Annotated in this window: 58 protein-coding genes, 4 tRNA genes and 2 riboswitches (2 of these 64 only partly in view); of the genes, 25 read left to right on the top strand and 37 right to left on the bottom strand. The window is 68.1% G+C overall.

The features are described 5' to 3' along the window. The 8 genes from A9310_RS02805 to rplJ all read right to left on the bottom strand — a co-directional run. Positions 1–30 carry the 5' portion of an MCE family protein gene (locus A9310_RS02805; protein ID WP_058253304.1) on the bottom strand. 1,053 nt of this gene lie to the left of the window's left edge, so the window shows 30 of its 1,083 coding nt (coding positions 1–30); its start codon is at positions 28–30; its stop codon lies off the left edge, out of view. After that, complete coding sequence (locus tag A9310_RS02800) at positions 27–1,394, bottom strand: MCE family protein (RefSeq protein ID WP_065629267.1); 1,368 nt, start codon at positions 1,392–1,394, stop codon at positions 27–29. Before A9310_RS02800 ends, A9310_RS02805 begins: the two co-directional genes overlap by 4 nt. Before the next feature lies 1 nt (position 1,395). Next, positions 1,396–2,277, bottom strand: coding sequence for an ABC transporter permease (locus tag A9310_RS02795; protein ID WP_058253306.1), 882 nt, complete (start codon positions 2,275–2,277; stop codon positions 1,396–1,398). Between the two features lie 2 nt (positions 2,278–2,279). Further along, positions 2,280–3,086: an ABC transporter permease gene (locus A9310_RS02790; protein WP_004023366.1), complete on the bottom strand. Its 807-nt coding sequence runs from the start codon at positions 3,084–3,086 to the stop codon at positions 2,280–2,282. 2 nt (positions 3,087–3,088) lie between these two features. Further along, positions 3,089–4,315 (bottom strand): ABC transporter ATP-binding protein, encoded by a 1,227-nt coding sequence (locus A9310_RS02785; protein WP_065629266.1) that lies wholly within the window; start codon positions 4,313–4,315, stop codon positions 3,089–3,091. 373 nt (positions 4,316–4,688) lie between these two features. Beyond that, positions 4,689–5,648, bottom strand: a complete 960-nt coding sequence (locus A9310_RS02780) for a hypothetical protein (RefSeq protein WP_065629265.1) — start codon at positions 5,646–5,648, stop codon at positions 4,689–4,691. A gap of 283 nt (positions 5,649–5,931) precedes the next feature. Then, positions 5,932–6,321 carry a 50S ribosomal protein L7/L12 gene (rplL, locus tag A9310_RS02775; protein WP_004019500.1) on the bottom strand — a complete coding sequence of 130 codons (390 nt, stop codon included), beginning with the start codon at positions 6,319–6,321 and terminating at the stop codon, positions 5,932–5,934. Between the two features lie 87 nt (positions 6,322–6,408). Beyond that, a complete protein-coding gene (gene rplJ / locus A9310_RS02770) occupies positions 6,409–6,939 on the bottom strand; it encodes a 50S ribosomal protein L10 (RefSeq protein WP_004019499.1) in 531 nt (176 codons plus the stop codon). A gap of 279 nt (positions 6,940–7,218) precedes the next feature. Between rplJ and A9310_RS02765 the strand changes: the two genes are divergently transcribed. Then, positions 7,219–8,406, top strand: a complete 1,188-nt coding sequence (locus tag A9310_RS02765) for a glycoside hydrolase family 76 protein (RefSeq protein ID WP_065629264.1) — start codon at positions 7,219–7,221, stop codon at positions 8,404–8,406. Between the two features lie 212 nt (positions 8,407–8,618). Next, the gene (locus tag A9310_RS02760) at positions 8,619–10,646 is read left to right on the top strand and encodes a CocE/NonD family hydrolase (protein ID WP_065629263.1); all 2,028 of its coding nucleotides are present in this window, start codon (positions 8,619–8,621) and stop codon (positions 10,644–10,646) included. Between the two features lie 6 nt (positions 10,647–10,652). Here A9310_RS02760 and A9310_RS02755 read toward each other — a convergent pair whose 3' ends face one another. Beyond that, on the bottom strand, positions 10,653–11,171 hold the full coding sequence (locus A9310_RS02755; protein ID WP_065629262.1) for a TIGR04338 family metallohydrolase: 519 nt from the start codon (positions 11,169–11,171) through the stop codon (positions 10,653–10,655). 44 nt (positions 11,172–11,215) lie between these two features. Between A9310_RS02755 and A9310_RS02750 the strand changes: the two genes are divergently transcribed. Further along, complete coding sequence (locus tag A9310_RS02750) at positions 11,216–12,157, top strand: YhjD/YihY/BrkB family envelope integrity protein (protein ID WP_065629319.1); 942 nt, start codon at positions 11,216–11,218, stop codon at positions 12,155–12,157. Here A9310_RS02750 and A9310_RS02745 read toward each other — a convergent pair. The 6 genes from A9310_RS02745 to A9310_RS02720 all read right to left on the bottom strand — a co-directional run bounded on the left by A9310_RS02745 (position 12,154) and on the right by A9310_RS02720 (position 15,508). Continuing rightward, positions 12,154–12,984 carry a DUF2786 domain-containing protein gene (locus A9310_RS02745; protein ID WP_065629261.1) on the bottom strand — a complete coding sequence of 277 codons (831 nt, stop codon included), beginning with the start codon at positions 12,982–12,984 and terminating at the stop codon, positions 12,154–12,156. The two genes, A9310_RS02750 and A9310_RS02745, sit on opposite strands and share 4 nt — an antisense overlap. 10 nt (positions 12,985–12,994) lie before the next feature. Next, positions 12,995–13,696: a YoaK family protein gene (locus A9310_RS02740; RefSeq protein ID WP_065629260.1), complete on the bottom strand. Its 702-nt coding sequence runs from the start codon at positions 13,694–13,696 to the stop codon at positions 12,995–12,997. A 72-nt stretch (positions 13,697–13,768) separates the two neighbouring features. Further along, on the bottom strand, positions 13,769–14,230 hold the full coding sequence (locus tag A9310_RS02735; RefSeq protein ID WP_065629259.1) for a VOC family protein: 462 nt from the start codon (positions 14,228–14,230) through the stop codon (positions 13,769–13,771). Beyond that, positions 14,227–14,703, bottom strand: a complete 477-nt coding sequence (locus A9310_RS02730; RefSeq protein WP_065629258.1) for a helix-turn-helix domain-containing protein — start codon at positions 14,701–14,703, stop codon at positions 14,227–14,229. Before A9310_RS02730 ends, A9310_RS02735 begins: the two co-directional genes overlap by 4 nt. Positions 14,704–14,724: 21 nt before the next feature. After that, positions 14,725–14,997: an excalibur calcium-binding domain-containing protein gene (locus tag A9310_RS02725; RefSeq protein WP_065629257.1), complete on the bottom strand. Its 273-nt coding sequence runs from the start codon at positions 14,995–14,997 to the stop codon at positions 14,725–14,727. Between the two features lie 121 nt (positions 14,998–15,118). Further along, entirely contained in the window at positions 15,119–15,508 is a 390-nt protein-coding gene (locus A9310_RS02720; RefSeq protein ID WP_065629256.1) for a hypothetical protein, read from the bottom strand. A gap of 126 nt (positions 15,509–15,634) precedes the next feature. Between A9310_RS02720 and A9310_RS02715 the strand changes: the two genes are divergently transcribed. Continuing rightward, positions 15,635–16,519, top strand: coding sequence for an alpha/beta fold hydrolase (locus A9310_RS02715; protein ID WP_065629255.1), 885 nt, complete (start codon positions 15,635–15,637; stop codon positions 16,517–16,519). A 2-nt stretch (positions 16,520–16,521) separates the two neighbouring features. Here the strand turns inward: A9310_RS02715 and A9310_RS02710 are convergent, their stop codons facing one another. Further along, positions 16,522–17,475, bottom strand: coding sequence for an L-lactate dehydrogenase (locus tag A9310_RS02710; RefSeq protein ID WP_065629254.1), 954 nt, complete (start codon positions 17,473–17,475; stop codon positions 16,522–16,524). Between the two features lie 117 nt (positions 17,476–17,592). Beyond that, positions 17,593–17,771, top strand: a riboswitch (cobalamin riboswitch). Between the two features lie 46 nt (positions 17,772–17,817). Between A9310_RS02710 and A9310_RS02705 the strand changes: the two genes are divergently transcribed. The 4 genes from A9310_RS02705 (at position 17,818) to A9310_RS02690 (ending at position 22,652) form a co-directional block, all read left to right on the top strand. Further along, on the top strand, positions 17,818–18,897 hold the full coding sequence (locus A9310_RS02705) for an iron ABC transporter permease (RefSeq protein WP_065629253.1): 1,080 nt from the start codon (positions 17,818–17,820) through the stop codon (positions 18,895–18,897). A 23-nt stretch (positions 18,898–18,920) separates the two neighbouring features. Further along, positions 18,921–19,727, top strand: a complete 807-nt coding sequence (locus A9310_RS02700) for an ABC transporter ATP-binding protein (RefSeq protein WP_065629318.1) — start codon at positions 18,921–18,923, stop codon at positions 19,725–19,727. A gap of 11 nt (positions 19,728–19,738) precedes the next feature. After that, positions 19,739–20,818 carry an ABC transporter substrate-binding protein gene (locus tag A9310_RS02695; protein ID WP_065629252.1) on the top strand — a complete coding sequence of 360 codons (1,080 nt, stop codon included), beginning with the start codon at positions 19,739–19,741 and terminating at the stop codon, positions 20,816–20,818. 205 nt (positions 20,819–21,023) lie between these two features. Next, positions 21,024–22,652, top strand: a complete 1,629-nt coding sequence (locus A9310_RS02690; protein ID WP_065629317.1) for an HNH endonuclease signature motif containing protein — start codon at positions 21,024–21,026, stop codon at positions 22,650–22,652. Positions 22,653–22,722: 70 nt separating this feature from the next. On the opposite strand, the gene rplA is transcribed toward A9310_RS02690, so the two are convergent. The 10 genes from rplA to A9310_RS02640 all read right to left on the bottom strand — a co-directional run bounded on the left by rplA (position 22,723) and on the right by A9310_RS02640 (position 27,681). After that, complete coding sequence (gene rplA / locus A9310_RS02685) at positions 22,723–23,439, bottom strand: 50S ribosomal protein L1 (RefSeq protein ID WP_065629251.1); 717 nt, start codon at positions 23,437–23,439, stop codon at positions 22,723–22,725. Positions 23,440–23,559: 120 nt separating this feature from the next. Then, the gene (gene rplK, locus A9310_RS02680; protein ID WP_065629250.1) at positions 23,560–23,991 is read right to left on the bottom strand and encodes a 50S ribosomal protein L11; all 432 of its coding nucleotides are present in this window, start codon (positions 23,989–23,991) and stop codon (positions 23,560–23,562) included. 75 nt (positions 23,992–24,066) lie between these two features. After that, positions 24,067–24,960: a transcription termination/antitermination protein NusG gene (gene nusG, locus A9310_RS02675; RefSeq protein ID WP_065629249.1), complete on the bottom strand. Its 894-nt coding sequence runs from the start codon at positions 24,958–24,960 to the stop codon at positions 24,067–24,069. A 70-nt stretch (positions 24,961–25,030) separates the two neighbouring features. Beyond that, on the bottom strand, positions 25,031–25,504 hold the full coding sequence (secE, locus tag A9310_RS02670) for a preprotein translocase subunit SecE (RefSeq protein WP_065629248.1): 474 nt from the start codon (positions 25,502–25,504) through the stop codon (positions 25,031–25,033). Positions 25,505–25,543: 39 nt separating this feature from the next. Next, positions 25,544–25,616: transfer RNA gene (locus A9310_RS02665), tRNA-Trp, on the bottom strand. A 246-nt stretch (positions 25,617–25,862) separates the two neighbouring features. Continuing rightward, the gene (locus A9310_RS02660) at positions 25,863–26,960 is read right to left on the bottom strand and encodes a fused (3R)-hydroxyacyl-ACP dehydratase subunits HadA/HadB (protein ID WP_065629247.1); all 1,098 of its coding nucleotides are present in this window, start codon (positions 26,958–26,960) and stop codon (positions 25,863–25,865) included. Positions 26,961–27,054: 94 nt separating this feature from the next. Then, complete coding sequence (gene rpmG / locus A9310_RS02655) at positions 27,055–27,222, bottom strand: 50S ribosomal protein L33 (RefSeq protein ID WP_045823858.1); 168 nt, start codon at positions 27,220–27,222, stop codon at positions 27,055–27,057. A gap of 93 nt (positions 27,223–27,315) precedes the next feature. Beyond that, positions 27,316–27,389, bottom strand: a tRNA-Met gene (locus A9310_RS02650). Positions 27,390–27,410: 21 nt separating this feature from the next. Then, a tRNA-Thr gene (locus tag A9310_RS02645) sits at positions 27,411–27,483 on the bottom strand. Between the two features lie 117 nt (positions 27,484–27,600). Then, positions 27,601–27,681 (bottom strand) — tRNA-Tyr (locus A9310_RS02640). 155 nt (positions 27,682–27,836) lie between these two features. Continuing rightward, positions 27,837–27,931: riboswitch (TPP riboswitch) on the top strand. Between A9310_RS02640 and A9310_RS02635 the strand changes: the two genes are divergently transcribed. The 6 genes from A9310_RS02635 to htpX all read left to right on the top strand — a co-directional run bounded on the left by A9310_RS02635 (position 27,919) and on the right by htpX (position 32,818). After that, a complete protein-coding gene (locus A9310_RS02635) occupies positions 27,919–28,629 on the top strand; it encodes a TenA family protein (protein ID WP_065629246.1) in 711 nt (236 codons plus the stop codon). Its footprint overlaps the riboswitch before it by 13 nt. 8 nt (positions 28,630–28,637) lie before the next feature. Further along, positions 28,638–29,663 carry an ABC transporter substrate-binding protein gene (locus A9310_RS02630; protein ID WP_175401058.1) on the top strand — a complete coding sequence of 342 codons (1,026 nt, stop codon included), beginning with the start codon at positions 28,638–28,640 and terminating at the stop codon, positions 29,661–29,663. Beyond that, positions 29,638–30,432 (top strand): ABC transporter permease, encoded by a 795-nt coding sequence (locus tag A9310_RS02625; RefSeq protein WP_058253330.1) that lies wholly within the window; start codon positions 29,638–29,640, stop codon positions 30,430–30,432. The genes A9310_RS02630 and A9310_RS02625 overlap by 26 nt, the downstream gene beginning before the upstream one ends. Continuing rightward, positions 30,425–31,252 carry an ABC transporter ATP-binding protein gene (locus A9310_RS02620; protein ID WP_065629245.1) on the top strand — a complete coding sequence of 276 codons (828 nt, stop codon included), beginning with the start codon at positions 30,425–30,427 and terminating at the stop codon, positions 31,250–31,252. Before A9310_RS02625 ends, A9310_RS02620 begins: the two co-directional genes overlap by 8 nt. A 51-nt stretch (positions 31,253–31,303) precedes the next feature. Then, on the top strand, positions 31,304–31,795 hold the full coding sequence (locus A9310_RS02615; RefSeq protein ID WP_058253332.1) for a YajQ family cyclic di-GMP-binding protein: 492 nt from the start codon (positions 31,304–31,306) through the stop codon (positions 31,793–31,795). Positions 31,796–31,960: 165 nt separating this feature from the next. Continuing rightward, positions 31,961–32,818 (top strand): zinc metalloprotease HtpX, encoded by an 858-nt coding sequence (htpX, locus tag A9310_RS02610; RefSeq protein WP_058253356.1) that lies wholly within the window; start codon positions 31,961–31,963, stop codon positions 32,816–32,818. Between the two features lie 33 nt (positions 32,819–32,851). Here the strand turns inward: htpX and A9310_RS02605 are convergent, their stop codons facing one another. Continuing rightward, positions 32,852–33,868: a polyprenyl synthetase family protein gene (locus A9310_RS02605; protein WP_065629244.1), complete on the bottom strand. Its 1,017-nt coding sequence runs from the start codon at positions 33,866–33,868 to the stop codon at positions 32,852–32,854. A gap of 117 nt (positions 33,869–33,985) precedes the next feature. On the opposite strand from A9310_RS02605, the gene A9310_RS02600 reads away from it, so the two are divergent. Both A9310_RS02600 and A9310_RS02595 read left to right on the top strand, forming a co-directional pair. Next, a complete protein-coding gene (locus A9310_RS02600; RefSeq protein ID WP_065629243.1) occupies positions 33,986–35,245 on the top strand; it encodes a geranylgeranyl reductase family protein in 1,260 nt (419 codons plus the stop codon). A gap of 124 nt (positions 35,246–35,369) precedes the next feature. After that, entirely contained in the window at positions 35,370–36,326 is a 957-nt protein-coding gene (locus A9310_RS02595) for an oxygenase MpaB family protein (protein ID WP_065629242.1), read from the top strand. Here A9310_RS02595 and A9310_RS02590 read toward each other — a convergent pair. After that, a complete protein-coding gene (locus tag A9310_RS02590; RefSeq protein ID WP_065629315.1) occupies positions 36,323–37,057 on the bottom strand; it encodes a demethylmenaquinone methyltransferase in 735 nt (244 codons plus the stop codon). The genes A9310_RS02595 and A9310_RS02590 overlap by 4 nt on opposite strands. A gap of 75 nt (positions 37,058–37,132) precedes the next feature. Then, positions 37,133–38,287, bottom strand: a complete 1,155-nt coding sequence (locus A9310_RS02585) for a glycosyltransferase family 1 protein (protein WP_065629314.1) — start codon at positions 38,285–38,287, stop codon at positions 37,133–37,135. 107 nt (positions 38,288–38,394) lie between these two features. On the opposite strand from A9310_RS02585, the gene A9310_RS02580 reads away from it, so the two are divergent. Then, positions 38,395–39,015, top strand: coding sequence for a Type 1 glutamine amidotransferase-like domain-containing protein (locus A9310_RS02580; RefSeq protein WP_065629241.1), 621 nt, complete (start codon positions 38,395–38,397; stop codon positions 39,013–39,015). Here A9310_RS02580 and A9310_RS02575 read toward each other — a convergent pair. Further along, positions 38,996–39,538 carry a hypothetical protein gene (locus A9310_RS02575; protein ID WP_065629240.1) on the bottom strand — a complete coding sequence of 181 codons (543 nt, stop codon included), beginning with the start codon at positions 39,536–39,538 and terminating at the stop codon, positions 38,996–38,998. The two genes, A9310_RS02580 and A9310_RS02575, sit on opposite strands and share 20 nt — an antisense overlap. A 77-nt stretch (positions 39,539–39,615) precedes the next feature. Next, complete coding sequence (gene menD / locus A9310_RS02570; RefSeq protein WP_065629239.1) at positions 39,616–41,319, bottom strand: 2-succinyl-5-enolpyruvyl-6-hydroxy-3-cyclohexene-1-carboxylic-acid synthase; 1,704 nt, start codon at positions 41,317–41,319, stop codon at positions 39,616–39,618. 64 nt (positions 41,320–41,383) lie between these two features. Between menD and A9310_RS02565 the strand changes: the two genes are divergently transcribed. From A9310_RS02565 to A9310_RS02550, 4 genes are all read left to right on the top strand, one after another. Then, positions 41,384–42,001, top strand: a complete 618-nt coding sequence (locus A9310_RS02565; protein ID WP_065629238.1) for a class I SAM-dependent methyltransferase — start codon at positions 41,384–41,386, stop codon at positions 41,999–42,001. Between the two features lie 25 nt (positions 42,002–42,026). Beyond that, positions 42,027–43,112 (top strand): AbrB family transcriptional regulator, encoded by a 1,086-nt coding sequence (locus A9310_RS02560; RefSeq protein WP_065629237.1) that lies wholly within the window; start codon positions 42,027–42,029, stop codon positions 43,110–43,112. A gap of 57 nt (positions 43,113–43,169) precedes the next feature. Beyond that, the gene (locus A9310_RS02555) at positions 43,170–44,462 is read left to right on the top strand and encodes a trans-acting enoyl reductase family protein (protein ID WP_065629313.1); all 1,293 of its coding nucleotides are present in this window, start codon (positions 43,170–43,172) and stop codon (positions 44,460–44,462) included. 251 nt (positions 44,463–44,713) lie between these two features. Continuing rightward, entirely contained in the window at positions 44,714–45,160 is a 447-nt protein-coding gene (locus tag A9310_RS02550) for an Hsp20/alpha crystallin family protein (RefSeq protein ID WP_058253341.1), read from the top strand. 355 nt (positions 45,161–45,515) lie between these two features. Here the strand turns inward: A9310_RS02550 and A9310_RS02545 are convergent, their stop codons facing one another. Continuing rightward, the gene (locus A9310_RS02545; RefSeq protein ID WP_065629236.1) at positions 45,516–46,721 is read right to left on the bottom strand and encodes an EAL domain-containing protein; all 1,206 of its coding nucleotides are present in this window, start codon (positions 46,719–46,721) and stop codon (positions 45,516–45,518) included. A 461-nt stretch (positions 46,722–47,182) separates the two neighbouring features. Here A9310_RS02545 and A9310_RS02540 point away from each other — a divergent pair, with 461 nt between their 5' ends. After that, positions 47,183–48,388, top strand: coding sequence for a diguanylate cyclase (locus A9310_RS02540; RefSeq protein WP_223258822.1), 1,206 nt, complete (start codon positions 47,183–47,185; stop codon positions 48,386–48,388). On the opposite strand, the gene A9310_RS02535 is transcribed toward A9310_RS02540, so the two are convergent. After that, on the bottom strand, positions 48,334–49,050 hold the full coding sequence (locus tag A9310_RS02535) for a hypothetical protein (protein WP_065629312.1): 717 nt from the start codon (positions 49,048–49,050) through the stop codon (positions 48,334–48,336). The two genes, A9310_RS02540 and A9310_RS02535, sit on opposite strands and share 55 nt — an antisense overlap. Before the next feature lie 212 nt (positions 49,051–49,262). Between A9310_RS02535 and A9310_RS02530 the strand changes: the two genes are divergently transcribed. Further along, a complete protein-coding gene (locus A9310_RS02530) occupies positions 49,263–51,410 on the top strand; it encodes an Rv1355c family protein (protein ID WP_065629234.1) in 2,148 nt (715 codons plus the stop codon). Here A9310_RS02530 and A9310_RS02525 read toward each other — a convergent pair. Together A9310_RS02525 and A9310_RS02520 are read right to left on the bottom strand one after the other, a co-directional pair. Next, positions 51,401–52,051, bottom strand: coding sequence for a PaaI family thioesterase (locus tag A9310_RS02525; protein WP_065629233.1), 651 nt, complete (start codon positions 52,049–52,051; stop codon positions 51,401–51,403). The genes A9310_RS02530 and A9310_RS02525 overlap by 10 nt on opposite strands. A gap of 34 nt (positions 52,052–52,085) precedes the next feature. Then, positions 52,086–52,319, bottom strand: coding sequence for a hypothetical protein (locus A9310_RS02520; protein WP_175401057.1), 234 nt, complete (start codon positions 52,317–52,319; stop codon positions 52,086–52,088). A gap of 178 nt (positions 52,320–52,497) precedes the next feature. Here A9310_RS02520 and A9310_RS02515 point away from each other — a divergent pair, with 178 nt between their 5' ends. Next, positions 52,498–53,472: a 1,4-dihydroxy-2-naphthoyl-CoA synthase gene (locus tag A9310_RS02515; RefSeq protein ID WP_065629232.1), complete on the top strand. Its 975-nt coding sequence runs from the start codon at positions 52,498–52,500 to the stop codon at positions 53,470–53,472. 427 nt (positions 53,473–53,899) lie between these two features. On the opposite strand, the gene A9310_RS02510 is transcribed toward A9310_RS02515, so the two are convergent. Beyond that, entirely contained in the window at positions 53,900–54,091 is a 192-nt protein-coding gene (locus A9310_RS02510; protein ID WP_083207227.1) for a hypothetical protein, read from the bottom strand. A gap of 265 nt (positions 54,092–54,356) precedes the next feature. Here A9310_RS02510 and A9310_RS02505 point away from each other — a divergent pair, with 265 nt between their 5' ends. Continuing rightward, on the top strand, positions 54,357–55,616 hold the full coding sequence (locus A9310_RS02505; protein WP_065629231.1) for an HNH endonuclease signature motif containing protein: 1,260 nt from the start codon (positions 54,357–54,359) through the stop codon (positions 55,614–55,616). Positions 55,617–55,949: 333 nt separating this feature from the next. Here the strand turns inward: A9310_RS02505 and A9310_RS02500 are convergent, their stop codons facing one another. Further along, on the bottom strand, positions 55,950–56,214 hold the 3' end of the coding sequence (locus tag A9310_RS02500; RefSeq protein WP_065629230.1) for a DUF4012 domain-containing protein. It continues 1,490 nt past the right edge of the window; 265 of the gene's 1,755 nt are visible here — the last part of the coding sequence; its start codon lies off the right edge, out of view; it ends in the stop codon at positions 55,950–55,952.

Below are 56,214 nucleotides of genomic sequence, written 5' to 3'. Positions count from 1 at the left end.
CTTGATCAGCGGTCCGACGATCGACTTCATTTGATGTCGACCTTCGCACCCTGCAGCGCACCGCCGCCGATCATGGTCACCCAGGTGGGCACCTCTTCGGGCGCCTTGCCCGAGGTGGCGCCGTAGATGACCTGCAACTGCTTGCGGTAGTCCGGGTCGTCGAACGGATTGGACTCCACCGCAACCGGCTTCGCGCCCGGCGCCGCCGAGACCGAGCCCGCGGGCACGCCGCTGAATTGCGGCTGCGGCAGCTCGGGCATCGTGCGCGGGCCGGGGTTACGGGACGGGGGCTGGTAGCTGCCGTCGGCGAGCGAACCACCCGGGTACTGCGGGAACGGGCGGTTGCCACCCATCTTGGGGTCGTAGCACACGGCCGGCGGATCGAGGTCCATGAAGCGGGGTTCGTCCTGGTTCGGTAGGTAACGGCCACGGGGATTGGCGAACTGGAGGTTCACGCGCACACCCGGATTCTTGGTGCCCTGGCCGACGATCTTGCGCGACTCCGGGATCAGACCCGCGAAGTTGCGGAAGGTGCACACGAACGCCGGCGACTGCTTGGCGAGTCCGACGAGGAGTTCCTCGGAGTCGACGGCCAGGTCGATGAGGTCGGTGCGGTTGGCACGCAGCCAGCCGGTCAGGTCGTCGGACGCGACACCCAGGGTGGCGATGAGGGTCCGCAGGTCGTCCTGGCGTTCGACGATGGTGTTCGTCGTCGTGCGCAGGGAGTCGAGCGCGTCGACCACGTCGGGCAGCGCCTCGGAGTAGGTCTGCGAGAAGCTGGCCAGCCCCTCGAGGGTGCCCTCGAGTTCGGGGAGGTTCTCGTTGATCTCGCCGAAGATCTGGTCGAGTTCCTCCAGCGTCGTGCCCAGCTGTTCACCGCGGCCCGAGAGTGCCGACGACAGCGAGGTCAGCGTGGCGTTCAGATCCTGCGGCGGGATCGCCTCGAGGACCGGGAGCAGCTTGTCGAACAACTGCTGGATTTCCAGCGCGTTGCCGCTCTGGTCGGTCTGGATCGTCGCACCGTTGCTCAGCGTCGGCCCGGAGTTGTCCTCCGGCACCTGCAGGGCGACGTAGCGCTCGCCGAACAGGGTCTTCGGCAGGATGCGCGCGGTGGTCTCGGCCGACAACGTCGACGCCTGATCGGGGTTGAGTCCCAACACGACTTCGACGGAACCGTCGGGTCCGGGCTTGACCTCGCGCACCTCGCCGACGGTCATGCCGCGGGCCTTGACGTCGGCGTTCGCCGGCAGCGCGTTGCCGGTCGAGTCGGTCAGCAACGTGACGTCGGTGAACTCGGTGAACGTCTTGTTGAACTTGGTGATCGTCAAGGTGAGGAACAACGCGACCACGAGGAAGAAGACGAGTCCGAGCAACCGTTTACGCAGCAGCGTCACGCTAACCTCCCACTCGCACGGTTGTCGTGGTGCCCCAGATCGCCAGGCCGAGGAAGAAGTCCAGGACCGCGATCAGCACCAGAGCCGCTCGAACCGCGTGCCCGACGGCCACGCCCACACCCGCGGGACCGCCCGAGGCGTAGTAGCCGTAGTAGCAGTGCACGAGGATGATCACGAACGCGAAGACCAGCACCTTGCCGAACGACCACAAGACGTCGGCCGGTGGCAGGAACAGGTTGAAGTAGTGGTCGTAGGAGCCGCCGGACTGGCCGTTGAAGACCGTCGTCACCACGCGGGAGGCGAGGTACGCCGACAGCAGGCCGAGCACGTACAGCGGGATGACCGCGATGAAACCGGCGATCACTCGGGTCGACACCAGGAACGGGATCGACGGCACGGCCATCGTCTCCAGCGCGTCGATCTCCTCCGAGATCCGCATGGCGCCGAGCTGGGCGGTGAAGCCGCAACCGACGGTCGCCGACAGCGCGAGACCCGCCACCAGCGGCGCCACCTCGCGGGTGTTGACGTAGGCGGAGAGGAAGCCGGTGAGGGCCTGCGACCCGATCTGGTCGAGCGCGGCGTACCCCTGCAGGCCGACCACGACGCCGGTGAACCCCGACATCAGCACCATCACGCCGATGGTGCCGCCGATGACCGCGAGTCCGCCCGATCCGAACGCGACTTCGGCGAGCAGGCGCAGGACCTCGCGCGTGTAATGCACGATCGTCTTCGGCATCCACGCGAGCGTCCGGCCGTAGAACGACATCTGCTCGCCGGCGCCGTCGAGCACCTTCAGCGGCTTGCCCAGCTGCTTGCGGGCCTCGTACATGTAGTACTCGGGCCGGCTCTTGGCGATGGTCACACCGCCCCCACCTTCGGTCACGTCTAGCTCCCCTTCGGTGGGACGACCTGCAGGTAGACCGCAGTGATGATCAGGTTCGCCAGGAACAGCAGCAGGAACGTGATGACGACGCTCTGGTTGACCGCGTCACCGACGCCCTTCGGACCGCCCTTGGGGTTGAGGCCCTTGTACGACGCCACGACGCCGGCGAGCACACCGAAGATCGCGGCCTTCAGGGTCGAGACCCAGAGGTCGGGCAGCTGTGCCAGCGCACCGAACGACGCGAGGTAGGCACCCGGGGTACCGCCCTGGACGACGACGTTGAAGAAGTAACCACCACCGATGCCGATGACCGCGACCAGACCGTTGAGCAGCATCGCCACCAGGACCATCGCCAGCACACGCGGTACGACGAGGCGCTGGATCGGGTTGATGCCGAGCACCTCCATCGCGTCGATCTCCTCGCGGATGGTGCGCGAGCCGAGGTCGGCGGCGACGGCCGACCCGGCCGCACCCGCGATCAGCAATGACGTCACCAGCGGTGAACCCTGCTGGATGACGACGAGCACGCTGGCCGCGCCGGTGTAGGACTCCGCGCCGAGCTGCTTGATGAGCGAACCCGTCTGCAGCGAGACGATCGCGCCGAACGGAATCGCGATCAGGGCGGTGGGCAGGATCGTCACACTGGCGATGAACCACGCCTGCTGGATGAACTCCCGCCACTGAAACGGGCGCACAAAGGTCTGGCGTGCAACATCGACGAAGAGCTGAACGATATTGCCGGTCTGTGACAGGGCACCTGTCCCGGCTTGCGCGATTCGGTCGACGCCACGCGTGGTGGCACTGCTCATCCCTAGGGTGTCCGCCCTTCGTTCCCATCAGCACGATGGCTGGGCTTGGTCAGTGCATCACCGGGTGTGTGCCACTGTTCGGTCGGGGCATCGCTGCCGCCGTAGTCGATGACGTCGGTCTTCGAGTCCGCGACGGCGACGTTGCCCGGCGCGGTGGTCCACTCGCTGCCGGAACCGTTGTTGCCGGACGGGCCGTTGCCGTTCGCCATGTTGTCGGCGTGCGCGCGGCTCTCCTCGCGGATCTGGTCTTCCTGCTCCTGGCTGCGGCGGATCGCCTCCTGGGCGTTCTGGGGCAGGTCGGGCAGCATCGCGTGCACACGCTCGCGGTGCCGGGCGATCGCCTTGCGTTCGGGCATACCGGGATTGGGCTGCACCTGCGGAATGATCTCGGTGAAGTCCTCCTTGGTACCACCACCGGAGATACCCGCGGCCTGCATCGCCTCTTCCTGCTTCTGGACCGCCTCGTCCTTCTCCTCGGACATACCGATCGGACCGAACCGGTCACCGGAGAGGAACTGCTTGACCACCGGCTGCTCCGAGGTCAGCAACTGCTCACGCGGACCGAACATCACCAGTTCCTTGCGGAACAACATGCCGATGTTGTCCGGGATCGTCCGCGCGATGTTGATGTTGTGGGTCACGATCAGGATCGTGGCGTCGATCTGGGCGTTGATGTCGATCAGCAACTGCGAGATGTAGGCGGTACGCACCGGATCCAGACCCGAGTCCGGCTCGTCGCACAGGATGATCTGCGGGTCGAGGACCAGCGCGCGCGCCAGCCCGGCACGCTTGCGCATACCGCCGGAGATCTCACCCGGGAGTTTGTCCTCGGCACCGGTCAGACCGACGAGGTCGATCTTCTCCATCACGATGTCGCGGACCTCGTTCTCCTTCTTCTTCGTGTGCTCACGAAGCGGGAACGCGATGTTGTCGAACAGGCTCATCGACCCGAACAGCGCACCGTCCTGGAACAGCACACCGAACAGCTTGCGGATCTCGTAGAGCTCTTTGGCCGAACACTGCGTGATGTCGGTCCCGTCGATGATCACCGACCCCTGCTCCGGATGCAGCAGACCGATCAGGGTCTTCAGGAACACCGACTTACCGGTACCCGACGGACCCAGCAGCGCCGAAACCTCCCCCTCCGGCAGGGTCAGAGTGACATCACGCCAGATGTTCTGCGAACCGAACGACTTGGTGAGTCCTTCGACGCTGACCTCAACACCCACAACTTCCTCCAGACGATCGCTGCCCCCGAGGCGGCCACGGTGTGACCGCGCACCAACCGGCGGCATTTGTGGTTGGGGTCACTCTAACCGACCCGTCCCCGCCCACAACGCCGCCGCGTGGTTCTCGGTGATGGCTGCGGGAAACCTACCGCCCGGTAACTCTCGCCGCGACGATGACAATATCCGATCGTTCGCGGTGAGGGAAGTCGGGCCGGCCCCTCGATGTGACGGCCACCGCAGACCTGGGCTCCACCTGCGGAACACGATTTCGACGGCTCAGCACCGCGCGTCGGGGTCGAGGCGCGGGTGGTCGTCGTAAGTGCGTCGAATGCGTAAACGCATTCGATGGGGACTGTGTTAGCTCTGCGTACGGTCAGGCCGCGGGCGAACCTGTCGTCGTCAACCACGGTCGTAGTAGAGCCACGAGTTCTCGGCGTTCGAGAGTCGACCAGGTCCAGCGGATCACCATGATCCCAAGAGCGCGCAGCGCGTCCTCCCTGCGCTTCTCGCGGATCAATGCATCACGTGGCTCTTCGTCGGGGCGGAGTAGCCGACCGTACTTCTGGAGGCCGTCGAACTCACCGATCACCCGGCCGTCCCAGTCGAAGTCCGCTCGTATTTCTCCGTCCGGTGTCGAGAACGAGCTCTGCAGGCGGGGTGCCGGGAGTCCGGCGACGATCATCTGCGCGCGGCTCCACGACTCACCGACGCTTTCCGATCGACGGTTCGAACACGCCAGCGCTCTGCGAGCAGTGCCGACGTTCTTCCATCCCGTGCGTGCGTCGAGCATGGCCGCCATCGTGTCGTGATCCGCGTCCTTCGCCAGCGCCCGGTCGAAGACGACGACCCCCTGGGCGAAGTCACCGGCCATCGCGATGTCGACCGCGGTGCGTTCGACACTCGTGACCGACAATCCGTCCACTGTGACCGTCTCATCGCGGCCCAGCGGGCCGTTGTGGACATGACGGTGTCCGCGCACATAGCCGCCACTGGATTTCGCGGCCTTCGTCAGGTGCACCGTGGTGCGATCGGGATGCAGGGTGTCGAGCCCGAGAAGCGTGGCGGCCGATTCGTGACTCAGTGTCGAGATGCCGCGGTCGCGCGCCGATGTCGCCACGGCTATGGATCGGTGCCGGAAGAGCAGATCGGCGCCCGCCGGCCCCTCGAACCGCGCTCCCCCCTCGACCCACACCCCCGGCGCCAGCCGCAGGAGTTGACCGCGTCGGACTGCAGCGGCGACGACGTCGTCCCCGACACCGGCCCGCAGGGTCGCTTCCCGACGAACGAGACCGTATCGGTCGACGGGCAGTTCATGAGCGAAGGGCGCAGGCATGGGACTTGGACGCACGGACCGCCCCGTCGGTTTCATCCGCCGAGCCGGGTCTCCTACCGAGCCGGCCAACCTCTTGGTCGCATGCGACTTCATGTCGTCGATGCGACTTCGATCGAGGTCGCAACGACGAAACGAGATCGCATGCGACCTCAATTCGCGGGCCGGTGTGCGGGCGAACCCCGACCCAGCGCCCTCCCGACCCAGCGCCCCTCCCCGGGACAGCAACGAGCCCGGGACAGCGATGCTGTCCCGGGCTCGTGAAACGCTTGCGCGTGAGTCGGTCTTACTTGACCGAAACCTTGGCGCCGGCCTCTTCGAGCTTGGCCTTGGCAGCCTCGGCGGCCTCCTTGTCGACCTTCTCCAGCAGAGCCTTCGGAGCGCTCTCGACGAGGTCCTTGGCTTCCTTCAGGCCCAGGCCCGAGACGACCTCGCGGACGACCTTGATGACCTGGATCTTCTTGTCGCCGGCACCCTCGAGGATGACGTCGAACTCGTCCTGCTCGGCAGCAGCCTCGGCGCCACCGGCAGCCGGGGCACCGGCAGCGGCGACGGCGACCGGAGCCGCAGCGGTGACCTCGAAGACCTCTTCGAACTTCTTCACGAAATCGCTGAGCTCCAGCAGGGTCAGTTCCTTGAACTGATCGATGAGCTCGTCAGCGGTGAGCTTCGCCATGGTTGGCGTCCTTCCTGTCAGTCCCCGTACGGGGCTTTGGTGTTCATCCCCGTACGGTCCGGGGATTGGTGTGGTGCGGCGGACGACCTATTCGGTCTCGCCGGCTTCGTTCTTCTTCTCCTGCAGGGCCGCGGCCAGGCGCGCCACCTGCGAAGCCGGCTGGTTGAACAGACCGGCGGCCTTAGCCAAGTTGCCCTTCATGGCACCGGCGAGCTTGGCCAGCAAGACCTCACGGGTCTCAAGGTCGGCGATCTGCTCGATCTCGGCAATGGACAGCGCGCGGCCGTCCATGTACCCGCCCTTGATGACCAGCGCCTTGTTGTCCTTGGCGAACGTCTTGATCGCCTTCGCGGCCACGACCGGCTCACCTTCGATGAAGGCGATGGCGGTCGGACCGGTGAACAGCTCGTCGAGCCCTTCCACGCCCGCCTCAGCAGCGGCACGCTTCACCAGGGTGTTCTTGGCGACGGAGTAGGTTGCACCCTCACCGAGGGAACGTCGCAACGTGCTGATCTGGGTGACGGACAGGCCACGGTATTCCGTGACAACCGTCGCCGTGGAGCTCTTGAACTGCTCCGCGATCTCCGCAACTGCGGCGACCTTTTCGGACTTGGCCATACTTCGCCTCCTCTCCTCGTCACTATGAGTTGGTCGAGTCCAACAAGAGAGCGACGGGCATCGGGAGGCGAGCGAGGGCCAAGATGACAAACGCCCCGGCACACAGGCACGGGGCGTGAACGCACACACTGTTCGTGTGGAGCGACATTCCTCGTTCATCCTGCGTGGGCCGGCGACCTCGTCGCGCCTTCGTCCGGGAAATCCCGACGACCAACGGTCTCTGGTTGAACCGATACGACGCACGGGTGTGCATCACATCGACGACTAGGCTACGCGGACGTGGACGAACAATCCAAATCGTCGGACCTGCGGGACCCCAACGCCCGCGCACAGGCCGCCGCGGACGCCATCTACGACCGTCACCTGCAGCGGGCCTTCTGGCTGCCGGGGACACGTGCCGGAGCTGTCGCCTGGCCCATCGGGCGCGTGCAGGCCCAGTTCGGATCCTGGCATTACTGGTGGCAGGCACACCTCGTCGACCTGCTCGTCGACGCCGCGATCCACCGTGTCGGCTCGGACCGCTCCTTCGACCCCGACGTCGCCGACGACGCCAACCGGCTGCTGCGCGGCATCCGGATCCGCAACGGCGGCCGCTGGACCAACAACTATTACGACGACATGGCGTGGCTGGGACTGGCCATCGAACGCGCCGACCGGCACCTGCACCTCGACCATGCGGGCGGACTCCGCGTCCTCGCCGGGCAGATGCTCGACGCCTGGGTGCCCGCGGACGGCGGCGGAATCCCTTGGCGCAAAGCCGATCAGTTCTTCAACGCACCGGCCAACGGCCCGGCCGCGATCCTGCTCGCACGCACGGGTCACGTCGAACGCGCCGTGGCGATGTGCGACTGGATGGACGCCAACCTCGTCGATCCCGACACACACCTGGTCATCGACGGTCTCAAGAAGCTGCCCGACGGTTCGCTGAAGCCGGAGACCGGCACCTACACCTACTGCCAGGGCGTCGTGCTGGGCGCCGAACTCGAGGCGTTGCGGGCGACCGGAGATCGCCGGCACCTCGACCGGCTGGCCCGGCTGCTCGGCGCCGTCGAGCACCACTCCTGCACCGACGGGGTGATCAACGGCGGAGGTGGCGGCGACGGCGGCCTGTTCCACGGCGTGCTGGCCCGCTACCTCGCACTCATCGCCACCGACCTGCCCGAGGTCGACGGTTCGGATGAACTCCGTACGCGGGCAGCCCGGATCGTGACCCGTAGCGCGGACGCCGCATGGGCTCATCGCACCGAGTTCGCCGGCCGGGTGATCTTCTCCAGCGACTGGCGACGAACCGCGGTGATCCCGACCGACGCCGGCACGAAAGCCCAGTTCGTGGCAGGCGCCGTCAATCCGTCCGAGGTCCCGGAGCGGGATCTGTCGGTGCAGTTGTCGGCGTGGATGGTGCTCGAGGCGGCGGCCGCCATCGACCTGGGTTTACCTGAATGTGACCAGGAACACACACGGCCATGACCAAAAGACGCCACCTCGTTAGCCATCCGATACCGCCGCTGAGTTATCCTTCAGCGACTACGTGAAGTGACCTGGACCACACTGTAATCCGCAGCCAGCGGACGGGCCGGGAAGCAAGCGACCGACACGACGGGGTGTCGGTGTCCACCCGGCCGTCTCGATCCGTGCAACAACTCGGGTGCGACACCTCATCCCAGGCAGGGTGATGCACCATGACGTACCAGCTGGATCCCACACAGCCGCGCGCCCGTGTCGCTCCGTCGACACGAACCCGCACCACTGGTGCGCCGCATTTCGGCACGCTCCCGCTGGGTGATCCCACCGGCGGCGCCGACGGTATCCGCTGGCGCGAGCAGGTCGACGGCAAGCAGCTCTACCCGCGCGTCGTCATCGACCGGAACGTCTCCATCACCATGAGCGACGGCGTCGTCCTGCGCGCCACGGTCATCCGGCCCGCCAACCGGTTCGGGCAGACGATCCTCACCCCCTATCCCGCGGTCATCAACATCAACCCGTACAACCGCGCGGCCATCGACTTCATTGACCAGACCCTCCACGCCCCCGTCCTCGGCAAGGCACTGCACACCGCATCCCGGTCGATGGACGCGACGGGCACGGCCCTCGAGGGACTCACGACGTTGACACAGACCCTGTCGGGCGGCGTCTTCGACGTCTTCGGCATCAATCGCAACCTGGTACGCAGCGGGTACGTGCAGGTCGTCGTCGACGTCCGCGGAACCGGCGCGAGCCTGGGTAAATGGCAGATCCTCGGTCCTCGCGAGCAGCAGGACTCGGTGGAGGTCATCGATTGGGTGACCGAGCAGGAGTGGTGCGACGGGACCGTCGGGATGGCCGGCTGGTCGTACTCGGCGATCAACTCGCTGCAGGCCGCGGACAAGCGGCCGCCACAGCTGAAAGCCGTGTTCGCCGTAGAGGGTTGCGACGACCTGGTGCGCGACATCTACATCACCGGCGGCATGCCGTCGGCCTTCATCCCGGTGTGGTTGTCCGCGGTCAACATGCTCAAGTGGGTTCCCAACCCCGCCAACGTGATCCGCGACCTCGTGCGCGGCGACGCGGTGCGCTGGGCGATCGACCGGGTGAAGTCCCCGGCCACCGAGATCCCCTCGCTGCTGTGGGGGTTCCTGACCGCCCGTGATCCACGCATCTTCGACGACCCGTACTTCGACGCCCGCGACCCGATCGTCGACCGCATCGAAGCACCCACCTTCACCGTCGGCGCCTGGCATGATCTGTTCGGCCGCAGTGCAACCGGGGTGTACGAGCGCCTGCAGATGGAGCCGGGCCGCAAGCAGATGATCGTCGGCGACGGCTATCACCTCGACGTGGGGTCGGGATACGGCGGCAAGTTCGCTCCCCCGCGTCTGGACGTCCTCGAACGCGCGTGGTTCGACCGCTGGCTCAAGGGCCACCGCAACGGGATCGAGTACTACGGGCCGGTCACCATGCTGCAGCAGGGCGGTGCGTGGACCGCGGGGCAGAGCTTCCCCCGTCCCGGGGTGGCCCCGACGCGGCTCTACCTGACTGCCGAACCGTCGTCGACCGCCGACCATTGCGTCCACGACGGTTCGCTGAGCACCACTCCCGCACAGGGTGTTTCGTCTCTACACGTCCGGCCCGACACCCGCGGACTCCGGTCCCGGGACATGACCCAGGTGACCGCGGGGGCGACGCTGGCCCTCGGCGCGGACTTCGCCCGGGATGCGCGATACCAGGAGCGGGGCGCGTTGTCGTTCACCACGGAGCCGGTCGGAGAGGCCACCCCGATCAGCGGCGCCATGAACTTGCGCCTCAACGTCGCCACCACGGCACACGAGGCCGTCTGGGCGGTGACCGTGAACGACGTCGCTCCCGACGGTACGTCGGTGGTGCTGACCAACGGTGCGCTGTCGGCGTCGAATCGCGCCCTGGATCAATCGAAGTCGACGTACGCCGACGACGGCAGCCTGCTCTCGGCGCACCACTATCTGTCCCGCAAGCGCAAGCTGCCGGTGCCCGCCGACGAACCGATCCGCCTCGACGTCGACCTCGTCCCCACCGACGCGGTCCTGCAGCCGGGCCATCGGCTCCGGGTCGACGTCTACGCCGCGAGTCTCCCGCGTTACCTGACGCTCGTGCCCGACCTCATCAAGGCACGCGGCCGCCGACACCAGCGCCTGGTCCTCGACCCCGACCACCCGAGCCACCTGACGCTGCTCGCCGGCGACGGGCTGCGCTGAGATCATTCACCCCACCCCGGAATCCGACAGCACGACGCGATAGACGAACGCGGCTTCGGGCCCCAGTACGAGCCCGACGAGTTCGATGAGCGTCAGCACGAATCCGCGCCCGTGAGCCGGGCCGGTCGTGCCGTCGAGGTGATGGGCGAGCTCGTGCAGCACCACCAGTTCACGCAGCGCCCAGCGTCCGTCGGCCGCGGACGGGATGGCGATCTCGGCGGCGACCGGCACACCGTCGGATCTGCAAACCCGCGCCGCGTAGTGCGCGGACCGCTGGCCGCGCCGTGCGCGGACCGACACCGGATGCGACGCGCGCTCGAAACTCGACCGCACACCCGGTAGCGCGAGCACGCGGCCCACGTAGTCGTCGACGGCGTCGATCGAGGCGAAGCGCGCCTCCGCGGGGAGGGTGACCTCGGTGCCGGCGAGTTGCACCGTCCGTGACGACGACACGTTGTCGAACAGGCGATGCACGAGGTGCTCGGCCTCATAGAATCGTGCGCGCCCGGTGTCTCGTTCACTCACGGCATCGCCGATGATGAGAGACCCCGGAGCCGATGGGAGACTTCATGCGCCGTCCCGACCTCGATGCCGTACGCGAGCGCGTGATGCGGCTGCCCGGCGCCTCCCTGATGCTCCGCATCGTCATCGACATGGCTCGGGGCAATCTCACGGACCGGTCGATGACCCTGGCCGCGCAGGCCTTCACCTCGATCCTCCCGGTCGTGATCCTGGTGCTCACCCTGCCGGGCGCCAGCGTCGTCGACGACGCACTCACCCAGCTCGGTATCCCCGTCAGCAGTCTCGACACGCCCACGATCGACGACCCGACCTCGGCGACGACCTTCGGCATCGTCGGTGCGCTGATGACCATCGCCGGCGCCACCTCCCTGTCCCGTGCCCTCGGCCGAATGTATGTGTCGATCTGGGACGTCGCCAAACTGCCGTGGAGCAGCTTCTGGCGATGGGTCGTCGTCGTCTTCCTCATCCCCGCCGCGGTCACCGTGCAGGGTCTGTCCACCGGAGTGGAGGCCACCTCGCTGTTCGGCATGCACATCGGCGATCGGGGCGTCCTGGGAATCGGGCTCATCGTCGCCGTGACCCTGTTGATCTGGTCGGTCACCTTCACCGCGATCCCGCGGCTCCTGGTGTCGTCGCAGGTACCGATGAGGCTGCTCGTCCTCAACGGCCTCGGTACCGGCATCCTCATCACCGCCCTGCTCGCCGGCAGTCGCGTCGCACTGCCGACGCTCGCGGCGGGCACCATCCGCAGTTACGGCACCCTCGGTGTCGTCTTCGTCGCGATCAGCTGGCTGTTCGTGTTCGCACTCATCCTCGTCGTCACCGCCATCGTCGTGCACGCCGTGGCAACGGACGAGGGTCGTCTGGGCCGGTGGGTGCGGCGGTGGGCCGGCACACCGACACCGTTCGTCCCGCACCCGTCTGCATCCTGGTACGACCGGCCGCCCGGGGGTCCGGTCGACGCCCCACCCACGCGCGTGGAGCCCTAACCCTCCAAAGCACCACGCGCACCGCCGAACTCGCGGTCACCGCCGATCTTCGCGCGACGTCCCGCGCGGTCGCCGGCGCGGCGTGCGGCCTCCGAGTAGCCGGCCGAGGCGCTCGACGGACGCCACGTCCCGCGGGCACTCGACTCCGTCCGGTAGAAGTCGGTGACCTCGATCTCCTTGTTGCGCAACGCGACCGCCGTCGAGCGCGTGGTCTCCCCGGAGTCGCGTTCGGCGGCCAGGGCCTCCGCACGCGCGGCGTCGCGGGCCTCGGCGAGACGCTTGCCGATGCGTTCGGCGAACGCCGACTGGAAGTTGAGCCGCGCGGTGATCGGTGACAGTGGTTTCTCCTCGATCACCCGCCGGGCACGCCACCCGCTCCCCCGGGTGACGACCCGCGCGAAGGTCTCGCCCTTGTACGCCCCCGACCGCAGATAGGCGTCGCTGGCCGCGACCATCTGCACGATCAGCGACGTGTAGAGGGCCTCGCAGGCGTCGATGTCGGCTTCGTACCCGTAGGCGAGCACGAAGGTCGAGTTGCTCGCCACGTCGACGGTCACGTCGTTGGCGGCGGTGATGGCGACGAAGAGCTGCACATAGGTCCGCAGTCCGCGTTTGCCGGGCTCGCCGATCGCGATCTGGCGACTGATCGGGGTGACCTTCTTGCGCGCCGCGGGGTCGTGGGCACGCGCCACCGCCAGGTCGATCGACGACGCCGTCGCGAGCCGCTGGGCGGCCTGCATGAAGGTCTCGGCCTCGTGCTCGTTGTCGGTGTTCTCCGCTTGACGGAGAAGGGCGGAGATCCGGGTGAGCAGCTTGTCGTCGCGCATGTAACTCAGACTATCCAGCGGCCCGTTCGGTTCCATCTGAGCGCGAATTGCCCCGAGACAACGTCTCGGCAACCCGCAGGAGGAGGGTGCAGGCGGCGATCGCGACCCCGGCCCACAACCCGGCGACACCCCAGTGACGTTCTGCGAAACCGCCGCACACCGCGCCCAGGACGAACACCGGCCACATCCAGAACACCGCCAGCCACGCCCACGGTCGATCGGTACCCAGCGAGGCGACCAGCTCGTGCGCGGACTTCACCAGCGTGCCGGTCACGTACGTCAAGCCGCCCGGCACCGCCGATGTGTGGGACAGCGCCGAGTTGATCGCTCCGGTCGCCGTCGCCACCACGATCATCCCGGCCGTCGGCGACGCGGTCAGCGCGACAACGGTGCCGGCGAGAAGCGTCACCGTCACGGCTACGAGAACCCAGACCGGCGAGTGCTGTCCGCCCCAGCGGCCGAGTGCCGCGCCGCCCACGGCCCCGCCGAAGAAGGCCGCGACGAGTCCGGCGACGACCGCGATCGTCGACCACCCGCCCGCGGCCGTCGACGCTCCCAGGATCGTCGAATTGCCGGACATGAACGCGACGAAGCTGCCCTTGAGCACGACGAACGCGATGGCGTCGACCAGCCCGGCCAGGAACAGCAACGCCGCCGCGATCGCGATGTCCGGGTGGTTGCTGCTCAGGTACTTGTCGAGTCGGACCGCCATGGGCACGAATCTAACGCCTACTCCGGTCGCGGCCGGATCGTTGCTCGCATCCGACCCATGGCCCTGGACTGGTCAGCTGTCCGGTGGGGCCCACCGCGCGATGTCGGCGTCTGCGACCGGCCGGTCCGCGGTCGCCCGCTGGGTCATCCGCAGCTGGTTCCCGAACGGATCCCGGAACGCACAATCGGTGCCGTAGGGCTGGTCTTCGGGGTCCTGGGTGAACTCGACGCCGCGTGCGACGAGCGCCGCGTGGGTGCCGCGACAATCGTCGGTCGACAGGATCGTCACCGGCATCGCCCCCTGCGTCACGAGGTCGCGGATCTTCGCGGCGGTCTCGTCGGAAAGCGCGGGCGGCCCGGGCTTCTCGAGCAGGATGAGCCGGTCGGGTTGACCGGGCGGCGCGATCGTCAACCACCGCATGAAACCCATGTCGACGTCGGTGTCGACCGTGAAACCGAGTGTGCCGACGTAGAAGTCGAGTGCGACGTCCTGATCGAGGACGTAGACGGAATGGATACCGATGCCGTTGATCATGCGCCCGACGATACGACCGGCGGCCCGGTCGGCGCTTCTCCGAAATCGCTCACTTCGGCCGCTCGCGGGACCCCGGTGGCAGCATCGCTCGGCCTGGTCCACCGGCGCACGAAGCAACCGGGAACGGGAATCGGAGCGACACGCTGCCGGTAGGCCGTGGGACTACAGCAGACGATTCGGCTGAACGTCCGGCCGAACGTGCCAGGACTGTCGTAGCCGACCAGCAACGCGACGTCGAGCACCGGGACGTCGGTGGTCCGAAGGAGGGCACAGGCTCGCTCGATGCGCCGACGCTGCAGGTAGCGGTGCGGCGTCTCCCCGAACACGGCCCGGAACCGGCGGATGAAGTGCGACGGCGACATCAGCGCGATGCGGGCGAGCGTTGCGATGTCGAGGTCGTCGGCGTAGGAGAGGTCGATGGCGTCGCGCGCACGGAGCAACCGGCGGTTCTCGTCCTCGACCTGGGTGAACACGTCACCCAGTGTGACGCACGCTCAGTGCTTCTCGCAGGCGATGCCGTCCCCGTCGCGGTCGCTCTCGGAGTTCGCCTCGTACAGTTCGTCGTCGACGGTGAACGTCGTGACCGGCGTACCCGACGTCGAGTCGACGGCGCCGGTCTTGCCGACACCGTGCGGGTAGTCGCCGCGCAGTTCGGTGCAATTGGCGTAGTCGGTTGCCGCCGCGGCGGGTGCCGCCACCATCAGCGGAGCGACCGTCATCGACGCCGCGGCCAGAAATCCGAGAACCATCTTTCGCGAGCAACGCATCGTGCTTGACCTTCTTCGTAGTGTCCCCCGACACCTCAACGTGACGAGGTGACACTACGGGTTCCGGCCGGCGAAAAGCGCATGCGACGCGAAGATTGGTCCGGCATCGGAAGGCGCGGGGTCAGCGACGCGGCTGTTCCTTCAGCAGCGCACTGCCGAGCGGGACGCCCCAGCTGTACATCGTGCCGACATATCCGTTCTTGGTGCGCCGAAACTCCGTACGCGGGAACCACTGCATCACCGGGTCCGCAGTGTGCGCCACGACGCCGCCGTGTGGAGTCTGCTGGATCTGCTGACGCTGCAGATTCCACGGCCCGATCCCGTAGTAGTCGGTGTACATGCCGTTGCCGATGACCCGCGCATTCGACTCCGGCATCGGAACGAATCCGTAGATGAGTTGCTGCTGTTTGTAGTTGCCCGGCTTGATCTTGGCGTCGGAATCACCCGCGCCCACAGTCAATCCGAATACTGCTGTTCCGGCGATCAACGCCCCCGCTATCAATCTCTTCACGACGGCAGACGCTAACAGCGTCGACGCCGGGTTCCATCTCGCTTTCCCCAGCCTTCGGCGAGCCTGTCATTCGACAACGCGTATTGGTACGGTCCTGGCCAGGCAACCACCGACAGCGGGGAAACGATGATCAGGAACGACGTCGAGTTCGATTCGTCCGGGACGACATGCCGGGCCTGGTGGTACCGGCCCGAGGGAACCACTCCGGCGCCGGTCATCGTGATGGCACACGGGCTCGGTGCGGTCCGGCGGATGCGCCTGGACGCGTTCGCCGAGCGCTTCGCCGCTGCGGGATACTCGTGCCTGGTGTTCGACTACCGCCACTTCGGTGACAGCGATGGCGAACCGAGACAGCTGCTGTCCATCCGCCGCCAACTCGACGACTGGGCCGCGGCAATCGCCTTCGCCCGAACACTCAGCGGTGTCGACACCTCACGGATAGTGCTGTGGGGCACCTCCTTCGGCGGCGGACACGTCCTCGTCGCGGGCGAACGCGACGGCCGGGTGGCCGCGGTGATCTCCCAGTGCCCCTTCACCAGTGGAGTAGCCTCCACCGCCGCCCTGGGCGTGGTGTCCGGGGCGAAGGTGACCGTGCGCGCACTCGCGGATCTTGCAGGTTCGGCACTGGGCCGTCCGCCGGTCACCGTCGGCCTCGCCGGTGCGTCCGGCTCGGCCGCCCTGATGACGGCACCCGACGCGGTGTCGGGATACTTGCCGCTGGTGCCCGACGACCTGGAGTTCACCAACGAGGTCGCCGCCCGGATCGGGCTGACGATCCCGCTGCACACGCCTGGTCGGGCATTGCGAAAGCTGACCTGCCCCACGCTCGTGTGCATCTGCGACGACGACACCGTGGCGCCGGCCGGACCGACTGCCCGGCACGCCCGCCGCGCCCCGGCAGCACGGGTAATTCGTTATCCGGCAGGACATTTCGACATCTACGTCGGCGACGACTTCGAGCGGGTGGTCGCCGATCAGCTCGAGTTCTTGCGCGGGACCGTCCCCGTGTGACGTCAGAACCCGAACCGCGCCTGCATCCCGCGCAGCGTTTCCGCCGAGGCGAGGAGGCCCGCCCGCTCGGAGTCCGACAGCGGGACATCGAGCCGGGTTTGCGCACCACCGCGGTCGACGACGGTCGGCAGCGAGAGGCACACGCCGTCGAGCCCCTCGATGCCGTTCGCCCTCGTCGACACCGGCAGCACCCGGTGTTCGTTGTTCAGGATCGCCTCGACGATGCGCGTCGAGGCCAGACCGATCGCGTAGTTCGTCGCCCCCTTGCCCTCGATGATGGTGTACGCGGCATGTACGACTTCGTGGTGAATACGTTCGCGCGCAACGGCGTCCATCGCCGGACGGCCGGGCAGCGGCGTCCACGAGGTGAGCGGCACGCCCCCGATCGACGCCGAACTCCACAGCGGGATCTCGCTGTCGCCGTGTTCGCCGACGATGTAGGAGTGCACGCTCTGCACCGCGACCCCGCAGTGCTGCGCGATCAGGAACCGCAGGCGGGACGAGTCCAGCACCGTGCCCGACCCGAAGACCTGGTGCGGTGACAGCCCGCTGATCTCCTGGGCGGCGTAGGTGACGATGTCGACGGGATTGGTGACCATCACATAGATCGCGGTCGGGGCCACCGCCAGCACCCCGGGGAGGATGGCTCGTGTGAGACCGATTGTGGCCTCGGCCAATTCGAGGCGCGACTGCCCTGGCTTCTGCTTCGCGCCGGCGGTGAACACGACGACGTCAGCGTCCGCGCACACCGACACGTCGTCGGATCCGATGATGTCCGCGCGGGGCACGAACTCGAGGCCGTGGGACATGTCGAGCACCTCGGCGGTCACCTTGGCGGCGTTGATGTCGAGGAGGGCGATGGTCCGTGCGACACCTCGGATGAGGGATGAGTAGGCGATCGCGGTGCCCACCGCACCCGCCCCGATGATGGCCAGTTTCGTGTCTCGTACGTCCATCGGTTCACCGTTTCCGCGTCGGGTTCATCGATCGTCGGCACCCAGCGTAGGTGCTCGCGTGCCGGCTGTCCGGGCTGCGCCGGCCGACCGCGCGTTCGGTCGGCGGTCGATGTTGATAGCGTGAGCGCCGAGAACGGTCACACCCGCACACGTGGGTGTCAGGGAACCCGGTGTGAATCCGGGACTGGCGCGCAACGGTATGGGAGACGGATTCGGCGCGGACACCGGGGCGACCCGGGAAGGCGCCGGCGCCACGATCCCGAGTCCGATTACCGGCCGTTCTCGCTCGAGTCCATTGTGTATCTCGCGCACAGATACCCAGACCGATAGGCAGTACCACCCGTGTCCCGTCGTACCGACGGCACGACCGAGAGCGCGACCGCCCCGTCGGTCCGGCGACTCCCGTCGACGCCGCTAGCCGCAGTATTGTTCGTCCTCACCCTCCTCAGCATCGCCCTGGCCACCGCTTTCGGCGCGGAGACCATCCCCGTCGGCGACGTGTGGCACACCGTCGTCGGCCGGATGACCGGGGCTGAGCTCGACTCCGCGCACGCCGTCATCATCTGGGATCTCCGGTTGCCCCGGTCCGTGCTGGCCGCGCTGGTCGGAGCCGGGCTGGCGCTGGCCGGCGCACTCATGCAGGCCCTGGTCCGCAACCCACTGGCCGAGCCGTACCTGCTGGGTGTGTCCGCCGGCGCGGCGGTCGGGGCCACCGCGGTGATGACCCTCGGCGTGCTCGCGGGACTGGGCGTCTGGGCGCTGTCCGGCGGGGCGCTGCTCGGCGCGCTGGCCGCCACCGTCACGGTGTACCTGGTGGCCCGCGCCCAGGGCGGGCTGACCGCGCTGCGACTCATCCTGTCCGGGGTGGTGTTGTCCTCGGCGTTCATGGCGTTGTCGTCGCTGCTGGTGTTCACCGCCGCCGACCCGCACGCCGCCGACAACGTGATGTTCTGGATGCTCGGCAGCGTCGCGGGCGCCACCTGGGCGAAAGTGCAGATCGCCGGGGCGGTCGTGCTGGTCACCGTCGTGGCCATGCTCGCCATCCACTCCTGGCTCGATGCCTACGCGGCCGGCACCGACACCGCGACGTCGCTGGGCGTGCCGGTACGCGCGATGCGCAACGCGCTGTTCGGTGTCCAGGGTCTCCTGGTCGGCGTGCTCGTCGCGGTGGCGGGCGGCATCGGCTTCGTCGGTCTCATCGTCCCGCACGCGGCGCGACTCCTGGTCGGCGCCACCCACCGCGCGATGTTGCCGGTGGCGGTCTGCGGCGGTGCGCTCTTCCTGGTGTGGGTCGACGTCATCTCGCGGGTGGCGGCCGCACCGCGCGAGATGCCGCTGGGCATCGTGACCGGACTGATCGGGGCGCCGATCTTCCTGTTCCTCATGGGACGACGCCAATACGTGTTCGGGGGTGGCTCGTGACCGACCCCGCCCGCGCATCGTCGATGTCGTTGCGCGCGAACGCGCTTGCGTGCCGTCGCGGTGGCCGCGTCGTACTGCGGGATGTCGATCTCGCGGTCCCCGCCGGCACCCGACTGGCCATCGTCGGGCCCAACGGTTCCGGCAAGACCACCCTGCTGCGCACGCTGTGCGGTCTCGAACGACCAGTCGCCGGCACCGTCGAGGTGAACGGAGACGACCTCCACCACATCCCCTCCCGACGCCGCGCCATGTCGATGGCGGTGGTCGGCCAGGAGGAACAGCCCTCCGCGGAGCTGACGGTCGCCGAGGCGGTCGGCCTCGGCCGGACCCCGTACCGGTCGGCCTGGTCCACCGGGAGTTCCGACGACAAGACGGTGGTCGATCGCGCGTTGATCCAGGTCGGGCTCGACGGCTGGGGCACCCGCTCGTGCACCCAGCTGTCCGGCGGCGAACGGCACCGCGTCGTCCTCGCCCGCGCGCTCGCTCAGCAGACCCCGATCCTGGTGCTCGACGAACCCACCAATCACCTGGACGCCGCCTGGCGACTACGACTGATGGAGGTTCTCGACGAGCTCGACGCCACCGTGGTCGCGGCGATGCACGACCTCGACCTCGTGTTGCGTCACTTCGACTCCGTCGCAGTGGTTTCCGACGGCGGTGTCATCGTGCACGGGCCACCGGTCGAGGTGCTGACGCCGGCTCTGCTGGCCGACGTCTTCGAGGTGTCCGGCACCGTCGTCGACCATCCATCGACGGACCTGCCCCATCTGCTCCTGAACACTCCCACCACCACACCCGCCCCCAGCACTCTGACGAAAGACATCCCGTGAGAGGACATCCTTTGACCATACGTACGTCCCGAGTCCACCCGACCGTCGCCATCGTGGCGGCGGCTCTGACGCTGGGAACTGCCACCGCCTGCGGTGCCGACAGCACTGTGGCGTCGGAAAGCACTGTCGCCATATCGAATTGCGGAGCCGACGTCGCTTACCCGCAACCCCTCGACCGGTTGTTCGTCAACGACGGCGGCATGATCGCGATCGCACTCGCCGCGGGTGCCCGTGACAACATGGTGGCGGTCAGCGCGCTCGCCCGGGACAAGGACGTCCTGCGGCTGGAGTACGGACCCCAGGTCGACACGCTGAACGAGGTCGCGACCGAACGTCCCACCCTCGAGAACATCGTCGCGGCGAAACCCCAAGTGCTGTATGCCGGATACAACTACGGCATGAGCGAGTCGCGCGGGATCACACCCGAGATCCTCGCCGGACACGGCATCGACGTGTACCAGTTGTCCGAGGCGTGCCGGCAGACCGAGGGCGAGGCGCAGCGCGGCACCATGTACCCGTGGGTCGCGCTCGACACCGATCTGCGCAACATCGGCACCCTCACCGGCAATCCCGAGCAGGGCGCCGCCGCGGCCGACGAGGTGGCCGACCGCCTCGAGAAGCTGCGCGCCGCACCACAACCCGCCGCGAAACCGACCGTGTTCGTCTTCGACAGCGTCTCCGACACCATCTTTTCCTCCGGATCCTTCGGCGGCCCGCAGGGCATCATCGACGCCGCGGGCGCGCGCAACGCGACCGAGGACATCGAGGACACCTGGACCGCCGTGAGCTGGGAACGCCTCACCACCGCGGACCCCGACGTCATAGTGTTCGTCGACTATCCCGGCCAGTCGGTCGACGAGAAGATCGCCGCCCTGCGATCGAATCCCGCGAGCCGGAACCTGAAGGCCGTGCGCGAGAACCGCTTCGTGAACCTGCCGTACGCGATGTGGGTGTCGAGCCCACTCAACATCGACGCCGCCGAGATCATGCGCGGCGTTCTCGAGAACCACGGCCTCGCACCGGAATCCGGTATCACCCCGTCCCTGGATGTCGCGCAACTGGACCTCGGGGGCAACAACTGGCTGGAGTGAGTCGCGGGACGCCCCGTTGAACACGTGGGGCCGCGGCGATCGTCATGCCGCCGCCCCACGGAGTAGTCGGTGGACCCCCTACCACGAGGCACCGACAAGTTACCGGCTCCGAATAGCGTTGCACAACATCAGTTTTGGCTTGCAACGCGCTCGCAACGGTGTACACTCGAACGTACATTCGCGGCAACGGTTCTCGGGGGTGACCATGTCTGACGAACAAGCGGCGCGGCGACCGCGCGCCCTCGAGTTGGTGGCCGACCTGCACCGCATCCTCGGTGAGTTGCAGACCGTGGACCTGTCGCCGTGTACCGATGCCGAACTCGCCGACGTGGCCGCGGAGACCGAGCGCGCGATCGCGCGTCTGACCGTCGCCGGAGACCGGCAGATCGATCAGGTCGAGGCCCGCGACCTACCCCGCAAGGCCGGCTGCCGCACCCTCATGCAGTACATGACCCACCGGCTACGAGTCTCGAACCCGCTGCGCCGCCGTAAGCAGATGGGCGCCACCGCCCACCGGACCAGCCTCGGCGGCGAGGTCCTCCCACCCGAATACCCCTGCCTCGCCGAAGCTTTCGCACAAGGCACAGTCGGCACCGCCCACGTACAAGCCACCCTCGACGTCCTCGACCGCATCCCCGGCACCATCGACCACGATGTACAGGTCGCCGCTGAGCGGCAGATGGCCGAGATCGCCGAAGCCCACACGCCTGCCGAGATCACCCAGCTCGGCTCGCGGCTGCTCGCCCACCTCGATCCCGACGGCACACTGGCCGACGACACCGACCAGAAACGACGCCGCGGCCTGTGGATCGGTCGGCAACGCGCCGATGGCACCGCCAAGATCTCCGGCACCCTGACCCCCGCACTCGCCGCCCGGCTCACCATGATGTTCGCCGTGTGGGGCAAACCCGGACTCAACAACCCCGACGACCCCGCCTCGCCCCAAGGCCCGGCCGGTGCCGCCGACCCCGACGCCCTGACCGCCGCAGCCGACCGCGACCAACGCACCCTCGCCCAGACCAATCACGACGCCCTCGATGCCGCACTCGCCGCAGGCTTCGCCGACGGAACACTCGGCACCTCGCACCGAGGGCTACCCGTGCAACTGATCATCAAAGCCGACCTCAACGACCTCATCCGCGAAGCCGGACTCGCCACCACCGCCACCGGCACCCTGCTGCCCATCCGGGACTTGATCACGATGGCCGCCGACATGCAACCCTGGCTCGCGATCTTCAAAGACGCCACCACCGTCCCCCTGCACTTCGGACGGGGCAAACGCCTGGCCACCCGCGAACAACGCCTCGTCTCCTTCGCCCGTCCCGACGGGGAAGTGTGTTCGGCACCCGGGTGCGATCAACCCGCCACCCACGTCGAGCTTCATCACGCCGAACGAGACTGGGCCAAGGGCGGTCTCACCGACATCGACGACCTCGCCCCGGCCTGTCCCCGTCACAACCGCATGGTCGGCGACCAACCCGGCCAATACACCACCCGCATCGCCCGATCCGGCCCCGACGAAGGCCGCTGCCTGTGGCGGTTGAACGCCGAACCCGGCGCACCGCCCAACCCCGAACACATCAACCGCCGACCCGACATACCCCGGCGGTTCGCACAACACCTGAACACCGTGCGCAACGAGATCCACGGACCTGCCACCCGGTCCGGCGACCAGTCGCGCCCCGACGCCGTCGGCTACGGCGACCGCGGCCGGCGCCTCGAACTCGCCTACCGCGAACTCGTCCATCCGCGAACACCGCCGGAGCACCTCACCACCCCACCGCTGACCCCGGTCGAAGCAGCACTCGCACGCATACTCGCTGACCACGCGTGATTGCACACAACACGAGGGGCCCGGCATCGGAATGCCGGGCCCCTCGTGGGTGTCAGTGCGCCTGATCAGATCAGGCCTGCGGTGCCTCCGCGAAGTTGCGGGTGACCGCCGGGTCGACCGGGATGCCCGGGCCCGTCGTCGTGGAGACGGTGACCTTCTTGATGTAGCGGCCCTTGGCGGCCGACGGCTTGGCGCGCATGATCTCGTCGTAGGCAGCGCCGTAGTTCTCGGCCAGCTTGGCCGGGTCGAACGAGGCCTTGCCGATGACGAAGTGCAGGTTCGCAGCCTTGTCGACGCGGAAGTTGATCTTGCCGCCCTTGATGTCGTTGACGGCCTTGGTGACGTCGGTGGTCACGGTGCCCGTCTTCGGGTTCGGCATCAGGCCGCGGGGTCCGAGGACACGCGCGATACGGCCGACCTTGGCCATCTGATCCGGGGTGGCGATCGCGGCGTCGAAGTCCAGCCAACCGCCCTGGATGCGCTCGATCAGATCCTCGGCGCCGACCTCGTCGGCACCGGCGGCGGTGGCCTCGGCGGCCTTGTCGCCGGCGGCGAACACGATCACGCGGGCAGTCTTACCGGTGCCGTGCGGCAGATTGACGGTGCCTCGAACCATCTGGTCTGCCTTACGGGGGTCGACGCCCAGCCGGATCGCGACCTCGACGGTCGCGTCGGTGTTCTTCGACGACGTGTCCTTGGCCAGCTCCACAGCCTCCAGCGGGCTGTACAGCTTGGTCTTGTCGACCTTCTCGGCCGCGGCCGCGTAGGCCTTGCTCTTCTTGCTCATTGCTCTGTTCCTTCTCCGCCGTCAGTCGGCGGGGTGTGTGGTGCGGGCCGAGCCGGCCCTCCCACGGTGATGATGAGGTCTGTCAGCCTTCGACGGTGTCGAGAGCGCGAGATCGCAAGCTCACTCGACGGTGATGCCCATGGACCGAGCAGTACCGGCGATGATCTTCGCGGCCTGGTCGATGTCATTGGCGTTCAGGTCTTCGGCCTTGGTCTTGGCGATCTCACGGACCTGGTCCATGCTCACCTTGCCGACCTTGTTGGTGTGGGGCTCGCCGGAGCCCTTCTGCAGGCCGGCGGCCTTCAGCAGGAGCTTCGCAGCCGGCGGGGTCTTCAACTTGAAGTCGAAGGAGCGATCTTCGTACACGAAGATCTCGACCGGGATGACGTTGCCGCGCTGCGACTCGGTCGCCGCGTTGTACGCCTTGCAGAACTCCATGATGTTCACGCCGTGCTGACCGAGCGCCGGACCCACGGGCGGGGCCGGGTTGGCCTGGCCTGCCGAGATCTGGAGCTTGATGATCCCGGCGAGCTTCTTCTTCTTGGGAGGCATCTTCTGTTCCTTGCTTGTTTCCTTGCGAATTCACGCCCGCTGGAGACGTGAAAGTTCTGGGTTGGTGGTCCGGCCCTAGATCTTCTCGACCTGGTTGAACCCGAGCTCGACCGGCGTCTCGCGACCGAAGATCGACACGAGGACCTTGACCTTGCGCTGCTCGGCGTTGACCTCGCTGATCGACGCGGGCAGCGTGGCGAACGGGCCGTCCATGACGGTGACCGACTCGCCGACCTCGAAGTCGACCTCGATGACGTTCGACGCGGCGGCAGCTGCGGCCTCGACGCCCTCGGCGGCGGCACCGCGCGACGCGGCGGGCTTCTTGGCCTCGGTCCGCGGCATCAGGAACTGCAGCACCTCGTTGAGCGAGAGCGGCGACGGCTTGCTGGTCATCCCGACGAAGCCGGTGACACCCGGCGTGTTGCGCACGGCGCCCCACGACTCGTCGTTGAGCTCCATGCGGACGAGGATGTAGCCCGGCAGCACCTTGCGGTTGACCTTCTTGGGCTGGCCGTTCTTGATCTCGGTGACCTCTTCGGTCGGCACCTCGACCTGGAAGATGTAGTCGCCGACGTCGAGGTTCTGCACGCGGGTCTCGAGGTTGGCCTTGACCTTGTTCTCGTAACCGGCGTAGCTGTGGATCACGTACCAGTCGCCGGGCGCGCGCCGGAGCTGCTTGCGCAGTTCCTCGACCGGATCGACCTCAACCGCTTCGACCTCGGCCTCTTCGACAGGGGCCTCGTCGACAGGGGCCTCGTCGGCGGCGGCCTCGTCAACCGCGGCCTCGTCGGCATCCTCGGAGACGGTGTCCTCGGCGGGGGCCTCGTCACCCTCGACGACCGCGTCGTCGGCGACCGCGTCACCCTCGGTGTCCACCGCGTCGGTCACGGCCGCGTCGACAGCGTCGACGTCGGCAGCAGCCACGTCGACGGAATCGGTCGAGGCGAGTTCGTTCTCCGGGGTGCTCACTGCAGCCCACGCTCCTTATGGTTCATCTGGCGGTCGTATTCCTCGTCGCCGGCCGAGCCCACCGCGTGGGTCAGCCGAACAACCAGAGCACGCCCTTGGCGAAGGCGAGGTCGAGGCCGGCAATGAACGCGGTCATCACGATGACGAACACGAGCACGACGATCGTGTAGGTGATCATCTCGCGCCGCGTAGGCCAGATGACCTTCTTCAGCTCGGCGACGACCTGCGTCAGGAAGACCCAGATCCGTACGAACGGATTCCGGCTCTCCTCGGCAGACGCCTTCTTCTTGGTCTTGCGTTCCTTGACGGCGACGGACCCCGTGTCGGAGTCGGCGTCACCGTCGGTTGCACCCGCCGCCGAGCGACGTCCGCGAGCCGAGCGCTTACCGGACGGACGCAGCTCCTTCGCGGTTCCGGTCGACGTGTCGTCGTCCGTACCCGCGTCGATGGCCTCGTCGCGACCGTCGAGCTCAGCCGCGGCCGAATCGGCCGCAGAACCCTCTGCGGCGTCTTTGGCGCGGGCGGCCCGGTCTCGCTTGCTCAACTTCGCGGTCCTCTCGTCAGCGTGTGCCCTTCACCAGGGCAGGGGCGACAGGACTTGAACCTGCAACCTGCGGTTTTGGAGACCGCTGCTCTGCCAATTGAGCTACGCCCCTTTGCGACGCCCGCCACCGGAGTGGTCGGCGTTGCCGTCCTTCTCGATCCGGCCTCGCGGCCCGTCGACGTTTCGTCGCCGACAAAACCAACGCGCCACCCTATGGGTAGCGCGCAAGTCTGAATCAATCAGACACTTCAGTGTAGATCACCGGGGCGGTGGACCCAAAACGGGCTCGCCTCCGCTCCCCCGACGACCGTACACGCCACCCGCCCGTGAGCCGCCCGAACGGCTCGCGACCGGTCGATCAGTTGAACTGGATGACGGCCTGCGCGCGTCCGAAGATGCGGCGATCGCCCTGCTTGGCGGTGATGGCGATGGTCCCGCGGCGGGTCGCGGGATCGAGCGACTTCACCTTGCCGGTGAAGTCGACGGCCGCGCTGTCGTCGGCCGGGACGTACACCGGGCTGGTGAAGCGCACGTTGTACTCGCAGAAAGCCGCCGGGTCACCGATGAACTCGGAGACGAAGCTCGCGCCGAGCCCCATCGTCTGCATGCCGTGCGCGACGACGTCGTCCATGCCGGCCGCGTTCACGACGTGGTCGGAGAAGTGGATCGGGTTGGGGTCGCCGGCCACGCCCGCATAGTTCGCGAGATTGCCGCGCGTCAGCAGGTAGCGCTTGGGCGTGAGTTCCTGACCCACCGTGAGCGTGTCGAAGTCGACGGCACCGAAGGCGCCCGGCGACTGCGTCGGGTCGGGGAGGTCGTAGCGACCCGCCTTCGGCTCGACGGTGTGCCCGGATTCGCCGATGGCGTCGACCTTGATCATCACGTGGTCGAGGGACGCCTCGAGTTCCGGGTCGACGTCCATGCCGGGACGCGCGGCCAGGGAGGTCCACGTGGTCATGACCGGCTCGTCGTGCTGGTTCCAGATGACGTTCTTGGTGACCATCAGGTCGATCATCTCGGGACTGCTCACGTGCCGGAACGACTCGAGCGAGACGTCGCAGATCAGGCGGTCCCCGACCTTCATCGGCTGGTGGTAGACCAGCCGCTGGTCGGTCTGCATGATCTGCCACATGTCGTAGCCGGTGACGACGTCTTCGAAGAGCTTGCGCTGGGCGATGATCCCGAGCACCGACACATAGGTCGGCGCGGCGATCAGGCGGTCGTGACCGAAGGCCCGGGCGCCCTCCTCGCTCCAGTGGGTCGGGTGCGCATCCTGCACCGCCATCGCGTGCTTACGGATCTCCTCGCGGCCGATCTCGTAATAGTCGTCGACCGTGTAATGGAAGCCGACAAGGCTCTGGGTGTGGGCGGCGATCTCGTCGGGGGTCGGCTTCGCGCCACCGTTCGACGCCTCGTCCGGACGATCCTGGATCTCGGCTCCGCTTACCTGTGACATTGAGCTCTACTCCTTCGGCCGACACAGCAAGACGGGCTGCCTCATCGAGAGGCAGCCCGCTGCTGGTGGTACTTCGAAACGGCCGACGACAGCGTCAGCGCGATTCCTTGTGCCCCTGATGCTTGCCGCAGTTCGGGCAGAACTTCTTGATCTCGAGGCGATCGGGATCGTTGCGGCGGTTCTTCTTCGTGATGTAGTTACGGTGCTTGCACACCTCGCAGGCCAAGGTGATCTTGGGGCGAACATCTGTTGAGGAGGCCACTTGATTGCCTTCTTTCGGGTGGTACGTGGTCGGGTTCGGAAGTTCCCTCAGGGCTTGCGACCCTTGCGCTCGGTTCCGGTCGGACCCGATGTGTAGCGGTGGAGGGACTCGATCCCTCGACCTCACGATTATGAGTCGTGCGCTCTAACCAGCTGAGCTACACCGCCCCGCGGACTTCTCGTCCAGCGAGCCCCCTGACGGAATCGAACCGTCGACCTTTTCCTTACCATGGAAACGCTCTGCCGACTGAGCTAAGGGGGCGTGCCCCGGGCGGTTGTGCCCGAGAGCCTTAACGAGGTTACACACTCGCGTCTGCGCTAGACAAATCGCTGGTCGGAGACCGTCTGTAGAGCAGTTTCGCGAGAATGGACCACGCTGTGGCAGGTATAGGATTCGAACCTATGTAGCTTGCGCGACGGATTTACAATCCGCTCCCTTTGGCCGCTCGGGCAACCTGCCGTGCCGCTCTTCCGGCCACCGTGACGGCCGTACGAACAACGCCGTGAAGAATACAACGAACACCGCATCAACGCGCAAACCAGCTGGTCAACAGGCCGGGACATGGTCGTGGCACAGGCGTCCCACTGCGACCCCCACTCCTGCTACTGTGGCTGCGTTCTGACACGGGGTGCTCCGCGACGCGGGGCTGAGATGAGACCCGAGAACCTGTCCAGGTAATGCTGACGAAGGGATGTCATGTCTGTGCATGCGCACGTGCCGGTCTCCGGCCGATTCTCCGACCACCTCTGGGAGGAGACGAAGAGGTTGCGGACGGCGATCGACGACCTCGAGTTCCTGCGGCGGCTCGGCGACGGGACGCTGCCACTCGAGGTGTTCCGCACCTACATGGAGCAGGACTCGCTGTACCTGGCCGGGTACGCGAAGGCCCTCGCCATCCTGGCGTCGAAATCCCCCGACCCGCAGACCGCGGGGTTCTGGGCGAACTCGTCGGCCACCGCGGCCACCGTCGAGTCGGCGCTCCACGGCGACCTGCTCAACGGCGGCCAGCTGCCTCCGCGTGAGGGCGAACCCGAGCCGTCGCCGGCGTGCCTGGGGTACGTGTCCTACCTGACGGCCGTCGCCGCGACCGAGTCGTATGCGGTCGGCGCGGCCGCGGCCTTGCCCTGCTTCTGGATCTACGCGGAAGTCGGCCGGGCCCTGGCCGCGAGTGCCGCCCAGGTGCTCGCCGCCGACCCGAACCACCCCTACGCGCAGTGGGTGACCACCTACGACGCCCCGGAGTTCCAGGAATCCGCCTCGCGGGCAAGGGAACTCGTGGACGAGGCCGCGGCGCACGCCGGCGAGCGGGAGCGGGCCGCGATGGCCACGGCGTTCACCGTCGCCACCCGGTTCGAGCTTCTGTTCTGGGACACCGCGCTGAACCCGCAACCGTGGCCCGCCGCATGAGCGCCCGCATGAGCGCCCGCGCGCGCCGCCTCCTCACCGCGCTCGCCGCCGCGGTCGTCGCGTCGTCGGCGATCACCGCGTGCGGTTCGGGCGCCGGTTCGGACGGCACCATCCGATTCGCGCTCGACTGGTCCCCGAACACCAACCACACGGGATTGTTCGTGGCGCAGCAGCGCGGCTGGTTCGAGGAGGCCGGACTCGACGTCGAGATCCTGCCGTACAACAACACCGCCGTGGACACCATCGTGGACGCGGGCAACGCCGAGTTCGGGATCAGCACCCACAACTCGTCGACCTTCTCGCGGGCATCGGGCGCGCACACCATCTCCGTGTTCGCGCCGCTGCAGAAGTGGGCCACCGGCATCGGTGTCCGCGCCGACCGCCGCGACATCACGAGCCCGAAGGACCTCGACGGGAAGACATACGCCGGTTTCGGCGACCCGGGCGAGGAGAAGACCCTCGAGCAGGTGATCCGAAACGACGGCGGCACCGGCGAGTTCACCTCGGTGACCCTCGGGACCTCGGCATACGAGGCGGTCTACTCCGGTCAGGCCGACTTCACCGTCTCCTATCTCGCGTGGGAGGGCATCGAGGCCGAGCATCGCGGAACCCCGATGAGGTACTTCCACTACACCGACTTCGGTTTCCCGGAGGCATACGCGATCGTCGTCGACGCCAACGAGGACTGGCTGGCGGACAACCCGGACCGCGCGGCGGCCTTCGTGACGGCGCTGCAGCGCGGTTACCAGGCAGCGGCCGACGACCCGGACGCGGCGGCCCGCGACCTCCTCGCCGCCAACCCCGGTGCGTTCAACGACGAGCAGTTGGTGTTCGAGAGCCAGCGCATGCTCGCCGGTCAGTACATGAAGGACGCCGACGGCCGGGTCGGGCGACAGACGCTCGAACAGTGGGCCGGGAACTCCGGGTTCCTGTACCGCAGCGGTCTGCTGACCGGCCCGGACGGGGCGCCGCTCACGACCGAGCCGGACTGGTCGACGTACTTCACCAATGACTACCTCGACACCCCTCGGTAGCACCGGCCTGCGTCGCATCGCGCCCGCGCTCGTCGCGGTGGTCGTCCTGGTGGCGGTCTGGCAGGTCTACGTCGACGTCAGCGGAATCCGGCCGCAGGTGCTGCCGTCGCCGTCGCGCGTCGTCGCGCAGGGTTGGTCGCACCGCGCAGAGATCGGGGTGCACGCCGCGGCGACGCTGCAGGTGACCCTGATCGGGTTCACGGTCTCGTTGGTCCTGGCCTGGCTGCTGGCCATCGTCGTCGACTTCTCGCCGGCGCTGCGACGGGCGTTCGTGCCGTTGTTCGTCGCCTCCCAGACCCTGCCGATCATCGCGATCGCACCGCTGATGATCATCTGGTTCGGCTTCGGCCTACTCCCGAAGGTGCTGGTCATCGCCCTGGTCACGTTCTTTCCGGTGGCGATCGGCCTGATCGAGGGATTCGCCGCCACCGACCGCGAGGCCGGCGCGCTGATGCGCAGCATGGGGGCCACCCGCCGCCAGGTCTTCCGGTACGTGCGGCTCCCGTCCGCGCTACCGAGGTTCTTCACCGCGCTGCGGATCGGCATCACCTATGCGGTGGTGGGCGCCGTGTTCGCCGAGTACGTCGGCGCCACCCAGGGTCTCGGCATCTACATGAGCCTGCAGAAGAACTCGTTCCGCACGGACCTGGTGCTCGCGGCGGTGCTGGTGACCGCGCTCCTGAGCGTCACGCTGTACCTGCTCACCTTCGCCGTCGAGCGGATCGTCGCGCCCTGGGCCCGCGCCGAGGACCGGAACCACCATGACTGACCACCGGCTGGTCCCGGACCACCGACTTGTCGTCGACCGGCTCACCAAGTCCTATCCCCGACCCGGACGCGGACAACCTCGCCGGGAGGTCCTCGACGGGGTGTCGTTCACCGCCGAGCCCGGCGAGTTCGTCTCCGTCATCGGGCCCAGCGGATGTGGCAAGAGCACCGTCTTCGGCCTGCTGGCCGGACTCGACGTCCCCGATTCCGGCAGCGCGTCCGTCGGCTCCGAACCCGCCATCGCCGGACACTGCGCGTACATGCCGCAGAAGGACCTGCTGTTCCCATGGCGCACCGTGCTGGACAACACCATCCTCGGCCTCCAGGTGCAGGGCGTGCCGACGAACGAGGCCCGACGCCGGGCCGCGGACCTCTTCCCCGCCTTCGGACTCGCCGGATTCGAAGACGCCCGCCCGTTCCAGCTGTCCGGCGGGATGCGACAGCGCGCCGCACTGCTGCGCACCGTCGTCCAGAATCGCGACCTGGTGCTGCTCGACGAGCCGTTCGGCGCCCTCGACTCACTCACCCGGACCGAGATGCAGACGTGGTTGCAGTCGGTGTGGCAGCGCTACCGGTGGACCGTGCTGATGATCACCCACGACGTCCGCGAGGCCGTCCACCTCTCCGACCGCGTGATCGTGCTGTCCGCCCGCCCGGCCACCGTGGTCCACGAGGTGCGCGTCGACCTCCCGCGCCCGCGCGATCCGGCGGGGCTCACCGCGCCCGAGTTCGTCGCCCTCGAGCGAGAACTACTCGAGGTACTCCATGACGAGTCGCGTCGTGCCCTCGCCGAGCAGGCACAGCGTCGAACGCCCCGGTAGACCCGCGCGGCCGCCCACTTCCGCTGATCACCATGACATACCCTGTCGGACATGGCTGATTCTTCCTTCGACGTGGTGAGCAAGGTCGACCGGCAAGAGGTCGACAACGCCCTGAACCAGGCTGCCAAGGAGTTGTCGCAACGGTACGACTTCCGCGGCACCAACACCGGCATCGAGTGGTCCGGCGAGGAGAACATCGTGATCACCTCGGACGCCGAGGAGCGCGCGCAGGCGGGCCTCGAGGTGTTCAAGGAGAAGCTGATTCGACGCGACATCTCGCTGAAAGCCTTCGACGCCGGCGAGGTCGTCGGCTCCGGCAAGACATTCAAGATCACCGGCTCGCTGGTGCAGGGCATCGACTCCGAGCACGCCAAGAAGATCTCCAAGAAGATCCGCGACGAGGGGCCGAAGGGCGTCAAGGCGCAGATCCAGGGCGACGAGCTGCGCGTGTCGAGCAAGAAGCGCGACGACCTGCAGGCCGTCATCTCGCTGCTCAAGGGCGAGGACTTCGGTATCGCCCTGCAGTTCGTCAACTACCGCTGACGCGCCCGGTCGGTGGGTCGGCGCACCGAACCCCGACCGTCGGAAACCCAGACGGGCGTTGCGTCGTTTGACCGGATGAGGCGCCTGCACTCCGCGGCCGGCATCGGGTTCGCCCGGGCCGCCCGCGGAGCCCGAGACCCGCGGCGCCGGACAGACGAGGACCCGATGCATTTCAACGGATTGAAGACGGCGGCTCTGCTGGGTCTGATGTCGGCGATCATCGTCGGCATCGGCGCTCTGTTCCAGAGCCCGCTGATCCTGTGGGGATCGGTGATCGTCGCCGTCGGCATGAACGCCTACGTCTACTTCAACAGCGCCAAGATGTCGCTGAAGGCGATGCACGCGCAACCGGTCACCGAACTGCAGGCTCCGGTCATGTACCGGATCGTGCGTGAGCTGGCGACCACGGCACACCAGCCGATGCCCGCCCTCTACATCTCCCCCACCGAGTCGCCCAACGCGTTTGCGACCGGCCGCAACCCGAAGAACGCCGCGGTGTGTTGCACCACCGGCATCCTGCACCTGCTCGACGAGCGCGAGCTGCGCGCCGTGCTGGGCCACGAGCTGTCCCACGTGTACAACCGCGACATCCTCATCAGCTCGATCGCCGGCGCGATGGCGGCGGTGATCAGCGGCCTGGCCAACTTCGCGATGTTCATGGGCGCGTTCGGCGGGCGGGACAACGCGCCGAACCCGCTGGCGATGCTGCTCATCGCGTTGCTGGGACCGATCGCGGCCACCCTGGTGAAGCTGGCCGTCTCCCGCTCACGCGAGTTCCAGGCCGACCAGTCCGGGGCCGAACTCACCGGGGATCCGCTCGCACTCGCATCGGCGCTGGCGAAGATCTCCGGCGGGGTGCAGGCCGCGCCGCTGCCGCCGCAGCCCGACATCGCGGCCCAGTCGCACATGATGATCGAGAGTCCGTTCCGCGCGACCGACCGGATGGCCAAGATGTTCGCCACCCACCCGCCGACCGCGGAACGCATCCGCCGCCTGCAGGAGATGGCCCGCGACGGTCGCTGAGCCGGCTGAGCAGAGATCCTGCGGGTCGACCCCTCAGCCCACGCGTTCGATCGTGTAGTCCACGAGCGACGCCAGGGCACGGTGGGCCGGCGACTCGGGGAGTTCGGCCAGCATCGCGTGCGCCTCGTCGGCGAACTCCTGCAACTTCGCCCGGGCGGCGGTCATACCCGCCGACGAACCGAGCAGTTCGATCGCCTCGGCGACCTCGGCGTCGTCGGTGAGCGGCCGGGCGGCGCCGTCGGCGGCCACCAGGAGTTCGCGCAACCGGGCCGACGTCGCGTCGTCGCCCGTGATCGCGTAGAGGACCGGCAGCGTGTGGACGCCTTCGCGAAGGTCGGTGCCCGGGGTCTTGCCCGACTCCACCGACACCGAGCTGATGTCGATGATGTCGTCGGACACCTGGAAGGCGACTCCGACGATGTCGCCGATGCGGGAGAGCCGCTCGATGTCGTCGGGCTCGGCCCCGGAGGCCATCGCGCCGAAGCGGGCGGCGGCGGCGATCAGCGAGCCGGTCTTCTCCCAGACGACCTGCAGGTAGTGCTCGATGGGGTCGGCGCCGGGTTTGACCCCGACCGTCTCCCGCATCTGGCCGGTGACGAGTTCGGCGAACGTCTCGGCGATGATGCGCACCGCCTCGGGGCCCAGCGTCGAGACGAGTCGCGAGGCGCGCGCGAACAGGAAGTCACCGGACAGGATGGCCACGCTGTTCGTCCAGCGCGCGTTGGCACTCGCCGCACCGCGGCGCATCGCGGCCTCGTCCATCACGTCGTCGTGATAGAGCGTGGCGAGGTGGATCATCTCCACCACCGTCGCCGAGGTGATGACATCGTCGGAATCCGGGCGCGGACCGAACTGGGCGGCCAGGATCGCGAACATGGGCCGGAACCGTTTGCCGCCGGCCTTCGCGAGGTGGGTCGCCGCCTCGGTCATGACCTCGTCACCCGACGAGAGCTCGGCGAGCAACAGATCCTCGACCCGCTGCAGCGATGAGCGCACCGTATCGGCGAACTCATCCGACACCAGGTCAACCCCGGCGAATGTGGACTTCACGGAAACGCGGCCCCATCTCGTCTGATCCGGCAACTACTCGACGGCGGACACGCGACTGCCGCGTAGACCCCACCTGCTGCGAGCCTAGCCCGTCGGGGGTCCGGACATACTGGTCGGGTGAGCACGGACACGACGCCTACTTTTCCCGATTCCGCCGATGTCCTCGTCGTCGGTGCCGGACCGGGTGGATCGGCGGCGGCCGCCCATGCCGTCGCCGCCGGCCGGGATGCGGTCCTCGCCGACGCCGCGGTGTTCCCGCGCGACAAGACGTGTGGCGACGGCCTCACGCCGCGCGCCGTCGCCGAACTCGACGCGCTGGGGCTCGGCGCACTCCTCGACGACCGTCCGCGCATCGACGGACTCCTGCTCAACGGCTGGGGCGCACGCCAGCAGGTCCGGTGGCCATCCGGCCGGTTCCCCGCCTACGGCAGCGCGGTGGCACGCACCGAGTTCGACGACGCCATCCGTACGCATGCGGTGTCGGTGGGAGCGCGAATGATCCAGGGCGCCAAGGCCATCGGCGTCGAGATGGACGGCGACCGGGTGGGCGCGGTGACCTTCGCGACGCCGGCGGGCACACACACGATGCGGGTCACCGACCTCGTCGTCGCCGACGGCGTCCGTTCGGGAGTCGGCAAATCGCTGGGGCGGCAATGGCATCGGGACACCGCCTACGGAGTCGCCGCCCGGGCGTACGCACCGTCGGCGCGCGCCGACTCGCACTGGATGGGGTCGCACCTCGAACTCCGGGGACCCGACGACGCACTGCTGCCCGGGTACGGCTGGGTCTTCCCCCTCGGGTCGGCCGGGGGCGGACAGGTCAACGTCGGCGTCGGGGCGCTCGCGACGTCGAAACGTCCGGCGCACATGGCACTTCGACCGATCCTCGAGCACTACGCCGCGATGGTGCGCGACGAGTGGGCTCTCGACGGCCCACCCGTCCGGATCACGTCCGCCCTGCTGCCCATGGGCGGTGCGGTGTCCGGTGTCGCGGGTCGCAACTGGATGCTGATCGGCGACGCCGCCGCGTGCGTCAATCCGCTCAACGGCGAGGGCATCGACTACGCCCTGGAGACCGCCCGGCTCGCCGTCGAACTCCTCGGCACCGACGACTACACCGACCGGTGGCGCGATGTGCTGGTGGAGCACTACGGGCTCGCGTTCTCCGCCGCCCGACGCCTCGCCGGCCTGCTCACCATGCCCAGGACCGTCCCCACCCTGGGCCGGCCCGGCATCCGGTCGCCGCAACTGATGTCCATGGTGGTGCGGGTCATGGGCAACCTGATCACCGCCGAGGACGCCGACCTCGTGGCCCGGGCCTGGCGCACCGCCGGGCGGGTCTCCCGGCAGGTCGACCCGCGGCCGCCGTTCTCCTGAGAGGGGCCGCCGAGCCGCCATCCCGGTGGCGCGTTGAGACGATCGGGCTGTAGTGTTCCAACACGTGTGGCCGCGGCCACAGCTGTGAAAGAATCAGGCCACCCGTCGACCCAGGAGATGGAAGATGTCCGCCGCATCCACTCTCGCCACCCGAGCCAAGCACGCCGTCCAGAACCGCCTGGCACAGCGCTACCACCTGCGCGGCGAGATCGACCGCATGGATGCCGTCGGTGACCCGACCGCTATCGCCCGCGCCCTGGGCACGCAGGAATTCCCGTGGGGCATCACACAGGCGTTGAGCTTCGCCCTGTTCCGCACCTACGCGGTGCCGTCGATCGGCGACCTTCTCTACAAGACCAGCCAGTTCACCGAGTCGACGCAGAAGCGCTACGACGACACGGTCCTGCTGCTCGACGCCCCGATCGAGCACGGGGTCGACAGCCCGGCCGGACGGGCCGGCATCCGGCGCATCAACCAGATGCACGGCATGTACGACATCCCCAACAGCGACTTCCTCTACGTGCTGGCCACTTTCGTCGTCTGCCCGGTCGAGTGGGTCAACTCCTATGAGTGGCGCTCACTGACCAACCACGAGATCCTCGGCCTCACCAACTACTACCGCCGGCTCGGCCAGTTGATGGGCATCAAGGACATCCCCGAGACCTACGACGACTTCAAGACGTTCTACGACGAGTACGAGACCGCCCACTTCGCGTTCAGCCCCGACTCGCTCGCCGTCGCCGACGCCACCCTCGACCTGCTCGGCACGTTCATGCCGTACAAGCTGCTGCCGCGGGCGGTGGTGCGTCGGATGTCGTTCGCGCTCATGGACGATCGGCTGCTCGCGGCGTTCAAGTATCCGAAACCGACCGCGGTCGAACGGGTCCTGGTGCGCGGCGGGCTCAAGGCTCGCGGGCTCGCGATCCGCCTCTTCGCGTCACCCCGCACCGAACCGCTCTTCGGTCGCCAGACGAAGCAGGTTCGCAGCTACCCCGGCGGTTTCCGCATCGACGACCTCGGCACCTTCGCGCCCGGGTGCCCGGTGTCGCACGACGAGACCCCGCGGGCCGCGAACCACTAGGCCCGCGCCGAGTGGATCGCGGCGATCCCACCGGTCATGTTCTCCCATCGCACCCCGGTGAACCCGGCGTCGCGGATGAGGTCGCCCAGCGCGAACTGGTCCGGCCACGCCCGGATAGACTCGGCGAGATAGACATACGCGGCCGGGCTGCTCGAGACCTTGGTCGCGACCGCGGGCAGCGCCTTCATCAGGTACTCCATGTACACCGTGCGGAACGGCTTCAGCGTCGGCGTGGAGAACTCGCAGATCACCAGACGTCCGCCGGGCTTGAGTACCCGACGGAGCTCGGCGAGCGCCGTCGGGACGTCGTTGACGTTGCGCAGACCGAAGGAGATGGTGGCGGCGTCGAACGAATCGTCGGCGAACGGGAGCGACAGGGCGTCGGCGGCGACCTTCGGCACGTCCCGATGCGCACCGGCCTTGAGCATGCCGAGCGAGAAGTCCGCGGCGATGCAGTGCGCCCCCGAGGAGGCGAGTTCGACGGTCGACACCGCGGTGCCCGCCGCGAGGTCGAGGACGACGTCGCCCGGACGCAGGTCGAGTGCCCTACGAGTCTTCTTGCGCCAGCCGCGATCCCGGCCGAACGACAGGACCGTGTTGGTGAGGTCGTAGCGGCGTGCGACACCGTCGAACATGGCCGCGACCTCGGCCGGGTCCTTCTCCAGACTTGCCCGGCCGACACTCCGGCCCAGACCCGCTCGTTCCGGTGGTGTCGCGCCCGTCGATGCCATGCCGATCACGCTACCGGGCGTTGCGGCCACGACCGTCGTGAGGTGCGTCGTTTCGCCGGGCGGTCGGCCGCGACCTCAGGCGGGCCGCCCCACCTCGGTGACGACTCCGCGGCCCGTCACGCGCGCGTAGTGGCCGACGAGCTCCGCGCACACCGACGGCCAGGTGCGCGCACGCACGGCCTGTACCGCGGCTCGGCCGAACGCCGCGCGGACCGACTCGTCGTGCAGGGATTCGACGATCGCGGGCAGCTCCTCGGCGAAGCGTCCGACCTCCAGCAGATATCCGGTCCGGAACGCCGACACCAGGTCGCGGGGGCCGCCAGCGTCGGGACCGATCACGGGCAGGCCACTGGCCATCGCTTCCTGGATGGCCTGACAGAACGTCTCGTGTTCGCCGGCGTGCACGAAGACGTCGAAGCTCGCGTACGCGCGGGCCAGCGCCTCCCCGCGCAGTTCACCGGTGAACACCGCATCCGGCATCGCGCGCTGGAGACGGTCCCGCTCGGGGCCGTCCCCGACGATCACCATCTGCACGCGCGGGTTCCCCGACAGTCCGGCCAGGCGTTCGACGTGCTTCTCCGGCGCGAGCCGACCCACGAACCCGACCACCAGTGCGTCGCGGGCGGCACCCAGCCAGTCCGCGCGCAGCGACGGGTCGCGCTTGTCCGGCGAGAAGAGTCCGACGTCGACGCCGCGACCCCAGCGGGCGAGTCGCGGTATGCCGTGGGCGGCGAGGACCTCCAGCGTCGCGGTCGACGGCGCGAGGGTGAGGTCGCACATCTCGTGCAGCCGGCGTGTGTAGCGCCAGGCCAGCTTCTCCACCGCGCCCAGCCGATAGGCTGCCGCAAACCCGGCGACGTCGGTCTGGAACACGGCCACCACGGGCACGCCGAGCGCCCGGGCGGCGACGGCGCCCGCGGCACCCACCACGAACGGTGACGCCAGTTGGACGACATCCGGTTCGAAGTCGCGCAGGGTGCGGTACAGCAGCGGCGACGGCACGCCCACCGGGAGCGAGGTCACCCGCGGCACCTGCACCGCGGGCAGCATGTGCACGGGGGTCCGGCGGCCGACCATCCGCGGCCCGCCCGGCACGCCGCGCGGGGTGTCGGGTGCGATGACGACCACGGTGTGGCCGGTGGACTCGAGATGGTCGACAACCCGGAGGACGGAATTGACCACCCCGTTCATCTGGGGCAGGAAGCTCTCGGCGACGATCGCGACGCGCATGATCGCGATCGTCCCCCGCAGAATTGACCGGACCACACGGCGCACGTGTCGGCCCACCCAATTCAGGATGAACGGTGCGTTGCCCGGCCACCGGGCAGAGTGGAGGGGTGGCCGACACCCACCTCCTGCTGCTGAGCCGCTGGCTCACCCCCGTGCCGCAGTTCCTCGCCCCGTTGACCGGGCCGGGCTGCCGCATCGGTTACGTCCCCACCGCGTCGTCGATCTATCCCGATCACGCGTGGCTCGACCTCGAGCGGGACACCCTTCGGCAGCAGGGTTTCGAGGTGACCGACCTCGATCCGGAACTGACCGGGTCAGCCGTCTTCGCCCGGGAGCTCGCCGGGGTCGACGCGGTGTTCGTCGCCGGCGGCAACACCTTCCATCTACTCGGGGCGCTGCGCCTGGCGGGTGCCGACCGCACCCTCGTCGACGCGGTCCGCGCCGGCCTCCCCTACATCGGGGTCAGCGCGGGCGCCGCGGTCGTCGGCCCCGACATCGCTCCCCTGGCGCTGCTCGACGATCCCGCCGAGGCCGCGCCCCTGGCCTCGACCGCGGGCCTCGGCCTCATCGACGCCACGGTGATCCCGCACGCGGAGGGCACCGTCGGCGGCCGCGGACCGATCGAGGCGACGAGGCAACGGTTCGGCGCCGAGCACCGGCTGCACTTCCTGACCGACGCCGAGGCGATCGTCGTCGCCGGCGGAGACCTCAGGGTGATCCCGGGCTGACGGTCTCGTCCCGGTCGGCCGCGGCCGGGTCCCGGTCTGCCGCGTCGCTGCCGGAGTCCTCGGCGTCGGAGTCCTCGGCGACAGCATCGTCGGCGGTGCCGCGGCGGGCCCAGCGGCGACTGGACTCCGCGACCCCGACCATCAGCAGGCCGATCACGAGCCACGCTCCGACCATCACCGACAGGGCGGGGATGATCGACAGCACCGCGGTGCGGCCGGTCGGGCGGGCGAGATCCGGGTTGTAGACCGCGTAGTCGACGCTGATGCGCTGTCCCTCGCTCAGCTCGGTCGGATACAGCAGCCCGAAGCGGGGACTGTGGAACGAGCCGTCGGGTGTCTGAAAATTCACCGCGGCGTGCAGGCTGTCCACGGACACGACCTCGGCCATCACGGTCGCCTTGCTGGCCTCGATCGTCGCATCGTTCTTGAAACAACTGGCGATGAGTGTCATCGCCATGAAGGTGATCGTCACGCCGACGACGAGCAGGCCGAGCTGCACGCGTCGCTGGATCACCGGATTCATGCCGTTCAGACTAGCGGGCACCGATCCGCCGGTGGCCGGACCGACCGGTCGCGCACCGCCGGGACGCACCGACAGCCCTACCGCAGTCGCGCTGCGATCGCCGCGTGCACGGATCGCAGCCGTTCGCGGTCGGTGGCGACCTCGACGACCTCGATCCCGCCGGGAGCAGGATCCTCGGCGAGCACCGCGCCGAGCTCACCGACCCCGACCCGACGATGCGGGATGTGGAAACCCGCGCACATCGACGCGATGTCGGTCCGATGCGGGGTCCCGAAGACCCGCTCGTAGGCCCCGGCGTACAGCCCGGTGTTGTAGCGCGGGTCGCCCTGTTCGAGCAGACCGAAGATCCCGCCGCCGTCGTCGTTGGCGACCACGATCCGCAGCGACGACGGGCGCGGCTCGCCCGGGCCGATGACCAGACCGGTCGCGTCGTGCACGAAGGTCAGGTCGCCCATCAGGGCGATGGTCCGCGCGCCGGCCTGATCCCGGTCACGTGCCATGGCGGCACCGATCGCCGTCGAATTGGTCCCGTCGATACCCGCGACCCCGCGGTTCGAGAGGACCCGCACCCCGTCGGTGATCCGGCCGGCCAGGGCGATGTCCCGGATGGGGTTGCTGGCGCCGACGACGAGTTGGTCGCCGGCGGCCATGGCGTCGCTGACCGCCCGTGCGACGTGGAGCCCGGTGGCCGGGCCCGGCTCGTCGAGTTCGGCGGTGACGGCGAAGGCCGCCCGCTCCTGTACCGCCGCGCACTCCTTGAGCCAGTCCTCGCGCGGCTCGCCGACGACCTCCATCCGGGTGCCGGTCGCGTAGACGTTGCCGGAGACGTCGGGCCAGCGCGGACCGGTGGTCAGCGCGTAGACGCGGACCTCGGGGTCGGCGAGCAGGCGGGACACCCCGCGGTGCAGCGTCGGCCGGCCGCAGATGATCGCCTGCTGGGGCCGGACGGAGTTCAGGCCCAGCGGATGCAGCGGCGTCACCGGCCGCGGTGCCGTCGGTTCGGCGACCGTGGGGATCCCAGCGAGGCCCGGATGGACACCCGACCCGTGCCCCGACACGACCACGGTGTCCAGCGACAGGTCGATCGGCAGCGGGACGTCGAGCTTGCCGACGGGCGCCTGCGTCCAGGGCAGTCCGCCGGGCCGGCCGGAGAAGGAGCCGAGGTCGGTCGACGGGTCGGGGCCGGCCAGTTCGTCCGGGTCGGGGACCAGCGGTTCGCGCAGCGGGATGTCGAACTGAACGGGTCCGGCGTTGCCGGTACGCGCGCCCCGGGCGGCGGCGAGCACGCGACCGACCGCCGAGCGCCACTGGCTGTTGGTGTCGAGATCCTGTTCGGCGAGGCCGAGACTGATCGCCGCGCGCACCTGGGTCCCGAAGATGCCGAACTGTTCGACGGTCTGGTTGGCGCCGGAACCGAGCAGCTCGTACGGCCGGTTGGCGCTGACGACGACCAGGGGCACCCGCGCATAGTTGGCCTCGAAGACCGCCGGTCCCATGTTCGCCACGGCGGTGCCGCTGGTCATCACGATGGGGACGGGCTGTCCAGACGACACCGCGAGCCCCAGAGCCAGATAACCCGCCGAGCGCTCGTCGATCCGCACGTGCAGACGCAATCGCCCGGCGGCGTCGGCGGCGTGGAGGGCGAAGGCGAGCGGCGCGTTGCGCGACCCTGGACACAGCACGGCCTCGCGGACACCGCCGCGGATCATCTCGTCGACGATGACCCGGGCCTGCAGTGTGGACGGGTTGGGCCCGGGGGCGTTCTGGGCCGGTCGGTTCATCCCACAAGCCTAGTGCTCTCCCGAGTCCCCACATCGCGGCGGGGAGCGGCGTTACCCTCGTCACGTGGGATTTTACGACGATCGAGTCCTGCCGCACCTCATCGAGCGCACCTGCGGCATGGCGGCGTTGACCCCGCTGCGGGCGCGGGCCTGCGCGTCGTTGTCCGGCCGGATGATCGAGATCGGCTTCGGCTCGGGCCTCAACGTCGGCGTCTACCCGGCCGGGCTCACCGAGGTCGCGGCCGTCGAGCCGTCAACCGTCGGATGGTCGATGGCCGCCGATCGCGTCGCCACCTCCCCGGTGCCCATCGAACGTGCCGGACTCGACGGCCAACGACTGCCGTTCGACGACGACTCCTTCGACGCCGCGCTCACCACCTTCACCCTGTGCACCATCCCCGACCACCAGGCGGCGCTCGCCGAACTCCGCCGCGTGCTGCGTCCGGACGGACAACTCGGATTCCTCGAACACGGGTCCGCCCCCGACGCCCGCGTCCGACGGTGGCAGCGCCGACTCGAACCGATCCAGAAACGCGTCGCAGGCGGCTGCCATCTCACCCGCGACGTGCGCGCCGAGCTCACTGCCGCCGGCTTCGCACTCGGGCCGTTCGATGCGTTCTATCAGCCCGGCGTACCGAAACCGTTCGGCGCGCTGACCGTCGGGACCGCCCGGCCGGTCTGAGGCCCGTGGGCCTACTGTGGAGCCAGTGCGTCGCTGGACAGTGCTGGTACTCCTCACCGCGGTCGCGACGCTCGTTCTGGAGCTCCTCGAGGTCGACGCCGCCGCCCTGTTCGCGGGGCTCGTGGTCGCGGGTGCTCTCGCGATCGCCGGCCGCGCGCCCGGCCGGACGAACACCGACGCCGACGAATCCGACGACCCGATCGTCCCGCGATGGGCGTTCGTGGCGTCGCAGGGTGTCCTCGGCGTCTTCATCGGCACGATGGCCGAGCCCGAGACCGTCGGCGGACTCGGGTCGTCGTGGTTCCCGGTGCTCGTCATCGGCCTGGGGACACTGGTCATCTCGATCGCCTGCGGCGCCCTGCTCGGGCTGCACCGAGACGTCGACTCCCTGACCGGCTCGCTCGCGCTCGTCGCGGGCGGCGCGTCCGGGCTGGTCGCGCTGACCCGCGAGTTCGGCGGCGACGAACGGATGGTTGCGGTCATCCAGTACCTGCGCGTCGCGCTGGTCACCGTCACCATCCCGGTGGTCGCCTCGCTCGTGTTCGGTGCCGAAAACGGGGCCGTCGCACCGGGATCCGACGCCTGGTCGGCGGAAACTCTGCAGAATCAGGGCTGGGGACTGCTACTGCTGGCGGTGTGCCTGGGCGTCGGGATCCCGCTCGGCCGGTTGCTGCGCATGCCCGCAGCCGGTCTGCTGGGTCCGCTGGCGCTGGCCACCGCGGCCGAACTGACCGGGATCGCCGGTTCCGCCGAGGTGTCCCCCGCACTGCTCGCGGTCGCCTACGCGGTGATCGGCTGGCAGGCGGGTCTCGGATTCACGATGCCGCGGTTGCGCGCGATCGGCCGTGTCCTGCCGCTGGCGCTCGTGCTGATCCTCGTCATCGGCGCCGGCTGCGCCCTGCTGGGGGTCGTGCTGTCCGCGTGGACCGGCGAGTCGATGTTCGACTGCTATCTCGCGACCACTCCGGGCGGGATCTACGCCGTCCTCGCCGCCGCCACCGGGGCGGGCGGGAACGTCGCGTTCGTCGTGGCCGCCCAGATCCTGCGCGTCCTGCTCATGCTGTTCGTGGCGCCCTTCGCCGCGCGCCTCGCCGCTCGGCGGGCGTCGTGACCGTCTCGCCCGACTCGACGGTTACGTGTGACCCCGGTCCCACGTAAGGTCGGGAAGATGAGCGGGGAATCGAACACCGACACGACATCATCCACCTCCCACGGCCGCGAATTCGACGTCGTGGTCTACGGCGCCAGCGGCTTCGTCGGCGAACTCACGGCACGGTATCTGGCCGACCACGCGCCGATCGGTACGAAGATCGCGCTGGCGGGCCGCAACGAGTCGAAGCTGACCGACGCCCGCAAGCGGCTGCCGTTGCGCGCACACGACTGGCCGCTGATCATCGCCGACGCGGAATCACCCGCGGCGCTCGACGCGATGGTCTCGCGCACCCAGGTCGTCTGCACGACCGTCGGCCCCTACCTCAAGTACGGCGAGGCCCTCATCGTGGCGGCGGCCACCGCCGGAACCGATTACGTCGACCTCACCGGCGAGGTGCCGTTCGTGCGGTACGCGATCGACAAGGTCCACGACGTCGCCGCCGCCTCCGGGGCACGCATCGTGCCCTCCTGCGGCTTCGACTCCGTGCCCTCCGACATCACCACCTACGCGCTGCACCGCAAGGTCTCCGACGACGCCGCCGGCGAGATGACCGACACGACCCTCGTCGTCGCGTCGTTCCGCGGCGGGATCTCCGGCGGAACGATCGACTCGATGCGGGTCATCGCCGAGGAGGCCCGCAACGCCCAGTCCCGGCGGCTCATGCTCAACCCACAGGCCCTCTCGGGCGGCCCCGGCGAGGTCCCGCGGGTCAGCCTGTCCGACGAACCGAGCGACCTGTCCATCATCAACGCCAAGAAGGTCGACCCGTCGCTGCGCGGCACCCTCGCCCCCTTCTTCATGGCCGCCCACAACACCCGGATCGTGCGGCGCTCGAATGCGTTGCTGGACAACGCCTACGGCAAGGACTTCCACTACGCGGAGACGATGAGCGTCGGCGGCGTCCCCGCGGTGTCGACCCTGATCGCCGGCGCCGTCGCGGTCGGTACCGGCGCGTTCATGGGAGCGATGAGTTTCGGCCCCACGCGACGTGTCCTCGACCGCGTGTTGCCGAAGCCCGGTGACGGACCCAGCGAAAAGGCCCGCGAGAACGGTTATTTCGTGGTCGACACGTTCACGCGGACGACCACCGGACGACGCTACAAGGCCCGGATGCGCGCCCAGGGCGATCCCGGTTACAAGGCCACCGCGGTGATGCTCGCCGAGAGCGCGCTGGCATTGGCCCTCGACCGCGACCACCTGCCCAAGCGGGCCGGAGTGCTGACGACCGCCGTGGCGATGGGCGACGCTCTCATCGACCGTCTCCGCAACGCCGGGTTCAGCATCGACGCCACCGAGCTCACCGACTGACCCTGACCCGACCCCGCCCGATCGCGTCGTTCGACCCTCCGGCAGCCACGCCGGCGCAGACCGGACCCACTCCGGCACAGTCGAACTCGCGGTCGGGCGGCGTGGTCTTCGGGCCCCGGAAAAATCTGGCACTCTCACCTCCAGAGTGCTAGACGAGTGCCGGATCCGGTGCTATCTTCGTTGGCAGTACAGCGATGAACTGCTCGTCTAACGGGTGGCGAGCAGCCTTGAGAATCAGGAGGTGAACTGCTGTGCTTCGTTTCGATCCCTTTTCCGACATGGATGCCTGGACCCGAGGCATGATGACCGGTTCAGCGGCCGGAACTGCCCGCACTCCCCGCTTCATGCCCCTGGACCTGTACAAGGTCGAGGACCACTACCTGCTCATCGCCGATCTGCCCGGCGCCGATCCCGGTTCCATCGACGTCAGCGTCGACAACGGGGTCCTCACCCTCTCCGCCCAGCGGAGCACGCCGTCCGACGAGGGCGTGCAGTGGCTGACGAGCGAACGATTCTCCGGAACCTACCGCCGCCAACTGACTCTCGGCGACGCCATCGACAGCGCGGCCATCTCTGCGCGCTACGACAACGGCGTTCTCACCGTGACCATCCCGGTCGCCGAGAAGGCCAAGCCGCGGCGGATCGAGGTGGAGTCGGCCGGCCGACCACAGGCGATCGAGACCAGTACGGTCACATGAATTGATCGTCTGGAGCCGCAACACATTTGAGGAAACAGCCGCATGTCGAAGGGGGGTGCCATCGACGACGAATCATCCCGCTCCCTAGTCCGAACGAACCGCAGAACCGTCGGTCTGTCGGGTAAAGCGGTGCCGTCTCTCTCTGCTCCCTGAGGTGCGAGGAGCGATAGCGACAGCCTTTCGCTCCCTGAGGTGCGAGGAGCGATAGCGACGAGCCTCGAAGGGCCTGGCAAGAAATGTTCACCACGCCCTTCGAGGCTCGCTTCGCTCGCACCTCAGGGAGCAGGATCGGCCACGCTTCGCACCCCAGGGAGCAATACGCTGCGCCACAACGAAATCGGGCACCTAGCCTTCGCTACCGGTCAGACCCGAACAGTTCGACGAGCGGCGACGGGCGGCCGAACAGGAAGCCCTGGGCGTAGTCGAACCCGAACTCCTCGAGCATCGGGAGCAACGCCTCGGATTCGATCCCCTCGGCGACCATCTTCACCCCGGTGGCGGCGGCCATCTCACCGATCGCGCGGACGACGGCGCGGTCGGGCGAGCTGTCGGCCAGTTGCGCGATGAGCGTCCGATCGACCTTCAGGACGTCGACCGGGAGATCGCGGACGTAGCGCAGGGCCGAGAACCCGGCCCCCAGGTCGTCGATGCAGATGGTGCAGCCGAGCTCGTGGAGCGCGTCGATCGCCCGCGACGCGGAGGTGTCGACCCGGATCGCCTGGTCCTCCCGCACCTCGACCCAGACCCTCGACGGCTCGACACCGTGACCGTCGATCAGGCCGTGGACGTACGAGACGAGCCCGTCGTCCCACAACTGCTGCCCGGACAGGTTGAGGGAGACGAACGTGCTCGGCCCGACGTTCCGGGTGATCTCCCCCGACAGGTCCCGGATGGCCTCGCCGATGGCATGCCGTCCGATGGGGGCGAGCAGCGAAATTCCCTCGGCCACAGACAGGAACGCGTCCGGAGCCAGCACGCCGGACTCGGTGTGCCACCGGAGCAGCGACTCGTACCCGACGACCCGCCGGTCGGGTACCGCGACGATCGGCTGATAGAAGACCGAGAAGTCGCGCTCGACCGATCTGGTGAGCCAACCCGCGAGGTCGACCTCGGCCCGGATGTGGCGCAGCATCGTCGGCGATGCGAATGCGACGGCGGTGCGGCTGCTCAGCGCGATGCACAGGGCGGCATCGGCGTGGCGGACCAGATCGTCCTCGGACTCGGCGGCGAGGTGCACATCGCCGACGGCGACGCCCATGCACACGTCGAGGAACCAGCTGCGTTCCCCGTCGCTCACGGTGTGCGCACCGAGTTTGGTGCGGGCCGCCTCGATCAGTGCGTTGCGTCCGCTCTCGTCGTCACCGGCGCCGGTCCACGGGAGGTGGATGAGCCAGTCGAAGTCCGACCGCCGCTGGAAACGCGCCCGCGGACTGATGGGCATCAGCACCTGTTCGATGAAGCGCTCGGCGGCCGCGGCCGACGTCTCGTAGCCATAGGCGACGACAGCTCGGTGGTACGGGTCGACCGACACCGCGATCACCGAGGTGCCGAACGTCAACACGACGTCATTCGCTGGTCCGATCCCCCCAGGGCGACGCCGGGGGCGCCGCAGTTCTCCATCGCGGAGATACTACTCAGCCGGTCCGCTTCCGGGAAGGAGGACGAGGCGCCACCGCTGGCGGACCAGGGCCGGCCGTCATGACCGTTCTCACAAATGCCCGCCGCGACGGTTCGACGAAACCGTGTGCAATTTTCGTGGGCCCGGGTCGAGACATCGATTTCTTTTGACAGATGTTCACAAAATCTGAGACCGACGCGGCCGGCGATTCGCCACTATTCTCGGCAGCGCTGCTAACGATTCCGCGAGGTGCGGCAAAACTGCTGGTAAGGTGCTTTCATTGCCTATGCGTAGGACACGAAAGATTACGCGGTTTCCGCCAATGCAGTCGCAGTGGCATTAATGCGAATCTCGGCGAACAAGCGGCTGTCCCCACAGCCGCCGACGGAAAGCGGTCGTGGTAGATGTCGTTGATCAGGAGGGTGCTCCGGCGCTACGACGCCCGGTCGATGGCGACACTGATCAGCACCGGCGGTGTCATCCCGCTGCCGGTCATCAGCGTGCTCGCGCCCGAGACGCTGTACCCGGGCGGCATGCCCATCCTGCTCACCATCTGGTCGTTCATCGCGGTCGTCTTCGCGGTGACGGCCATCCGCGCCCGGCTGACCGACCTCGAGTTCGCGTTCCTGGGCGGGTTGGGGATCGTGGGCATCTGCGGCACCTCGATGATCCTGGCCTCGCCACGATCGTCGACGCTCGTCCTCGCCATCGTCGCGGTCATCCCGGCGATCGGCGCGATCTCGGCGACCACCCGACTCATCCTGTCCCATCTGGCGCTGGCGGTCGTCTGTGCGGCAACCGTCCTCGCGGTGACGACGCCCTCGCTGCCGGAGTACCTGATCAGCTTCGGCGCGATGCTCGGCCTGATCGTGGTGCCGGTCTTCCTGGTCGTCGCGTTGCGCAAGTCGATGGAGGCCGTGCTCGATCAGCAGACCCGCCTGGTCGGGATCGACCCGCTGACCGGCCTGCTGAACCGGCGCGGCTTCCTGATCCGCGCATCGCAGCTCCTCTCGGCCGCACGGTCGTCCACCGGTTGGATCGGCATCCTGCTGCTCGACGTCGACCATTTCAAGAAGATCAACGACCAGTACGGCCACCTCGCCGGTGACGGCGTGCTGCTGGCGGCATCGGCCGCGATCCGCGAGCACGCCCCCGTGGGTTCGGAGGTGTGCCGCTACGGCGGCGAGGAGTTCCTCATGTTCCACGTCGTCCACGACGCGGACGAACTGTGGCTCAGCGCCGAACGCCTACGGGCCGCCGTCGCCGCGGCAGCGCCGGTCACCATCAGCGTCGGCGGCGTCTGCGCGCCGCTGCGCGTCGCCGGCGACCCACTGGTCTCCGGCCGTTTCGACACCGCCTATTCGACCGACGACGTGATCGGCAACCTCCTGGGCCAGGCCGACGCCTGCGTGTATCAGGCCAAGGAGAACGGCCGGGACACGACGGTCATCAAATCCATCGACGCGGTGACCTGGAACGACGGCGCGCCGAGCGCACATGCCGCCGACGCCGAGCGGACGGTGTCTCCGCCGTCGGCGAGCCTGTACGAGGTTTTCTACCGACGCCCGGCCGACTTCGTCGACATCGACAGCCGGACCAGCGGGCGCTGAGTCGTCGCGGCCTGGAGGGCGTCGGCCTCCCGGCGCATCCGACGCCAGGTCTCCGGGCTGGTGAGCGTGTCGAGCCGGGCACGATCCCACCACATGAGCCGGGTGCGGTACCGGTCGTCGGGGAACGGCGTCGCGGACACCGACTCGTCGAGGCGTCCACCACCGGACTGCCAGCGGCGCAGGACGTGGTCGGCCGCGGTCGCCATCATGGCCTCGACCCCGGACATCTCCATGATGACCAGCCCCAACCGCGACAACTGGCCGGCCACCGACCCCGCGATCGCCGATCGCTCGTCCACCCAGGCCGTCTTGACCTCGACGATGCCGTCGTGCAGACGTTCTTCGATGGCGTTGACGAGCTGCACCTGACCGGGCTGACCCGCCCATTCGACGAGCGCGTGCGACTGCGCAGCCGCCTCCAGCCGGGGCTGGACCCGTAGCCCGCCGACGACCTTGCCCTCGGTGTCGAGCACCGCGAAGAACATCGCGGTGCCCTCGCCGCCGGCGACCTCGTCGTACTCGAGTGCGGCCGCGCACCCGTGGCGGTGGTACGACGCGTCCGCGCCGGCAAGGTACTCACGCCACAGTTCGGGCTCCGACCGCGGGCTCGCCACGACCACCGAGTACTCCGTCCCGGTTTCGGGTGCGATCGATTGCAACATGCCGGTGCGAACCTGATCATTGGTGACTGACATCTTATTCATCGCAGTATTGCCTTCCAGGAATTAGTAAATTTAGAGACGAGATCTCCCCCGACCCCGCGTGTAATGCTGCCACAGGGCCACATTTATGCACTCCCACAAGCGCAGTTCTTTTTGCCCGACCGTCGCTTTGACGGTTGGCGTCGTGGAATCCCGTGCGACACCATGGGCTTATGCACACGCCGCCGGATGCCGCCGCCACCCTCTACTTCCCGGACGAACTACCCGCCGCGTTGACCGCCGAACCGTCCCTCACTGTGTCCGACATCACGGCCGGCGCCGCCCGCGCACTCGATGAACTCCTCCCGCCCGCCGAGCCCGCTCTCCGGGACGAGACACCTCGTTACGCGCACTTTCCCTGGCGTAACGCCCTCGTCAAGATCCCCGGCCCGCGCACGTTCCGACGCCTCCGGCTCGACCGCAACCGGCACAAACTGACCGCGTCGCAGCAAGCCGCTGCGGGCGAGCTCCGGATCGGTGTCGTCGGTTTGAGTGTGGGACACGCGATATCGCTCACGCTCGCACTCGAAGGTCTTGCCGGCGAATTACGCCTTGCCGATTTCGACGATCTCGAACTCACGAATATGAATCGAATTCCGGCGACCCTCATGGATATTCACGACAACAAGGCCGTGATCGCCGCTCGACGCATTTCCGAGATCGACCCCTATCTCACCACCGTCGTACATGTGGACGGCATAACAATCGAGAACATCGATGAATTCCTCGACGGCCTGGATCTCGTCGTCGAAGAATGTGATTCCTTCGATGTAAAGGTCCTCGTTCGCCAGAAATGTCGCGAGCGAGGAATTCCGGTTCTCATGGAGACGAGTGACGGTGGAACCCTCGATGTCGAGAGATTCGACCTCGAACCGGATCGGCCCCTTTTCCACGGCCTGGCCGGCGACCTGCGCATCGAAGATCTCGTCGGACTCGACCGCGCGTCGCTCACCCCGCTCGCCGTCCGGGTACTCGAGCCGACGAAGGTGACCGCGCCGATGGCGGCGTCAGCCATCGAGCTCGGGCACACGGTCACCGCCTGGCCGCAGCTCGGCGGCGACGTCCTCCTGGGCGGCGCCACCGTGGCCGCGGCCGTCCGCCGCCTCGTGCAAGGCAAGTCCCTGCCGTCCGGTCGCGTCCGATTCGACCGGGACGCCTGGTTGGACGGCCTCGAGGACCCGATCGACACCCATGCCTCCGCACCCCCAGCACAACCACCGGCCGACGCCGAACCGCTCCGTCCGCAGGTGCAGCCCGCCGTCGCGGCGATGACCGATCGCGAACTCGTCGTGTACGCCGCGAGCCGCGCGCCGTCCGCCGGGAACCAGCAGCCCTGGCAGATCATCGCCGATGACGACGCCGTCACCATTGTCCTGGACCGCAGCCGCACCTCGACCCTCGACGTCGAGCACCGGGCATCCGCGGTGGCGGTCGGCGCCGCCCTGTACAACGCGCAGGTCGCGGCCGTCGCGCGCGGGGTGCTCGACGACATCGAGATCGTCGACACGGCCGACACGCTGGCCGGCCGGGCACGCCTCAAGGGCATCGACACCGGGTCGCGCTCCGCGGACGCGGAGACCGAACTCGACGCATTGCTCGCCCGCGGCACCCGACGTGGAGTCGGGGACGGATCACCGCTGTCGGCCTCCGATCTCGTCCGACTGCACGATGCCGCCACGAGTGATCGGACCCGGTTGGTGGCGCTCGACGACCGCGCGGACATCGACCGATATGCCTCGATCATCGCCCGATCGGATCGCGCCCGGTTCCTGACGCCCGAACTGCATCGGGAGATGTTCGCCGAGCTCACCACCGATCCGGCCGCCGCCGAGGGCATCGACGTCGCCTCGCTCGACCTACCGCCGGCGATGGCGGGGATGCTCGACGTGTTGCGGCGTGCCGATGTCATGGCGTTGCTCGACGAATGGGGTGGCGGTGCCGCGCTCGGTGCCGATGCCGGCGCCCGGGCCGCGTCGTCGTCGGCGATCCTGGTCCTGGTGCAGCAGGGCACGACCCCCGCCGATTACCTCCGCGGTGGGATCGTCGCGCAGCAGCTGTGGGTGGCCGCCGAGCGTCTCGGCTTTGCGGTTCACCCGATGACACCGACGTTCCTCTACGCCGGGGACGACGCGACCGCGCGAACGCTGTCGAGCAATCACGGCGACGAACTGGCCGCCCTGCGCGACGAGATGCTCGAGACGTGGCCCCTCGATGCCGGCGAGGCGCCGACCATCGTGCTGCGCCTGTCGCGCACGGATGCGCCGGTGGAGGTGAGCCGTCGGCTGCCCGTGCGCCCGCCGACGAGTGCTGGTCAGGCCTGACCGGGGTTGAGCTTGATGAACAGGGCATCCATCTCCGCACAGAGGCGGTCGCCGTCGTACAGGGTGCCCTTGATGAAGACCTTGCGCCCCTCGATCCGATCCGCCCAGGCGTGGATTCGCAGCGGCGTGTTCAGCGGTGTGATCGACCGGTATTGCACGGTCAGGTACGCGGTCCGGCTGACATGCTGGATCGCGACCGCCGACGCGAAGCCGCCCACGTCGTCGAAGGCGACCGCGACATGACCGCCGTGCGCGGCGTTGTTCCCGCCGAGGTGGAAATCGCGGAACGTCAGTTCGGCGACGACCCCGTTGTCGTTCACCTCGGTGACCACATACGGCGGCAGGGTGATGTTGCCGCGCGACGGGAGGTCGATGCGGGTCCCCGCCGGTGAGTGCCACTCGTCGATCCGGGAATCGGCGAGCCGGTCGTTGAGCGCCCTCAGTGACTCGATGAGTTCGTCGACGAGCTCGTCGTCGGGACAGGCGTAGCGGGCGTTGTCCATCAGCAGGCGGACCTGCTCACTGAACTCGCCGTAGCGGGGTCCGCCGCGGTCGGTGGTGATGGCCGCATGGGCCCGGAAGCCACCCTCGTGCGGGTCCTCGTCGACGGTCTCGACGGCGCGATCGTTCGCTTCGCTCACCGGCCAACCGTATAAGAGCCGGCGGTGCCGCGCCCTAGCCGGTGTCGGTGTCGGTGTGCCGATCGGTACGACGGCGGTCGGCGAGATCCACACACACCCCGCCCCGGGCCAGCCGGCGCGTGGACTCGGGTATGTAGTCCGGCACGCCACGCGGACCGCGTTCCTTCTCGTCTCGGATCCGGACCGCCCTCCCGACGATCATCGCGACCGCCGCGGACACGACACACCACGCGCCCCCGAGGATCAGAATCCACCCCCATACAGCCATACGGACAGCTAAGCATCCGAAACTGAGATTTCGGTGATGTTCGAGCCGAAGACCGGCCGGCATCCAATGGTTGAATGCAATCCGCGTCGAACCCGTCACGACTTCGTGACCTCTTCCGACCAATCCGCCGCTTGCAGGCGTGCGAAGCGCCCGGTCGCCGCGTCGATAGGCTGACCCCATGAGTGCGACGCCCGACACCCAGGGACCCTCCGGCCAACCCTTCGAACCGGCATCGTGGGCGGTGGTGCCCGGCTTCGACGACCTGACCGACATCACCTATCACCGCCACGTCGGCGAGGGCCGCGAGTTTGGGATCGTGCGCGTCGCATTCGACCGTCCCGAGGTCCGCAACGCCTTCCGCCCGCACACGGTCGACGAGCTGTACCGGGTCCTCGACCATGCGCGGCGGTCGCCCGACGTCGGCACGATCCTGCTGACCGGCAACGGCCCGAGCCCCAAGGACGGCGGGTGGGCGTTCTGCAGCGGCGGCGATCAGCGCATCCGCGGGCGTAGCGGTTATCAGTACGCCACGACACACGACGACGACGTCGCGGCGGCCGGCGCCGAGACGGTCGACGCGGCGCGGGTGAAGGCCGAGGGCGGGCGGTTGCACATCCTGGAGGTCCAGCGCCTGATCCGGACGATGCCCAAGGTCGTGATCGCGGTCGTCAACGGCTGGGCGGCCGGCGGCGGGCATTCGCTGCACGTCGTGTGCGACCTGACCCTCGCCTCGGCCGAGCACGCCCGGTTCAAGCAGACCGACGCCGATGTGGGTTCCTTCGACGCCGGTTACGGCAGCGCCTACCTCGCCAAGCAGGTCGGGCAGAAGTTCGCGCGCGAGATCTTCTTCCTCGGGGAGGCCTACGACGCCGAGACCATGCACCGGATGGGCGCGGTCAACCGCGTCGCCCCGCACGCCGAGCTGGAGGCCACCGCCATCGACTGGGCGCGCCGGATCAACAGCAAGTCGCCGACGGCCCAGCGCATGCTGAAGTTCGCGTTCAACCTCACCGACGACGGCCTCATGGGCCAGCAGGTGTTCGCCGGTGAGGCGACTCGCCTGGCCTACATGACCGACGAAGCCGTCGAAGGACGTGACGCGTTCCTCGAGAAGCGCGACCCGCGCTGGGACGATTACCCGTACTACTACTGAGCCGCGTGCCCGAGAGTGTCGAACGCACAGAGCATTCATTGAGGGCGGGTAACGACCAGCGTCGCTCGTCTGACGTAGATCGACGTTGGATGTGGGCGATCATTCTTCAGCGGGTTCGACCCCGCCGATGCCCTGATCGAACCGGCGGCCAAACCAGGTCCGGTGCGAACGACGCCGCCGAATCGAGCTGAGAGACCACACCCGCCTCGGCGTGCGGCAGTAGTACGCGGTGAACCGTAGGTGCGTCGCGTGGCCTGCCAGTGCGCCAGACACTTCCAGATCGCGGCGCCGCCGCTGTCGTGGCGTCAACTCGACGCGGCGTTGCCGACCTGCACGCGCAGAAATCCAGTCCGCGAAATGATGAGAGGCGCACCGCCTTTCATGACATGATGGCAGGCGCACTCCGCGGCGATGAATTCGAAACGACTCACCGATGATGCTGCGCCGCATAGTACGCCGAAATTTCTTTCCGTAGCGCGACATCACGGCCCTTCTCGGCGAGCTCGGCACGCAGTCTGGTCCGTTCCGCGCGCTCACCCGCCGCCTCGGTCGGGCGGCACCTTGCGATCTCGTGGACGTTGAGTTCCCGTGCCACCTCGGTGACTGGCCCGTCCACCATCAATCACCCGACGAGCAGCGCCTGTGCTCAGTAGTAATCGACCGCTTCCTGGACAAGCAGATACTTCTGCAGCAGAACGACGCGCGACATTCGGTCACACGACAGTCGTTGGTCAGCAGCACATCTACCGTTCTGGGACAGAATACGGTACGTATGTGACAGGACTAGACTACTGACGACGATCGAGGCACAATCAACGAAACATGCTGCACAGTAGTCAGTTTCGCGATTTCCGAGCCTGTGGAAACTCCTCGAAATCGAACCCATGTTCCTGTACCTTGGAGTCATGCCAGAGCTCACCACGCTCCTCGATCAGCTCGTCGAGACCGCCCCACCCGCCGACGATCCCACGGGCAGAGCAACATTCGACGCCCTTGACACGTGGCGTCTGATCCGCAACCTTGCAGATCATCAGATCGCCCTGCACGCAGCGCAACTCGACGAACTAGGCGTCGCCCAGAAGGCCGGTAGCACCACCAAGAAACTGCTGATCGAGTCAGGACATGCACCGGCCGCCGCTCTTCGCACCATGCGGGGTGTCGACGCGCTGCCGACGCTGCCCGTGGTGGCGCGTCACGCCGCTGATGGGCGGCTGTCCGGCGAGGTCGTCGATGCCATCGTGCGGGGGATCAACGAGATCGAGAAGCGTTGTCACAAAGCCCTTTCCGATGACGAGCGCGCCCAGTACGAACTCGAACTCATCGCGCAAGCACTCTCCGGCGCAACACCGACAGAAGTGCTCAAGCATGGCCGAGCCATCGCCAATACTCTGGCGGACACCGCCGACACCGGTGTACCGGCCGCCGACGACCCATCGCTGAACGCGGTCAACGCCCACACCACCGACGACGGCCGCGTCGAAGTACATGCCGACCTCACCCAAATCGTGGGAGAGAAGTTTCAGGCCATGATCGACGAACGCTCCTGCCCCAGGCCCGAACCCGACGGCGCACAGGATCGACGCACCGCCGAGCAACGCCGCGCCGACGCCTTCGAACTGATCCTCGACCAAGCCGCGATCGGCGCTACCCTCGATACCGTTGGTTCCCCGCGCACTCAATTGATACTGACTATCCCCGCGACCGGAGACCTCGCAACGCTGCCGTGGACCGGATCGGTCAGCCATGCCACCGCGAAACAGGTGTCGTGCGACGGCTCGCTCACGGAGATCATCCTCGATAGTGAGGGCGTACCGCTGCAGATGGGTCACACCCGCCGGTTGTATCCGTCACACTTACGCAAAGCGATCATCGTCCGCGACACGTGCTGCGTCAAATGTGGTGCACCGCCGTCCCATACGCAGGTGCATCACATCAGGCTGTGGGCCGACGGCGGACCCACCGACCTCGACAACGGCTGCCTGCTCTGCCAGCGCTGCCACACACAGGTCCACCACCACGGGTGGGACATCGTGATGGGTTTCGACCGCCACCCCTGGCTCGTACCGCCCGTGTCGATCGATCCGCAACGCCGACCGCTACCCGCATACAACCGACGCACCATGCGACTCGACGACGCCGCCTGACCGGCCCTCCGACACACACTTTCGCGCAGCACCTTTTCGCACCCGGCCATCGCCCGGGATCGCATCTGTCCCTTGACAACTCCACAGTGACGCCCCAGTCGGCTCCGTTCCCAGTCAGATCGTCGGCCGGGGACGGGCCGTCGGGACCACGAGAGAACTCCGCTCTCTAGGACTGAGCTTGCGATCGTCCCCTCCGCTCCCTGAGGAGCGAGCTTGCGAGCGTCCCCCTCCGCTCCCTGAGGAGCGAGCTTGCGAGCGTCACGAAGGGTCTTGGCGAGAGGAGTTGCGAAGACCCTTTGTGACGCGCCCTCCGCAAGCTCCGGGTGCTCAGTTCTACGGCCCACACGCCGGGACGTCGACGGTGACGGTCGGGTCGTCGACGAGCGGCTGGATCGGGACCTCGGCGTCCCCGTGTGCCGAGGTCGGCTCGTCGATCTTCAGCACGATGGTGGCGGTCTCGCCCGGTGCGATGCCCACGCGGGTCGAGTAGTACGGCCGACCGTGCAGGGCCTGCTCGACGTAGAAGGCCCCGCCCTCGCCGAGGGTCATCTCCTTGAGGACCGCGCCCTTCGTCGCCAGGAACTCGACGTTGGCGAGG

The sequence above is a fragment of the Gordonia sp. UCD-TK1 genome (assembly GCF_001691435.1).
GTDB classification, from domain to species: domain Bacteria; phylum Actinomycetota; class Actinomycetes; order Mycobacteriales; family Mycobacteriaceae; genus Gordonia; species Gordonia hongkongensis.
The sequence above is the reverse complement of the archived record's forward strand: the minus strand, read 5'-3'. Positions and strand labels throughout refer to the sequence as shown.

Coding starts and splice junctions, on each gene's coding strand:
- rplA (WP_065629251.1), bottom strand. CDS start 23,439: ATGAGCAAGAAGAGCAAGGCCTACGCGGCCGCGGCCGAGAAGGTCGAC.
- rplK (WP_065629250.1), bottom strand. CDS start 23,991: ATGCCTCCCAAGAAGAAGAAGCTCGCCGGGATCATCAAGCTCCAGATC.
- A9310_RS02510 (WP_083207227.1), bottom strand. CDS start 54,091: ATGGTGGACGGGCCAGTCACCGAGGTGGCACGGGAACTCAACGTCCAC.
- A9310_RS02575 (WP_065629240.1), bottom strand. CDS start 39,538: ATGAATCCGGTGATCCAGCGACGCGTGCAGCTCGGCCTGCTCGTCGTC.
- A9310_RS02750 (WP_065629319.1), top strand. CDS start 11,216: ATGCGCCGTCCCGACCTCGATGCCGTACGCGAGCGCGTGATGCGGCTG.
- A9310_RS02660 (WP_065629247.1), bottom strand. CDS start 26,960: ATGTCACAGGTAAGCGGAGCCGAGATCCAGGATCGTCCGGACGAGGCG.
- A9310_RS02740 (WP_065629260.1), bottom strand. CDS start 13,696: ATGGCGGTCCGACTCGACAAGTACCTGAGCAGCAACCACCCGGACATC.
- A9310_RS02715 (WP_065629255.1), top strand. CDS start 15,635: ATGATCAGGAACGACGTCGAGTTCGATTCGTCCGGGACGACATGCCGG.
- A9310_RS02790 (WP_004023366.1), bottom strand. CDS start 3,086: ATGAGCAGTGCCACCACGCGTGGCGTCGACCGAATCGCGCAAGCCGGG.
- A9310_RS02615 (WP_058253332.1), top strand. CDS start 31,304: ATGGCTGATTCTTCCTTCGACGTGGTGAGCAAGGTCGACCGGCAAGAG.
- A9310_RS02625 (WP_058253330.1), top strand. CDS start 29,638: ATGACTACCTCGACACCCCTCGGTAGCACCGGCCTGCGTCGCATCGCG.
- A9310_RS02745 (WP_065629261.1), bottom strand. CDS start 12,984: ATGCGCGACGACAAGCTGCTCACCCGGATCTCCGCCCTTCTCCGTCAA.
- A9310_RS02760 (WP_065629263.1), top strand. CDS start 8,619: ATGACGTACCAGCTGGATCCCACACAGCCGCGCGCCCGTGTCGCTCCG.
- A9310_RS02595 (WP_065629242.1), top strand. CDS start 35,370: ATGTCCGCCGCATCCACTCTCGCCACCCGAGCCAAGCACGCCGTCCAG.
- A9310_RS02620 (WP_065629245.1), top strand. CDS start 30,425: ATGACTGACCACCGGCTGGTCCCGGACCACCGACTTGTCGTCGACCGG.
- rplL (WP_004019500.1), bottom strand. CDS start 6,321: ATGGCGAAGCTCACCGCTGACGAGCTCATCGATCAGTTCAAGGAACTG.
- A9310_RS02780 (WP_065629265.1), bottom strand. CDS start 5,648: ATGCCTGCGCCCTTCGCTCATGAACTGCCCGTCGACCGATACGGTCTC.
- A9310_RS02690 (WP_065629317.1), top strand. CDS start 21,024: ATGTCTGACGAACAAGCGGCGCGGCGACCGCGCGCCCTCGAGTTGGTG.
- A9310_RS02710 (WP_065629254.1), bottom strand. CDS start 17,475: ATGGACGTACGAGACACGAAACTGGCCATCATCGGGGCGGGTGCGGTG.
- A9310_RS02725 (WP_065629257.1), bottom strand. CDS start 14,997: ATGCGTTGCTCGCGAAAGATGGTTCTCGGATTTCTGGCCGCGGCGTCG.
- htpX (WP_058253356.1), top strand. CDS start 31,961: ATGCATTTCAACGGATTGAAGACGGCGGCTCTGCTGGGTCTGATGTCG.
- A9310_RS02630 (WP_175401058.1), top strand. CDS start 28,638: ATGAGCGCCCGCGCGCGCCGCCTCCTCACCGCGCTCGCCGCCGCGGTC.
- A9310_RS02585 (WP_065629314.1), bottom strand. CDS start 38,287: ATGCGCGTCGCGATCGTCGCCGAGAGCTTCCTGCCCCAGATGAACGGG.
- menD (WP_065629239.1), bottom strand. CDS start 41,319: ATGAACCGACCGGCCCAGAACGCCCCCGGGCCCAACCCGTCCACACTG.
- A9310_RS02530 (WP_065629234.1), top strand. CDS start 49,263: ATGCACACGCCGCCGGATGCCGCCGCCACCCTCTACTTCCCGGACGAA.
- rplJ (WP_004019499.1), bottom strand. CDS start 6,939: ATGGCCAAGTCCGAAAAGGTCGCCGCAGTTGCGGAGATCGCGGAGCAG.
- A9310_RS02735 (WP_065629259.1), bottom strand. CDS start 14,230: ATGATCAACGGCATCGGTATCCATTCCGTCTACGTCCTCGATCAGGAC.
- A9310_RS02535 (WP_065629312.1), bottom strand. CDS start 49,050: ATGTTGCAATCGATCGCACCCGAAACCGGGACGGAGTACTCGGTGGTC.
- A9310_RS02515 (WP_065629232.1), top strand. CDS start 52,498: ATGAGTGCGACGCCCGACACCCAGGGACCCTCCGGCCAACCCTTCGAA.
- A9310_RS02555 (WP_065629313.1), top strand. CDS start 43,170: ATGAGCGGGGAATCGAACACCGACACGACATCATCCACCTCCCACGGC.
- A9310_RS02540 (WP_223258822.1), top strand. CDS start 47,183: ATGTCGTTGATCAGGAGGGTGCTCCGGCGCTACGACGCCCGGTCGATG.
- A9310_RS02700 (WP_065629318.1), top strand. CDS start 18,921: ATGTCGTTGCGCGCGAACGCGCTTGCGTGCCGTCGCGGTGGCCGCGTC.
- A9310_RS02520 (WP_175401057.1), bottom strand. CDS start 52,319: ATGGCTGTATGGGGGTGGATTCTGATCCTCGGGGGCGCGTGGTGTGTC.
- A9310_RS02590 (WP_065629315.1), bottom strand. CDS start 37,057: ATGGCATCGACGGGCGCGACACCACCGGAACGAGCGGGTCTGGGCCGG.
- A9310_RS02505 (WP_065629231.1), top strand. CDS start 54,357: ATGTTCCTGTACCTTGGAGTCATGCCAGAGCTCACCACGCTCCTCGAT.
- A9310_RS02635 (WP_065629246.1), top strand. CDS start 27,919: ATGTCTGTGCATGCGCACGTGCCGGTCTCCGGCCGATTCTCCGACCAC.